A 57,671-nucleotide genomic window follows, 5' to 3' on the forward strand; every position below is an offset into this window, starting at 1 on the left:
TTTCATATTCCCAGCTGGATTAGTGTTGTACTGGTTAATTAGTAACATCATTACTTTAATCCAAGCTAAGTTTATCTATGCATCTATGGAAAAACGCGGGTTACAAACTAAATAAATAGTTAAATCAAAAGCCCGTTTTATGCCTAATTAGGTTATAAAACGGGCTTTTTTGTGCGTACAATAAAGCTATACCAAACAGAATAAGGAATCATCCATGCCTTCATTAGACATAGTGTCAGAAATAGACTTAGTAGAAGTTAAAAATGCTGTAGACAATGCCAGTCGCGAATTAAGTACTCGTTTTGATTTTAGAGGAGTTGAAGCCTCTTTTAACTTCGCAGACGAAATAGTCACCCTAAAAGCTGAAGGTGATTTTCAAATAAAACAAATGATGGATATGTTACGAACTGCCTGTGCAAAACGAGGCGTGAATAACAATTCATTAGATCCACAAGAATTAGATATTTCTGGCAGGACTTATAAAAAGACAGTTAAATTTAAACAAGGTATAGAACAACCTATAGCTAAAAAGCTGATTAAACTTATCAAAGATGCAAAATTAAAAGTACAAGCACAAATCCAGGCGGACCAAGTTCGAGTAACAGGTAAAAAACGTGATGACTTACAAAAGGTTATTGCTTTAGCCAAAGACTCTGACATAGAGCAACCTCTACAATTTACTAACTTTAGAGACTAACCCAGTATGAGCTCGAATGGCTTTTCTGAACAAGACACAATTGTTGCCCAAGCGACTGCTCCAGGCAAAGGCGGTGTTGGGATAATTCGTGTATCAGGATACTTAGCCAGTGATGTAGCTATAGCTATATTAGGAAAAGTCCCGCAAACTCGCCAAGCAGAATATTTAACTTTTTCAGATGATAATGGCGATATTATCGATCAAGGTATCGCCATATTTTTCAAAAATCCTCATTCTTTTACAGGTGAAGATGTACTTGAATTACAAGGTCATGGCGGGCAAGTAGTGTTAGATATGTTACTTAAAAACATATTAAAACTACCTAATATTCGAATAGCCAACCCTGGTGAATTTAGTGAACGTGCATTCTTAAACGACAAATTAGATCTAGCCCAAGCTGAAGCCATAGCTGATTTAATTGATGCAAGTTCAGAGCAAGCAGCCAAAGGCGCTTTACGTTCTCTACAAGGTGCCTTCTCACAAAATATTCATAATTTAGTAGAACTGGTCATTCATTTACGAATGTATGTAGAAGCAGCTATAGATTTCCCAGATGAAGAAATTGATTTTTTAAGTGACGGTAAAATTCAAAAAGATTTAGAAAATATCATCCAAGCATTTGAAAAACTGCGTCAAGAAACAAAACAAGGCGCCCTACTTAGAGAGGGTATGCGCGTTGTCATTGCGGGTAAACCCAATGCGGGTAAATCGAGTTTATTAAACGCTCTGGCAGGTAAAGAAACCGCCATAGTAACTGATATTGCTGGTACGACTCGTGATGTACTAAAAGAACACATTCACTTAGATGGTATGCCTTTACATATTATCGACACTGCCGGTTTAAGAGACAGCCCAGATAAGGTTGAAAAAATTGGCATTGAACGAGCTTGGCAAGAAATCCGGGAAGCCGATCGCGTATTATTTATGTTAGACAGCACGGAATCTACAGAAACTCATCCACAGAAAATTTGGCCTGATTTTTATCAACAATTACCTGAAAATATTGGATTAACTGTTATACGAAACAAAATTGATTTATCTGCAGAATCGAATGGCATAGATATCACAGGTGATTATCCAGTTATCTCACTGTCAGCAAGTAATCATTTAGGCATAAACCATCTAACCGAACATTTAAAAGAATGTATGGGTTTTAATGCAAGTTCAGAAGGCCAGTTTATCGCCCGTCGTAGACATTTAGATGCCATAGATAAAGCAGCGGAACATTTGTATTTAGGTAAACAACAACTAGAAGACCACCTTGCTGGCGAATTATTAGCTGAAGAATTACGGTTAACCCAACAACATCTAAATGAAATTACCGGTGAATTTAGTTCTGACGATTTATTAAGTAAAATATTTTCATCTTTTTGTATTGGAAAATAGACATGGCCCAGTTTGAAATAATAGTTGGCAGTGTACTTGGTGCTAGTGAATACGTAGCAGAAGCCCTGCAACAAGAATTAGAAAACCAAACCCATCAAGTAAACCTGCACTTCGCTCCTGACTTATTGGAAATTAATCAGCAAGCAATCTGGTTAATTTGTAGCTCTACTCACGGAGCAGGTGATCTACCAGATAATATTCAACCATTTATTGAACAAGTTAAAAATGTTGCTCTAGATAATTTAGAATTTTTAATTGTGGGTTTAGGTGATAGCAGTTACGACACCTTTTGTTTCGCAGCACAAAAAATAGAAGATGAATTATTAAAACAGAATGCTAAGTTACTGACACCTAGTTTACATATAGATGTATTAAATCATCCAATTCCAGAAGATGTTGCAGTAGAATGGCTTAAAAATTGGTTATCCAATTAATAATAATTATATTTAGTGAATTAAGAATTAGCTCTAATGCAAATAAATCAAGCAGAACAAACCGCCCTACTACAAACATTAAGTAACGATGCCCGTATTTTATATTTACTTGGTTTAAAAACTAGCGCTGATCAGAAAACAGGTCAAACTTGCCCTCTAAATTACAAAAATTTGCTCTCATTACTTAACGCTAAAGAAGAAAAATTTAATTTAGGCAGACAGCTAAATAGTCTTATAAAAGAATTACTGAATGTTGGATTAATTAGCTTTATTGAAGAAGTTGACCTTAACCATAGTTTTAACGGTAAAGTATTAACTCTACCCTTAAGCATAATGCGAGCAGATGAATATTCAAAATTGCATTTAAATTGGCATAAAATGACTTTAGATTGGCGCCCTAATGAAAAGCTGGCTAATGATTTGTCAAAACTAACAGGCATCATTGATAACGAATATACTGATAACGAACTAGGTGATTTTATCGCCTACTGGTTAGGGAGACCCGAATCACAGTTTACTGAATATCAATGGACTCAAAAATTTATATTTAACTTAAAGAAAATTCGTCTGGCTCATGGGTTTAAACCCGTGCAAAAAGTCGGTCAACAACTTGTACAAACTAAAGCTGGGATCGAAGCAGATGATAATATTAAAAACTTAGTTGCCAAATATGGCAAACCAGTAAAAACTGAAACCTAAACTCATCGATAATGGGATATAAAATCTAGTGGATAGTATTAAAGATAAAATCCAACAATTAGGCAAAGCACTAGGCCGTCAGCATGTCCCTGATAAATATACCGACTATGCCAGTTTACGCACTGAATACGAAGCTTTAGCCAACCGAGATGTAAAACAGCTACAAAAAGAAGGCAAAAAACGGCGCATTCAAGACATCCAAGGCCGTTCTGATTTAAATTCAAAATGGACCTTCGCTAATCTTGTTGAAGACAGCCAAGATGTAATTGAAGCAGTTAGCTATGCTAAATCATTTATCGCTGCTCACGAAGATATGACGTGGCGCAGAAGTGGTGCGCACATGATGATATTTTACGGTGATTATGGCCGAGGTAAATCTCACACAGCTGGCGCAATAGCCCATGAATTAATAGAAAAATATGAAATATCAGTATTGTATCGACAACTTTCTAGCATTCTAGATATGCGCTTATTTTCTTATGATTTTAGTGCCCAAGATAACGCAGGACAAAAATATCGCGAAATTAATCAAGAATTACTAGATGTAGATTTATTAATTCTGGACGAAGTGTGTGTAAACGAAACAGTATTAAAACAAAATGCACAAAGTTGGTTAGGTAATGTACTTAGACAACGCTTAGCTAATCATAAAAACTGCATACTAATTACCAATCACAATTTAGCAGAGCTAGAAAACGCTATAGGTCGTTACTGCTTTGAATCAATAAAAGAATACGACACATACAAAGTTAAATTTTCTGGCCCTAGTCGACGTAAAGAAATTATTCCTGCTCAACCAGAAGCTCAAAAAACACAATCAACAGGTGGTTATCGACCTAATCAGGTTAAATAAATTCAACAAATATCCATCAATAGAATAGTTATTGATGGATATTTTAAAAAATATAACCCCATTTAATCACCAATAATTAAATCTTAAGTCTTGAAAATCTACCCAATATTTCACGTAAAATATTAAATACCATAAAATTTATGTCCAAATTCAAAATTTCCCTAAAATTATTTTATTAAATATTTAAATATATTTTATATCAGTGGATAAGATCTATCTCATGGTTAAATCTAGATCTTTCTGTTAAAGATCAAGATCTAAAGATTATTTTTTGAATTTAGATCACAACTTACACACAGTTAGATCAAAAGATATAAATCTATGTGCATAAAACAGTTAATAACTAAGGTATATTTAATTTATATCCACTGAGTAATATTTTTCAAAATAGCACCTGTGGATAAAACAACTATTTACACCCAACTTATACCCAGTAGATCAAACTTTACTAACAAGCTAACAAGCTATATAACTATTTGATTTTAATAAAATAAATAACCTTATCAACAGATTTTAGCTTGCTTAATAGTAGTAATAATAAATAAAGATCTAAAAGATCATATAAATATTAAAGCGATCAATGATCTGAAATTGAATAGTTTTTAAGCATTTTACTTATAGTAAATAACATATAGAATATGCGCCCCATTTTATGTGGGTTTAATTGATCGTTTGTATTAGAGGAAAATTATGTTTTATCAACAACCGTTTGATGTCATCGTTGTCGGTGGCGGACACGCAGGTACTGAGGCTGCATTAGCGTCAGCACGCATGGGCGTAAAAACACTTTTGTTAACGCATAATATTGAGACCTTAGGGCAAATGTCTTGTAATCCAGCGATTGGCGGGATCGGTAAAGGCCATTTAGTTAAAGAGATCGATGCTTTAGGTGGTGCTATGGCAACCACTACAGATAAGGCTGGGATCCAGTTTAGAACACTAAATTCAAGCAAAGGCCCTGCTGTTAGAGCGACAAGAGCTCAAGCAGATCGATCTCTTTATCGATCCGAAATCCGAAAAATAATTGAAAACCAAGCAAATTTGACATTATTTCAACAATCTTGTGATGATCTGATCGTTGAACAAGATCGAGTTGTTGGTGTAGTCACACAAATGGGCCTTAAATTCCATGCTAAAGCCGTTGTAATCACCGTAGGCACGTTTTTAGGTGGCACTATTCATATTGGTCTGGAAAATTATAAAGGAGGTCGTGCTGGCGATCCTCCTTCGATCGCACTAGCTGATCGTTTACGTGCTTTACCTTTTAGAGTAGATCGTTTAAAAACAGGTACACCAGCTAGACTTGATACTCGAACGCTTAATTTTGATGTGATGCAAAGACAAGATGGTGATACACCAATCCCAGTTTTTTCATTTTTAGGTCAAGCTAGCGATCACCCAGAACAAATACCTTGTTACATTACATATACCAATGAAAAAACCCATGAGATTATCCGTGGTGGTTTAGATAGATCACCTATGTATACTGGTGTAATAGAAGGAATTGGACCTCGTTATTGCCCATCTATTGAAGATAAAATACATCGTTTTGCAGACAAAGATTCACATCAAATATTTGTCGAGCCAGAAGGATTAAATAGTATTGAAGTGTACCCAAATGGTATTTCAACTAGCCTACCTTTTGATGTACAAATGAATTTTATTCAATCCATTAAAGGATTTGAAAACGCACATATTGTGCGTCCTGGCTATGCGATCGAATATGACTTTTTTGATCCCAGAGATCTGAAACAAACTTTAGAAACTAAATATATCGCAGGATTATTTTTTGCTGGCCAAATAAACGGTACCACGGGTTATGAAGAAGCTGGCGCCCAAGGACTGATAGCAGGGGCTAACGCAGCCCTACAAGTTCAACAAAAAGAAGAATTTATTTTACGTAGAGATGAGGCTTATGTTGGTGTGTTGATCGATGATCTAGCCACTATGGGAACAAAAGAACCTTATCGTATGTTTACTAGCCGCGCCGAATATCGATTGTTATTACGTGAAGACAATGCTGATATTCGGTTGACTGAAAAAGGCCATCAAATTGGCTTGGTTGATGAAAAACGTTGGCAGGCATTTAATGAAAAAATTGAGGCTATTGAATTAGAAAGGCAACGTTTAAAGTCAACTTGGATCCATCCTAAACATGACTCAGTTGAAGCATTAAATAGCATTTTAAAAAATCCAGTGACAAAGGAAAATTCCTTAGAAGATTTGATCAGAAGGCCAGAAATGACCTATCAAACCTTAATGACAATTGGTGAATTGGGTCCTGTGATTAATAATAAACAAGCGGCTGAACAAGTTGAAATCCAAATTAAATATGCGGGTTATATCGAACGTCAAAAAGATGAAATAGCTAAAACTCAACGTAACGAGAATACGCTAATTCCGATGAATTTTGATTTTAGCCAAATTTCTGGTTTGAGCAATGAAGTAGTTGCTAAGTTATCTGATGCTCGCCCTGAAACTATAGGTAAAGCGGGCAGAATATCTGGCATCACACCAGCAGCGATATCTTTGTTGTTAGTCTATTTGAAAAAACATGGTTTATTGGTTAGTGCTAATCAACAAACAAAAAAAGTGTCGGTCTAATGTTAGAGTCATCGTTACTGGCAGTTTTGCAAGATAGTTTACAAGAATGTGATTTAGTCGTTACCCAGCAGCAGAAAGAAAAGTTAGTTAAATATGTCCTAATGATGAATAAGTGGAATAAAGCCTACAACTTAACATCTGTTCGTGATCCACAACAAATGATCATCAAGCATATTGTTGATTCAATTGTAGTAGCCCCCTACCTAGACAAAACTCAATATATTGATGTGGGTACAGGCCCAGGCTTACCTGGAATACCACTGGCAATAATGTGTCCCGAGAAACATTTTATTTTGTTAGATAGCTTAGGAAAACGTGTTCGTTTTATGAAACAAGTGGCTTTTGAATTAAAAATTCAAAATATACAACCAGTGCAATCAAGAGTTGAAGACTTTAAACCTGAGGTTGAATTAGACGGTGTACTAAGTCGTGCATTTGCTTCATTAAAAGATATGTTGCACTGGTGCCAGCATCTGGTAGATTCTCAAGGCACATTTTTGGCTTTAAAAGGTCAATTGCCTGTAGACGAGATAGAACAACTTCCCTCAGGGTTTAATGTACAAGAAACAATTAAATTAGACGTGCCTAAACTTGAAGGTGAACGTCATATTGTCAAAATTAAAAAACAAACAGTAGGTTAAAAGCTATTCTTAGCGCTTAGTTTTATCCATAATGCTGGTATATATTTTCAGATGTTTAACCTGCTGACAAAAAATTTGGATGACTATTTTGGGTAAAATCATTGCAATTGCTAATCAAAAAGGTGGTGTAGGTAAAACCACCACTGCGGTGAATGTGGCTGCTTCTATGGCTGCAACAAAACGCAAAGTACTACTTATCGATTTAGATCCCCAGGGTAATGCAACTATGGGTAGCGGTGTAGACAAATACAGTGTTGAAAATACCTGTTATGAACTGTTAATCGAAGAAAAGCCGGTAGAAGAAGTTTTGATTAAAGAAACTTCTGGCAAATATGATTTAATTGCTGGTAATAGTGATATTACTGCTGCTGAAATAAAGCTAATGGAAGTATTTGCCCGCGAAGTTCGCCTGCGTAATGCCTTAGCGCCAGTTAAAAATTATTATGATTATATATTTATCGATTGCCCACCCTCACTAAACCAGTTAACGGTAAATGCTATGGCTGCAGCAGATTCTGTTTTAGTGCCGATGCAATGCGAATATTATGCTCTGGAAGGATTAACTGCGTTAATGGATACCATTAAAAAGTTAGCTTCTGTGGTGAATCCTCAATTAAAAATTGAAGGTGTTTTACGTACTATGTACGATCCACGAAATAGGCTGGCTAATGATGTATCTGAACAACTTAAACGTCATTTCGGTGACCAAGTTTATCGTACTGTTATTCCAAGAAATGTCAGATTGGCAGAAGCTCCTAGTTTTGGTTCGCCCGCTATGTATTATGATAAATCGTCTACCGGGGCTAAAGCCTATTTAGCTTTAGCCGGTGAAATATTAAGGCGCAGTAAAAGTAATCAAACTGAAAAAATTAGCTAATCAGCATTTTTAATAGTTATAAAACTTAGAAAAATAACAAAATAATATTTAAACAGAGGAATACATGTCTGCGAAAAAAAGAGGTTTAGGTCGAGGTTTAGATGCACTTTTGGCTACCAGTCAAAAAGAGCAAAAAACAGATGCAAGTGAATCACCTGAACAACAAAGCGAGTTACGTAAAATCCCTGTAGAGTTTTTACAACCAGGGAAATATCAACCACGTAAAGACATGTCACCAGAAGCCTTAGAAGATTTGGCTTCGTCGATTCGTTCTCAAGGGATCATTCAGCCTATTGTGGTACGAGAAATTGCTGAACAAAAATATGAAATTATAGCCGGCGAAAGGCGTTGGCGCGCTTCTCAAATCGCTCAGCTAGATGTCATCCCCTGTTTAGTTAAAGATGTTCCTGATGAATCAGCTGTTGCTATTGCTTTAATTGAAAATATTCAACGTGAAGATTTAAATGCAATGGAAGAAGCCCAAGCATTAGACCGTCTTATGGTTGAATTTGAATTAACTCATCAAGAAGTCGCCACTGCAGTAGGTAAATCTCGCACCACAGTGACTAACTTACTTCGCCTTAACAATCTAAACGATGACGTTAAATTATTGCTTGAATATGGTGATATTGAAATGGGCCATGCTCGCGCCTTGTTAGCATTGGAAGGTGAAGCCCAAACAGAAGCAGCTCAAACTGTTTCAGGTAAAGGGTTGACCGTTAGAGATACTGAAAACCTAGTTCGTCGTTTACTCGAACCTGTAAAAGAAAAACAACCAACTAAACCAGATCCGGATGTTCAACGTTTACAAACTGAATTATCTGAAAACTTAGGTGCACCTGTGAGTATTGCCCATAATGCTAAAGGAAAAGGTAAACTGGTAATTAACTTTTCCGACTTAGATCAGCTTGATGGGATATTAAGTCATATTAAGTAAAAATGATTGAAGTAATAACGATATATTTTAAATATATGTTAATTAATAACTAACTAGATCAAAAAATTAACAATTAGCCAGCGCCTTTAAGAATAAAGGCTTGTCGATAGTTCAGTAATTATTCATATACCAATACAAATTCACCTTTTGTGTTGTAAATCCTAGCAAGTTAAGTATACTTTTCGGCGCTTTTCGTAAGGTTTAAATACATCGAGGGATTAATTGGCACCTAGTTTGCCCCAAGAAGGTCGATTGTTGGCTAAAAAAATACTTTTTTTTCAAAGTTTAGTCGCGATTATTTTAGCCTTAGTTTATACCGTTTTTTCTGGGAAATATGACGGATTATCAGCGCTTTACGGTGGTTTGATATGTGTATTGCCAGGAGTAGTATTTGCATTCTTAGTATTTAGATATGCCGGTGCTAGCCAAATTAAGCTAGTAGTACGGAGTTTCAATAAGGGAAGTAAACTCAAATTTTTGTTTACGATTTTAATGTTTATTTTGGTTTATAGGTGGCAAAACTTACAACCACTAACCCTTTTAATCACTTATGTCGTAACGTTAATGGCTCAATGGCCAATAATTATATTTTTGAATCGCGTTACTATTGCTAATAAATAATAACGATATTCAGTACAAGTTTTTAACTTTAAAAATGTGGATGGTAAAATGGCAGGATCTAGTGGTGAACTCACTATAAGCAGCTATATTCAGCACCATTTAACTAATGCTTCGGTAGGTGAAGGTTTTTGGACTTTTCACATAGATACTTTAGCTTGGTCAATAGTGTTGGGTTTTGTCTTTATATTAAGCTTTCGAGCAGTAGCTAAAAAAGCCACTGTTGGAGTACCAAGTAAATGGCAAGCTTGTGTAGAATTGGTTGTGGAATTTGTAAATGACACAGTTAAAGGTACTTATCATGGTAAAAGTCCACTGATAGCTCCTTTAGCCTTAACTATTTTTGTTTGGGTTCTTTTGATGAACCTTATGGATTTAATCCCAGTAGATTTTTTGCCTTCATTTGCTCAATTTGTTGGTGGTCAACTTGGTCACGATCCAGCTCATGTATACATGAAAGTAGTGCCTACTACTGATTTAAACATGACCTTAGCCCTTTCTTTAGGTGTATTTATCTTAATGATTTACTACTCAATTAAGATAAAAGGTGCTGGTGGGTTCTTAAAAGAACTTTATGCTCATCCTTTTAATACACCTTGGTTATATTGGTTTAACTTTATTCTTGAAGTTGTGGCGCTGTTAGCCAAACCTTTATCTCTAGCATTACGTTTATTTGGTAACTTATATGCTGGTGAACTGATATTTATTCTTATTGCTGGAACAATGGGCTTATGGCAGTTGCCATTACACTTTATTTGGGCAGCATTTCACTTGTTAGTTATCCCTCTTCAGGCATTTATTTTCATGATGTTAACTATCGTGTACTTAAGCCTAGCAAGTGAAAAACACTAATTTTTCGGGAGAAAATTAGAACAGCGTTAGCTGGCTCGCAGAGTGTAAGGCAGGAAGCCTGGAATACTAATATTTGTAAAAGAATTTTTTGCTAGCAACACTGAGTTGTTAGCAAGTAGGCAGGATGCCTCAAAACTAGTTTCAAAACGTTTTATTTTTTAACTTTAACTTTAAACACAAGGTGAAAATCTATGGAAATCTTAGGTAATCTATATATCGCAGTTGGTATTTTGATTGGACTATGTGCATTGGGACCAGCGATTGGTTTCGGTCTTTTAGGTGGTAAATTTTTGGAATCTGCTGCTCGTCAGCCAGAACTTTCAAACCAATTACAAACTAAAATGTTCATCGTAGCGGGTCTTATCGATGCTATCGCGATGATTGGTGTTGCGATCGCTCTTTATATGTTATTCGTACTTGGTGCTCAATAGTAGTTAACCATTTCTTTTAACGAACTATTAAAGAGGAGTAGCGGTCTTGAACATCAATGCCACTCTACTTGGTGAATTAATAGCATTTATATTCTTTGTGTGGTTCTGCATGAAGTATGTATGGCCGCCTATAATCGGTGCTATTGAAGAACGCCAAAAGAAAATTGCTGATGGTCTAGCAGCTTCTGAGGAAGGCGAGAAAGCTCTCGAACTTGCTCAAGCAGATGCAGACGTTCAGCTTAAAGAAGCTAAAGCGCAAGCAGCCGATATTATCGAACAGGCCAAAAAGCGTGGATCAACAATTGTTGATGAAGAAACGCAACGTGGTCACTCAGAGCGTGAGAAAATCATTGCTCAGGGTTACTCAGAGATCGAAGCAGAAAGAAATCGCACTAAAGAAGAGTTACGTAAACAAGTAGCTGCTCTTGCGATTGCTGGTGCTGAAAAGATCCTTGATAGAGAAATTGATGCTGCGGCACAAAGTGACATAGTTGAAAAACTTGTCGCTGAGCTATAAGGGGTAGATGAGCTATGTCTGAATTGACTACTATCGCTCGCCCTTACGCGCAAGCTGCGTTCGATTACGCGGTCGAGAACAAAACCATCGCACAATGGCAAGAAATGTTATTTTTTGCTGGTGAGGTTTCTAAAGACGCTACCATTAAATCAGTATTAACTGGTTCTGTTGCGTCTGAAAAACTTGCTGAAATATTTATCGGCGTGTGTGGTGAACAACTTGACCAACATGGTCAAAACCTAATTAAGGTTTTGGCTGATAATAGACGTTTACAAGTATTGCCTGATATATCTGTATTGTTTAATCAGCTTAAAGCTGACTTTGATAAAGAAATTGATGTTGAAGTAACTTCAGCAGTCAAACTTAACAAAAAACAACAAACAGCTATTGGTGCTTCTCTAGAGAAACGTCTAGCACGAAAAGTTAAGCTAAGTTGTAGCGTGGATCCTGAATTGGTTGCTGGTGTTTTAATTAAAGCCGGTGACACAGTTATTGACGGTTCATTTCGAAGTAAATTAAACCGTCTGTCAGACGCGTTACAAGCATAACGGGGAAAAGAGCATGCAACTGAATTCCACTGAAATTGCAGAACTAATCAAACAACGTATTGAGAAGTTCGAAGTAGTAAGTGAAGCTCGTAATGAAGGGACTATTGTTGGTGTAACCGACGGTATTATCCGTATCCATGGCCTTGCAGATGTAATGCAAGGTGAAATGATTGAGCTTCCAGGTAGTCGTTACGCTATCGCATTGAACCTAGAGCGTGACTCTGTAGGTGCGGTAGTTATGGGTCCTTACGCTGACTTACAAGAAGGCGTAAAAGTAAAATCTTCTGGTCGTATCTTAGAAGTACCAGTAGGTCGTAACCTATTAGGTCGTGTTGTAAACACACTAGGTGCACCTATTGATGGTAAAGGCGCCATCGAAGCAGACGGTTTTGAACCTGTAGAAAAAATTGCCCCTGGCGTTATCGAACGTCAATCGGTAGACCAACCCATTCAAACTGGTTATAAATCAGTAGATGCCATGATCCCAGTTGGTCGTGGACAACGTGAATTGGTAATCGGTGACCGTCAAACGGGTAAAACTGCATTAGCGATTGATGCCATCATCAATCAAAAAGATTCTGGTGTTAAATGTGTATACGTAGCAGTTGGCCAAAAGGCTTCAACTATTGCTAACGTTGTACGTAAATTAGAAGAACACGGCGCATTGGCTAATACTATTGTTGTTGCGGCTTCTGCATCAGAATCAGCAGCATTACAATACTTGGCACCTTACTCTGGTTGTACCATGGGTGAGTATTTCCGTGACCGCGGTGAAGATGCTTTGATCGTATATGATGACTTGTCTAAGCAAGCTGTTGCATATCGTCAAATCTCACTATTGTTACGTCGTCCGCCAGGTCGTGAAGCTTACCCTGGAGATGTTTTCTATCTTCACTCGCGTCTTCTAGAACGTGCTGCACGTGTAAATGATAAATATGTTGAGCGTTACACTAAAGGTGAAGTAACAGGTAAAACAGGTTCTTTGACTGCATTACCTATTATCGAAACCCAAGCTGGTGACGTATCTGCATTCGTACCTACTAACGTAATTTCGATTACCGATGGTCAGATCTTCTTAGAATCTGATTTGTTTAACGCGGGTATTCGCCCTGCTGTTAACGCCGGTATTTCGGTATCTCGTGTTGGTGGTGCTGCACAAACTAAAATCATCAAGAAATTGGGTGGCGGTATCCGTCTAGCCTTAGCTCAGTATCGTGAATTAGCGGCGTTCTCGCAGTTTGCGTCTGACCTTGATGAAGCGACTCGTGAGCAACTTGAGCACGGTGAGCGCGTAGTAGAATTGATGAAACAAAACCAGTATGCACCTTTATCAGTTGCAGACATGGGTGTTTCGTTATTTGCTGTTGAAAAAGGTTTCTTGAAAGATGTAGCGCTAGATAAAATTCTAGACTTTGAAGCATCTGCTCATTCCTTTATGAACAGTGAATACAGCGAGCTAATGAACACTATCAATACTACTGGTAATTTCGACAAAGAAATTGAAGCCACACTAAGCGAAGCTTTAACTAAATTTAAAGCAACACAAACGTGGTAATCAATTAGGCTACTGACCTCATAATTTGAGTCCAGTAGCCATAATGTTGAATAATCGGAGATAGAGTTTATGGCTAGCGGTAAAGAGATAAAAGGTAAGATCGGCAGTATTAAAAATACTCAGAAGATCACCAGTGCTATGGAAATGGTTGCAGCGTCAAAAATGAAAAAGGCGCAAGATCGTATGGCTTCTAGCCGTCCATACGCTGAGAATATTCGTAACGTGATCGGTCACCTAGCAAACGCTAACCTTGAATATCGCCATCCTTATCTGGAAGAACGTGAAGTAAAACGCGTTGGCTATATTGTGATTTCTACAGACCGTGGATTATGTGGTGGTTTAAACACTAACGAATTCAAATTGGTTGCTAAAGAAGCACAAAAATGGCAAGAAAAAGGTGTCGAAACTGACTTTGCAGCATTAGGTGCTAAGTCGGTTGCATTCTTTAACCGTTTTGGTGGCAGTGTTTTAGCCGCAGAATCTGGTTTAGGTGATGCACCAACTGTTGATGAAATCATCGGTTTGGTACGTATCATGTTGGATGCATTTAACGAAGGCAAAATAGACCGTTTATATTTGGTATTTAATAAGTTCGTAAATACCATGGCGCAAGAGCCGCAGATCGATCAATTGTTGCCTTTGCCAAAATCTGAAGAAAAAACATTACAACATCGTTGGGATTATATTTATGAACCTGACCCTAAGCCAATCTTAGATTTGCTTTTGGTACGTTTCATTGAGTCTCAAGTATACCAAGGTGTCGTTGAAAACGGCGCATCCGAGCAGGCTGCTCGAATGGTAGCTATGAAAGCTGCAACCGATAACGCAGGCGACCTAATAGACGACTTGCAACTGGTTTACAACAAAGCACGTCAAGCAGCAATTACTCAAGAAATTAGTGAAATTGTTAGCGGCGCGGCAGCGGTGTAGTGTAGGCAAAGGTTTTAGAATTTAAGAGGAATTAACATGAGTCAAGGTAAGGTCGTCCAAATTATTGGCGCCGTTGTGGACATCGAGTTTCCACAAGATTCGGTTCCAAAAGTATATGACGCGTTGCAAGTTGCTGAAGGTGATTTGCAAGGTTTGACCCTAGAAGTGCAGCAGCAACTTGGTGGCGGCGTAGTGCGAGCAATCGCATTGGGTACTACTGATGGTTTGCGCCGTGGTTTAGCAGTAGATAATACTGGTAAGGCAATTCAGGTTCCAGTAGGTACAGCTACATTAGGCCGTATCATGGATGTATTGGGTAACCCAATAGATGAAGCAGGTCCAATTGGTGAAGAAGAGCGTATGTCTATTCACCGTGAAGCACCTACTTATGAAGATCAATCAAGTTCAGTTGAACTACTAGAAACAGGCATCAAAGTTATCGACTTAGTATGTCCTTTCGCTAAAGGTGGTAAAGTTGGATTATTCGGTGGTGCCGGTGTTGGTAAAACCGTAAACATGATGGAATTAATTCGTAACATCGCTATCGAGCACAGCGGCTACTCAGTATTTGCTGGTGTAGGTGAGCGTACTCGTGAAGGTAACGATTTCTATCACGAAATGAACGAATCAAACGTACTAGACAAAGTATCACTAGTTTACGGTCAAATGAATGAGCCTCCTGGAAACCGTTTACGTGTTGCCTTGACTGGTTTAACTATGGCTGAAAAATTCCGTGATGAAGGTCGTGACGTATTATTCTTCGTAGATAACATCTATCGTTATACTCTAGCTGGTACAGAGGTATCTGCACTACTAGGTCGTATGCCGTCAGCCGTAGGTTATCAGCCTACCCTAGCTGAAGAAATGGGTGTTCTACAGGAGCGTATTGCTTCAACTAAGACAGGTTCAATCACTTCAATCCAAGCGGTATACGTACCTGCGGATGATTTGACCGATCCATCACCCGCTACTACTTTTGCTCACTTAGATGCAACAGTTGTACTCTCTCGTGATATTGCATCTTTAGGTATTTATCCAGCGGTTGATCCACTAGATTCTACTTCACGTCAACTTGATCCGTTAGTAATTGGTCAAGAGCACTACGACACGGCTCGTGGTGTACAATCTGTATTGCAACGTTATAAAGAGCTTAAAGACATCATCGCTATTTTGGGTATGGACGAACTTTCTGAAGAAGATAAACAGTCTGTTTCACGTGCTCGTAAAATTCAGCGTTTCTTGTCACAACCTTTCTTCGTAGCAGAAGTATTTACAGGTTCGCCAGGTAAATATGTATCTTTGAAAGACACCATTAGTGGATTTAAAGGCATCTTAGAAGGCGAATATGACGACCTTCCAGAGCAAGCCTTCTACATGGTTGGTTCTATCGAAGAAGCTAACGAGAAAGCTAAAAACATGTAATTTGTTTGCCCTGAAATGGTTATTTGCACAGATAAATGCGTCAGAAGTGTTCACGTATAAATATACGCTCCGCGCTTCTTCCTTTTTCTCTGCACAAATTCCTCATTTCAGGTCTAAACAAAACTATATGTTTACGAACTTTATTGGAGGTTCATTATGACAGCAACAGTACAACTTGACGTAGTAAGCGCCGAAACCAGTATTTTTTCTGGAGAGGTTGAAGCTATACAGGTTACAGGTAGTGAAGGTGAACTAGGTATACATCCTGGTCACGCTCCTTTATTAACTACTTTGTTACCGGGTATGGTTCGTCTAGTTAAGCAAGCAGGTGAAGAAGAGAATATCTACATCAATGGCGGCGTACTAGAAATACAACCAGGTAATGTAACTGTATTGGCTGATACCGCTATTCGTGCTGAAGATTTAGACGAACAAGCTGCTCTTGATGCGAAGAAACGCGCTGAAGAACATATCGCCGACCAAGGTGCTGATTTTAATTATGCTGAAGCTGCCGCTGAGTTAGCAGAAGCCATTGCTCAGTTAAGGTTAATCCAAAAACTGCGTAAGTAATTGAAATAAAATAATTATCTGAAGTGTTGGATATTTAAACAATGTTTCATGTGAAACCCGATTAAAGTGCATAACGTAATCGGGTTTTTTGTTTTTTGTAGCTAGTAGTCAGATTGGAATAGATATTAAATTTGGTTTAGCAAATCAACAGGTAATTTTGAGCTGAGAAGTTGAATATTTTGTTTGATTTGCTCTAGTAAATCTGAAGTTTCTCTTGCACCCCACTGACCTGTTTTAATAAGTTTCTCTAATGTGTTTAATAACTTAGATGTTTCGGTTAAAGCGCAATCATTAACCATAGGCATCAATTTATACAAATAAATTAACGTGCTATTTAGTTCTTTATTTTTAAGTGTATTGTCTAAATCATTAATAATTGCTTCAAAGTTTGCAGTTAATTTATAAACATTTTTTATAAACTGCTCAGCGCTATTATGGTGATTGGTAATACCTATTGGAATGTTTACCCCGGGTAAGTCTATAAACAATTTTGATAAACTAAGTATCTTAGGTAGTTCATAGCTCACTGCAATTTCGTCATCTTGCAGTGCAGAATGTTCGATATCAGCATATTTGTTACCAATTAAATCAAAACCAAAAGCCGCTGCTGAACCCTTAATTCTATGGGCTATTTCACTAATTAAAGACATGTCTCTTTGTTCTAAAGCCTTTTCTGCGTTTTCAATTTGGTTAGCCAAATCCTGTTGATAATCTGCTATAAGCTTAAGCATGTCTGATTGATTGATTGGGTTTTCAACATCACCATGTTTAGTTAGATATTTTGAAAGTGTTTCTATAAAATGGCGTCTAGATATTGGCTTGGCTAAATGGTCAGAAAATCCTAAACGTAAATAATGCTCAACTTCATGTTTCATGTTATTTGCTGTTAAAGCAATAACGGGAGTGTTGTTACCAGATAACCTTATTTTTTTAAGCGCTTGGGTACCATCCATTTTTGGCATATGAATATCTAGCAAAATCAAATCAAACTTTTGATAATAAAGTGTATCTAGTGCCTGTTTTCCATCTTCTACTTCTACTACCGCTAAATTCATGCGTTTTAATAATATCGCTATAAGTTCTCTATTAGCAGGGTGATCGTCCGCTAGTAATACTTTATGGCCGCTAAAATTAGGTAAAATATCAGGGGTTACCGACTTAGTTGGTGTTAATTGCCAAATTTCGCTTACATTATTGAGCCATTGACAATTTTCAACAGGATTTAACTTAATAGCTAAGGTGAAAGTTGAGCCCTTTCTAGGTGTACTTTCAACCATAATTTTACCATTAAGTCCATTTGCTAGCCTTTGTGAAATACTTAAACCTAGTCCAGTTCCACCTTGATATTGATTTATAGAGATATTAGCCTGGTTAAAAGGCTCAAAAAGTACCTTTTGTTGCTTCGCAGATATGCCTTCCCCAGTGTCTTTAACTTGTATTTGTAAACTATTGTCCTTGATAGTTACAGACAAACCAATATATCCCTGCTCCGTAAACTTGATAGCATTATTGGTTAAATTAAATAGAATTTGTTTTAAACGGGTAGGATCGGTATAAATTGTGGTTGGCAGTGGATATTGGTAATCCAAATGAAAAGCTAATCCTTTGTCTCTAGCTCTTTTACCTACGATTGATTCAATTTGGGCTAATACAGAAAATAGTTGGGTGGGTACGTTTTCAAAATCTAATTTATTAGCTTCTATCTTGTTTAGGTCAATAATGTCATTTAATACGTTTAACAAATGACTACCATTTTGATAAATTATTTTGATTACTCTGTCTTGTTCTGATTTATCAATATCGCCTAACAATATACCATCAGCATACCCAATGATTGAAGTTAAAGGTGTGCGTATTTCATGGCTCATTGTCGCTAAAAATCGCCCTTTTATGTAATTAGCTTCGATTAACTCTGAGTTGGTTAGTTCGAGTTGATGGTTGGTTTGGCTAAGTTCTTGAGTTCGCTGTTGGACTGTCTTTTCTAAATTAGTGGTTAAATTGCTATTTTCGTGGGTGACTAAAGCTAATCGGTTAGCCAAAGCAAAAGCTAAGAATATTGCATCTACAGTACCGCCAATTAAGGTAAATAACTCAGCATTGTCTAATAGGTCGGGGATTAGGCCAATATTGGCTGGTAAAATAAAACAGGCAGGAATGAGTAAGGATAAAAATCCTAGAATGAAGTACCTAGCAGGTCTAAATCCCATTCTTAGCCTTTTAAACCCTGCAACAACAGCACTAAATATCCATACTCCTATGGTGACGGTTGCAATACTATGGGCATAACCCACTAAGAAAATAGAAGATGGTAATAAAGCGAAGGAAACAAAGCCGTTAACTTTTAAAATTTTGGCTAATCTAGGTAGGTAAATATCTAACTGTAAAAATGAGATACAAAAATACCCTCCTACTAAGGGTAATAGGAAAAACGGTATATAAATTAACTCAATATAATGAAATCCAAATAAGTTGTTGGGTATTTGAAAAACTAACGACCAACCTAAAAAGTAACTTATTAAATATAGTGAGTAGTAAAGATGGCTTTTATCTTTGGAACCGGCATAAACAAACAGGTTGTATAGTCCTAGAGCTAGCAACGCCCCCAAGGAACATAAGATAAGCACTGTATTTAACAAAGTGTCATCTTGATATTGTTGGCTATCCACTATTTGTACAACAGGCTGAGAAGCAAAATAGCGGCTATTTATCTTAACAAGAACTTCATAGGGTTTTCCTGCTTCAAGACTAAACTTTCTACCGTAATGGAATGGAAATTCTTGAGCTTGATAAAACCCACTAACTTGTTGAGTTATGAGTGTTTCTTGAAACCAATAAATATTGATATCTTCGACTACACTATTTTTTACGTCTAAAACCCAGTCTTTGTTAACTGATTGAGCAGGAATTATTAAATGATACCAATAGCTGCCACCAGTTAATTTAATACTTTTTACTGGGGTTAGTTGTTGTAAATTAGATTGAATAAAAGAACGAAAATTGGGTACTGAAAAACTTATATCTTTTTCTTGGTATATAAATGTTTCGAAGTTCAATTGTGGTTGAATTTCTGTCTTGACAGAATTAGCCAATAATTGAGAGTTGAACAAGAAAAAGAAAAACCCGAAAAAAAGTAATTTTAGCTCTAATAATTTTGGTTTTTTTGTTCTAATCATCAACACTTAAATTCCACCAGTCCCCTGTCTATCCTACTGAATTCAAGTAGCTAATCAATCGTTAAAATCCTTTTATCAGCAATTACTAATACACACTAGGTTAAATAGAATTAAAAGTGAGTGAGCTATTAGTCCCCTGCTTTTTGAACTTTAGTTTTGGTTGTTGATAAAATTCACTTTTTGCATATTCATAAATAAGCGCTTTAAATAAGTACAATCCATGTTTTGAGTGCGTTTAAGTACATAAACTACCGATTCTAGGGTAGACAAACCGTTAGTTTGGCTAGTGGATCTAATTTGATATTGGCTAGCAGGAGGATAATCAAAATGCCAACTATCTAATTCGTGTAGCCAAGGGTTTAGGTGCCACATTTTTAGGGCCTTACGCCATGAGGCATCAATAAAAATAATAGTGTTAAATGAATAGTTTTTAATAGCAGTGTTTACTGAATCCAGTGGTACACTTTTATCACTTGGATAACATAAACAGTATTGTTCAGGGTTTAGTTTTACTTGGTTGGTGAACTGAATGAAGTCTTGCGCTGATTCACCAATTACAACTTCTAGGTTTTGTAATCCAAGTTTTAATAGTTTCACAGAGTTTTTAGCGTGTTTGGTTTCTTTAGGGTGCTGTAAAATCACAATTTTAATTGGTGAGCGTATTGGTGAGACCCATTTGCAAACGCAAGTTGACGCTGGATATTCACATCTTTTACAAATTTTTCTTTTAGTATCTAGTATATTTTGCATTTAAATTAATTGTGTAAAACGTATACTTGGCATATCAAATTTGGACTTAACGTAAATCTAACTGAGTAGGTTTTATGTTAACAAGCTTTAAGGGCACGGATGTTTATGTTTTCTTCTTTAAATCGTAGCTTTTCATTGCCACATATATTTATGGTTGGAACCTACTAATGTCGTATAACAACAAAGTCGATTATATTCCTAATCAACCATTCAACCAATCTTCGACTGATAATTCTGAGCAAGACTTAAAGAAATTACAAGCTCAGAAATGGCGAGTATTATTTGGTACTTTTATTCTCATTTCTATTATTTCCAATATCTGGAACTGGACTCGACCTGCTGTATTTGAAAGCCAAGCGATATTACACTTTGCTTATCCATCACAAACAGAGTTAGAGTTTTCTGAGTTAGCTCAGAGAAAGGTAGAAACTCATCAACAAAGACTCATGAGCAATAGTGTAATACAAACAACTTTTCAGAAGCTTGCGTTAGATCACTCTAATTTAGATGATATTCAGAATAATCCGCAGTTACTTACTGCTACCGCATCAGGCCGATTAATTACTTTAGTTTCCAAACATGAAGAGCCAGAACTTTTAGAGCCGGTTTTATCTAATTGGATTGAAGTGTATTTAGATATTGTTGAATCGGAAAAACAAAAAAATAATTCAGAAGAATTATTAACAGCAAATACCCAGCTACAAGCGCTAGAAGTAAAAATTAATCATAAGCAGGAGGAGTTGAGACTGTTTGGAGAGTTAAATGATATTACGTCATTAGAGCGAGATGAAAATAGAGTGCTTAATAAAATAAAGGCCCTTAGCGCGAGTTTAGATCAAGCGATAGCTGAGCAAACCGCTGCGCAGGCATTGTTAAATAGCTTAAACGAGTCGGTTAAAAAGGGGCAACCTATTATACGAGAAGTAGATCAAGGGCAAATCAATCAAACCCGCCAAGAACTACAATTACTTTTAAGTGAATTATCAACCTTAGCAGATAAGTATACTCAAGCTTATTTGGCAAGAGATCCTAGTATCGTTAAAAAGCAACAAACTGTATCCGTCTTAGAAAAATCTTTGGCGGAACAGTTAAGTGCGAGTCAAGAATATTACCTACAAGATGCGGCAAGAGACCTAGCAACAGCCCAAGATAAGGTAAAACAAACTCAAGAGCAATTTGTACAGCAAAATAAAAAAGCACAGATATTTAATCAAAAATTACAAGCCTACAAAGTACTGAGCGATGACTTGGTTGCTATTCAAGAGCAAGCACAAAATATTAGAAATCAACAAGTTAAACAAGAGGTGTCCCAGCCTTTTGATGCTAAAATTAGTGTTTTAGAAAAACCTAACACACCTAAGTTTCCAAGTGGTCCTGATTATTGGTTTTTTACTATGGTTAGTTTATTAATCGCCGCTACTGTGAGTGTGATAGCCTTATTGTTGTTTGGATATATAGTTAAGCAAAAACAACCCATGCAAACTTCAACTAATTATGTCGTTATGCCTGGACACACAGTAGATAATTCTTTGTATCAGCTACCACAACAACAAACTGCAAAGTTAGCCATGCAAGACCCTTATATGAGACTCAGCGCAAGCAATCAAGCTAGCTCATTAATTACCTTGTCAACAGAGCAGGCGCAAAGTTTGTATCAAGTTGCCAATCAGCAGGCTAAAGTTCTAATTGGTCTCGTGTACTCTGGTGTGGCAATTAATGAGTTAATGAGTTTATTAAAATCTGACTTTGTCGAAAGTGAAGCTAAGTTACACATAAAAGGCAAATCCTCTAGAACCTTAATTTTAAGTCAGAGTTTAAGCGCACAACTTACTTTGTTTTGTGAGGATAAAGACGGCTCAGAAGCTATCTGGTCTCACATTGAAAATGAAGATGATTTTAATCAAATGATAGTAAACGTTGGTCATGATGCTGAGTTTAGCTTTTCTGAGCAGTTAAATTTATCGGTATTACGACATAGCTATATTTCTTATTTGGTGGATCAAGGTGTTCGTTTAAATGATGTTGAACAAGTTGTAGGACGAGTATCACCCAGTGATTTGGCTCAATATCGACACATCAAACGTTCTGGCACTTCAAAAAGCTTGGCTGAGATAGAGCTTCAGTACCCGCTTACGGCATAAGTTTAATGTAATGATACAGGTCAGTCATTATCAAAAAATTTGGCATACAGTTCAGCTAATTCCTAAGGGGTATGTGGCAGGTTATGGGCAGATCGCTGATCTTGCAGGGTTACCTGGTAGAGCGAGAATGGTAGGTAAGTCTTTGGGTGCAACGCCTAAAGGCATGTTTATACCTTGGTTCAGAGTATTACGCTCTAACGGTCAAATTGCATTTCCCAGCGGGTCAGAATTAGCTGCAGAACAAACGGGATTATTACAGCAAGAAAATGTCGTTGTATTGAATAATCGAGTGAAAATGAAAGTATTTCAATGGAAGCCCGATTTGATAGAAATTTTATCGAAACTAAAGTATTAAACATTAAACATTGCTCTTGAAATATAATTGGGATAATTTTTAATCTGAGATTAAGCTATAAGCGGAACGTAAAGTGTTAAAACTCTTTGATATAGATAAATTAGAAGTAGGCATGTTTGTCGAGTCTATAGCAAAGCAAGTCGATTCTATGAAAATTAAAAGTCGAGGCAGAATCACATCCCAAAAAGTGATTGATCAGTTAAAAAAACAGGGTATCAAACAAGTAGTTGTGGATTTGAGTAAACGTCTCGAATCAGATAAACCAGAGCCAGAAGTATTAAAACCAAAGAAAGATAAATCCATATCATTTGATGCTGAAATCAATACAGCAGCTAAAATTTATGAAACAGGTAAACGTGTACAAAAGGACATGTTTGAACAAGTAGCTAAAAATCTGACTATTGATTTATCTGTACCATCAGAGTTCACTACTAGTTTAGTTTCATCTATCCATCGTAATCCCGATGCACTTATGTGTATGTCAAAAATTCGTGAGAAAGACTCATATTTATTAGAACATTCGTTAAATGTAGCCATTTTATTGGCAAACTTTTCTCATCAGTTAGGGCTTGAAGATCATCAAGTTCAAGAACTCGCTTTATCAGGTTTTTTACATGATATTGGTAAAATAAACATTCCCGATAAAATATTACATAAGCCGGGTCGATTGACTGACGAAGAAATGGTTATTATGCGAAAACATGTTCAGTTTGGTACTGACGTTTTATTAGATATGGAAATACCATCTTCAATTATTCGTACCATAGGTGAGCATCATGAGAGGTTAGATGGATTAGGCTACCCAGAGCAGCGTAAAGGTGCAGAAATTAGTACTTTTGGACGTATGATTGCTATTGCAGACACTTATGATGCTATTACCGCCACTCGTTGTTACAAAGCAGGTATGCCGTCTAAAAAAGCTTTGCAAATACTGCTTAAAGATTCACCAGTAAAATATGACAAAGAGCTAGTGCTACAATTCGTGAAAAGTGTTGGTATTTATCCAGTAGGCACGCTGGTTAAATTAGATAATGAAAAGTTAGCTATGGTGATGCAACAACATCAAGTTGAGTCAAACAAACCTAAAATAAAAGTTTTTTATTCAGTTAAAGGTAGCCACTATTTAGCACCTTTGGATGTCGATTTAGCTGCACCGACCTGCCGACTAAATATTGTAGAAGCAGTTACAGCAAGTGACTATAAGATTGATTTCAATAAATATTTTAAAGAATCTATTGCCATTACCTAATCAATTAACTCAGTAACTAACTTACGGCTGCATCTTTAATTATGACCTTGAGTTGATCGGTAGTTACATCTGACGGACATACGCCTTTATTAACCAATTCCTCTCGAATACACTCAGGGTCAGTAGACGAAAAATGTGCACTATTTTTTTGCACATAACGGGTGAGTTTTTGCTGTAATTTACGTGTTAAACAAGACATCTGTACATCTTAACCAGTTAATTAAAAATAATAATGTGAATAAAGTGTAACTATAATGAAAACGCATTAAGTTATCGTATAAGCACTATTACGGTTATAATCAATTTTTAAGCCAAGATTAATTCTTTAATAAATTCAATTGGATAGGAGAAGGTTTATTTTATAGTGTAAATTAAACTGACACTATCTAATTAAAAAACAAAGCAAGCTTACTCCTTTATTTAGATAGTGTGGAATGGATAGATTTAACTAGGCTATTCTATATTCGCGATCTGTTCGCGCATTTGTTCGATGAGTACTTTTAATTCCACTGCTGATTGAGTGGTGTCTGTGTTGATAGATTTTGAACCTAGTGTGTTTGATTCGCGGTTAAACTCTTGCATCATAAAGTCAAGTCTGCGGCCTACTGCGCCACCTTTTTTGAGGATTTTACGGGTTTCACCTATGTGTGAAACTAAGCGGTCTAACTCTTCGGCTACATCTACTTTTTGCGCCAGCATCACCATTTCTTGTTCGACACGGGTGGCGTCAAGTTCGATTTTGGCTTCTTCAAAACGAGTTTGGATTTTGTCTCTTTGCCACTGGATTATTTCTGGCATAAAACCGGTAACTTTGTCGACTTCGGTTTGAATTCCGTCTAAGCGTTGTTCAATCATTGCTTTAAGATTAGCGCCTTCGGTTGCTCGGGCGGCTATAAAGTCTTTCAAGGTAAGATCAAACTCTTTAAGAATATCTCCTTGAATACTATCCATATCAGCTTCTTCGGCAGCAATTACGCCAGGCCAACGCAAAATATCTACCGGGTTTACGCCATTTGATTGGCCTTGGCTTTGTACCCAATCTGCGGCTTGCATTAGCTGTTTAGCTAAGTCTTCATTTAAACTTAATTGCCCCACAGCCGCATCGTTGGGTATAAACCTTAATGCACATTCAACTTTTCCCCGCTGCAGGCTTTTGCGAAAACGTTCACGAAGTACAGGTTCCATACTTTTGAATTGTTCAGGCAAACGGAAGTAGGTTTCGAGGAATCTTTGGTTTACGGAGCGAATTTCCCATACAGCTGTGCCCCACTCGGCTTTAAGTTCTCGGCGGGCAAAGGCGGTCATACTGTAAATCATCAAAATCACTCCAAAAGTTTAAGTGCGGCTATTATACCCCTATCATCTTTAAATTCGCTATCTGCGAATGTCTTTAGTTATTAATTCTAAATCAGTCCATTGAATAACAAATATGACCACAATTAATCAGCAAATAGTTCGGCTTTGTGGGTATAATTCGCAGCAAATTTATTGATGTTTATTTATGATGGAGCTTCACCATGCGCCCAAGTGGAAGAACTGCTAGCCAAATCCGCCCTGTAACTATCACCAGAAACTTTACCTGCCATGCTGAAGGTTCAGTATTAATTGAATTCGGAAACACTAAAGTGTTGTGTAATGCTTCGGTAACTGAAGGCGTGCCGCGTTTTATGAAAGGCAAAGGCCAAGGTTGGGTAACAGCTGAATACAGTATGTTACCAAGAGCCACTCATACTCGCTCTGATCGTGAAGCGGCTCGAGGCAAACAAGGTGGTCGTACTCTTGAAATCCAACGTTTAATTGCTCGTTCTTTGCGCGCGGCAGTTGATTTAAAGTTATTGGGTGAGAACACCATAGTGGTGGATTGTGACGTGATCCAAGCTGATGGTGGAACGCGCACTGCTTCTATCACAGGTGCATGTGTGGCTTTAGCTGATGCACTCACTTGGATGCGTGCAAAAGGTATTTTAAAAACTAACCCAATTAAGCACATGATTGCTGCACTATCGGTAGGTGTTTATAAAGGGACGGCTATTGCCGATTTAGAATACCTAGAAGACTCTGATGCTGAAACTGATATGAACGTAGTCATGACTGACACAGGAAAACTGATTGAAGTACAAGGCACAGCCGAAGGCGAACCTTTTGACTTTGATGAGCTAAACGAAATGTTAGAGCTAGCTAAACACGGTATTCGTGAATTGTTTGATGAACAAAAGTCAGCCTTAAACTAAATTATTAGAATCAGAGTTATTTATGCAGGATTATCAAAAAGAATTTATTGAGTTTGCCCTAGCTCGTAATGTTTTAAAATTTGGGCAATTTACCCTTAAATCAGGTAGAACTAGCCCGTATTTTTTTAATGCTGGCTTATTTAATACAGGTGGTGATTTAGCTAAGTTAGGCCAATTTTATGCACAAGCATTGCAAGATTCAAATATTGATTACGATGTGTTGTTTGGCCCAGCTTATAAAGGTATTCCTATCGCTACCACTACGGCTGTGGCACTTGCTGATAAACATGGGGTAGATAAACCTTATTGTTTTAATCGTAAAGAAGCGAAAACTCATGGCGAAGGTGGCAATTTAGTGGGTAGTCCATTAGCTGGAAAAATTATGCTGGTGGATGATGTGATCACCGCAGGTACGGCTATTCGCGAATCCATGTTGTTAATCGAACAAAATAAGGCTGATTTAGCCGGAGTGTTAATCGCTTTAGATCGTCAAGAAAAAGGCCAAGGTGAATTGTCGGCCATTCAAGAAGTTGAGCGTGACTTTAATACGCAAGTGGTATCCATAGTTAGTTTAGCTGATTTAGTTGAATATTTAGCCGAGAAACCAGACATGGCTGAACATTTGGCTAACATTAAACAATACCGCATTGACTTCGGGATTTAGTCAATAGATGAGTCAATCTTGCCCTTTTGAATCAGCTGATTATGAATTAGACGCACTTGGATTACGATGTCCTGAGCCTGTGATGATGGTGCGTTTAAAGATTCGTGATATGCAGATAGGTGAAACTCTATCTGTCACCGCAGATGATCATTCAACCACGCGGGATATACCTAGTTTTTGTCGTTTTATGGATCACGAGTTAGTGGCAACTGATACAGAAAAAAGCCCATATCGCTATGTGGTAAAGAAAGGGAAATAGCCAACCTGTATGGTTGGCTATTGTATTGAAAGCGCCAGCTTCCTTAAGGTTTACGGAATTTTAAGGTCCAGCGATCGGTATTTCCTGTCACAGATCTTGCACCTACTTCGTATTCTAATTCATCGTCTTCACGAAAATGTAAATCACTAAAATCGACAAATTCAAAACCAGCCTCTTGAATTTCTTTTATAGCTAAAACAGGATCAAATCGGCGATTATTAGCCGGTGTATGTTGTTCCATATGTCTACGTGTATGATCAACAACAGCGTAAATACCACCTGGTTTTAAGGCATCAAAGGCCATGTCATTCATCTTACGACGGCCTTGCTCATCGAAATTATGGTAGTTACGAAATGTGAACACCATATCTACATTTTTTACGTCTAGCGTACTTGCTTCTAGCGTATAAAAGTCAGCGCCTTCTTTTTTATATATTTTTGAATCTTCAGCCAAAATTTTGATTTTTTCAAAACCCGTTTCTTTAGTTAGATTTTTAATTCGACTGGTAAACAAGGCTCCATAATATTGGCCTTTTTCAGCAACAGTTGGGGCGAGTAGTTTAGTGTACCAACCGCCACCAGGAATTAATTCAACTATTGTCATATCGTCTCTTAGGCCAAAAAAATCAAGGGTTTCGATCGGCATACGATTTTTATCTCTGTCTTTTTCTTTGTCAGAGCGAATTTCAGCTTGCATGGCTACTTTGACTTTTTCTGCGGTGTTTTCAAATTCATTGGCTGCATAAGCACCACTGCATAGGGCTGTAAATAGAATTGTGGTAATAATTTTTTTCACGTAGAAAATCTCCATTTATTATTGATGACATGGGTAGTGTTGGTTATCAGACCACATAAAGGCTAATAAAATTACACTAAGGTAAATGGATTTTGTAACAAGATGTTGTGTACAGCAGGTTTAGCTTTTTAACTTTATCGAGAGCTACAATGTTAAAAATGAAGCTCTCGTAAGGGAAATTAGTGTTAAAGCGCCAACAGGTCTTTAATCTCTCTTAGTTTTGCTTTGATTCGGCGCATGTTTTCTGGACCAGTGCGCAGTAATTGTTTCTGTGGACCAGATAAACTCTCTAATTGGTCGTCAGCAAATTTAAACATTACGCTATCGGTATACACTTCAACAGGTACAGGGACTTCTGGTGTGTCTAATAAAACATTAATTGCATCAGCCAATTTTTCTTCGAAACTGTCTCTTGGGCTGCTAATTTCAGCAAAAATTTGTTCAATGGCCGGTTTATATTCTTGGTATAACTGAATTAATGACTCGGTTTGAATAGATTCGAACACTTCCACATAGGGTGAATAACGTTTGTAACTTGCCGGATCGATCCAATCTCTATCTGCTTGACGAAAAGTCCTAAAAGGTTTTTCTGGATTGGATAACACTCTATGACTAGCGGTTAAATTTTCTTCGGCTAAGGTGTTGGTCATAACAACAAAGCGTTGCAATAAAGATTCATCAATTAATAACCTAGCGAATGCATCATAATCAGATAAGGTCAATAATTTAGTTTTAACCGCTCCATCACTCGTATCTAAAGGTTCCTCTATTTCAGGTTCTTCAATCACGGGTTCAACAACTGGTTCAGCAACGTAAGGTTCTGGCTCTTCAATCTCAATCTTAGGCTCAGGTTCAGGAGTCGGTTCAACTAGCGGTTGAGTCACAGGTGGGATGACTAACGGTTCAGGCTCAACTATGGCATCTTTAGGCCAAAATATAACAGCCAGTATAATCACTAAGACTATTGCCGCAATGATGTAATGGGGAACCAATGACTTTTTAGTTTCTTCGCTCATGAAAATTCTCGTCTTTATTAAAACAAGTACTACACAGTAAGTTCTAGCCTACTTAATTTTACACAAAAATGATACGAGCAGATTGTAAATTAGTGTAATCAGTGTATTTTTTTGATTGAAAATAAGTACTTGTAAAACTGGACCGAAAGTTACAATCTGTTGTTTTTTAATGAAGAGGGTAAAGGCTAAATGTTAGATTTAACGGGCTATAAAGCGATTGTATTTGATATGGACGGTACACTAATTGATTCAATGGGGTCTCATGTGAAAGCCTGGCAGATGACCTGTGAGTTCTACGGAATGCCTTTTGATGAGGAATATATGTATGGGTTAGGAGGTGTGCCGACTCCACAAATAGCGATTTTACTGAATCAAAAATTCGGAACTGACCACTCACCTGAGGAAGTTGCGGCTAAGAAAAGGGATTGTTGGCATTCACTTAATGACGTTCCTAAAATTATTAAAGAGACCTGTGAAGTACTAGACTTTTATCAAGGCAAGCTAAAAATGGGGGTGGGTACAGGTTCTGCACGTAAACATGCAGAGGAAGCTCTAAAACTCACTGGTATTGATAAAAAAATTACTGCTTTGGTTACGGCAACAGACGTAACTGATGGTAAACCTCACCCAGAGACTTTCTTAAAAGTGGCCGAGTTATTAGGCGTTGAAGCAAAAGATTGTGTTGTTTTTGAAGACACTGAAATGGGTCGACAAGCCGCAGAAGCGGCAAACATGGATTGTATTTTGGTTAAAAATGGTAAGATCCAAGCCTAGGTTATCCGGAACTGGAACTAGTGACTAAATATATTAACTTAATCTTGTTTGTTGTCCGAGCTGCTTGTTAATTTGGAATTATGCTGAAATTTAAATTCATTTATCTGAGGACATAAAATGAAAATAATTAATGGTTTAATATTATTAGTTTTATTTATGGGGTTAAATGTTCAAGCCAAAGTGTTACAGATAGCAGAGCATGGTTTTATAGTCGAAAACACGATCCAAACCGCTCATAATTCAGAATTTGTTTGGGCAAAATTGGTCAAAGGTATAGATAAGTGGTGGCCTAAAGATCACACATGGTGGGGTCAACAAGGTCAGCTTTCTATTCAAACATTTGCTGGTGGTTGTTTTTGCGAAACCTCTGGTGATAAATCGGCTGAACATATGCGTATAAGTTTTGTAGAACCTAATAAAATATTACGCATGACAGGCGGATTAGGGCCTTTACAAGAAATGGGCATGTATGGCGCATTGAATTGGACTTTGTCTGCAAACAATGGAGCAACCCTAGTCACTTTGACTTACAGAGTCTCTGGTATTAACCCAGATGGATTTGAAAAACTTGCGCCAATAGTTGATAAGGTGCAAACCATGCAGCTTAATCAATTAAAAAAGTATCTAGAATAAAATGTATTTAGAAAAGTAACCTTGGTTCTCAAAATCAGAACCAAGGTACTCTTTATTAAGAAGTTGCACTAAAGGTAAATTTACCCCCTAGTGTTTAAAGTCAACTTTAAGTAATTCAACAGAGTTAGTAAAAGTTAAGGTTTGCAAGTCACCCTTACCTTCCACATTGATGGTGTTGACTTGCTCTGGCCATAAGTCACGAAGTGCATCGTGGCGAATTTTCAAATTCTCAAGCTTTGCTGGTTGTTTGGTTTCTTGGTAAACCCAAAAAAACTGCCCTTCAATCTCATGCCCGACTACCTTTAAAGGTAATGGCTTGTTATGACTATCATACAGACTGAACTTTTGTTCTACATATTCACTAAATTTAGCTTGAGTGGTTTCAGCATCCAAAATATCAGCATCTTTTCCAAAAATATGTTTTACCGCATGCTCAGCATCATGCACTCTAAATCTATGCATCACTTCAATATTATGTGTACGAGGGTTAAACAACACTGTACTAATTGATGATTTTTGTTGATGAGCAAAAGTAGTAGGTGCTACTAAAAAACATAGCACTACTACTAAGTAGGAAGAAAACCTATTGATCATTCTTCTTCCGTTTTCTTTTTCTTGCCTGTGTCTTTATTAAGCTCAGTTTTGATATCTTGCATAAGATCTTGAGCCACCTTGCTTGTGCTCTTCTTACGTTTATAAGCTTCAATACGAGACTTAATAATTTGACGTGGGTAGTGGTTATTGTGGGTATCCACATCGGCTGTTTCCCACCTAGGGTCTACGGTTACACTAACAAGTTCTTTATTTTTGTCTGTGATAATTAACTTGCTTACCGCTTTGGGAGTACGACGCCAAATTTCAGCAGGAATATATTGATTTTCCTTACTGCCATCTTCAAAAGTTAACTCCAGGATGATAGGCATAACTAAACCACCAATATTAGAAAACTCTAATACATAGTAGTTTTTGTCTTCTTTAACTGCTCTTTCAAAAGCGGTTTTTTCCCAAGGTTTTAAGCCATTTAAGAACTTATAATATTTATTACGCTCTTTGTTCGTTACGGTAAAACGATCATTTTCGTCATAGAAATCTTTAATATCTGGGAAACGTTCAACCCAAAGTTTTTTACCTTCAGCCTTGTTGCGTTCGTCAGTTAAAGACAATGGCTTATCTAATTCTTCTTGGCGTTGACGGGCAAAATCGATATCAGGATCTTTAGTATCTAAACGTAATTTATATACGTTATCTAAAGATATATCGACATGATCTGTACTGTAAAACCATCCACGCCAAAACCAATCTAAATCCACACCAGAGGCTTCTTCCATAGTACGGAAAAAGTCAGAAGGTGTAGGGCGTTTATATTTCCAGCGGGTGGCATATTCTTTAAAAGCAAAGTCAAATAACTCTCGCCCCAATACGGTTTCACGCAAAATATTTAAAGCAGCGGCTGGTTTAGTATAAGCATTAGGACCTAGGCGTAATACGCTATCAGACTGAGTCATAATGGGAACTTGAGTCGTCGACTTCATGTAATCGGTAATGTCACGAGGTTCAACGCCCCAAGGAATAGTTGGATCCCATTCGCGGCCAGCTACACCATCTAAAAAGCTGTTTAATCCTTCGTCCATCCAAGTCCATTGGCGTTCATCAGAGTTAACTATCATAGGGAAATAGATGTGCCCAATTTCATGGATAACCACTCCGATTAAGAAACGTTTTTCAGCCTGCGAATAAGTGCGGCTGCCGTCGTCTTGTAGTTCAGTTCTAGGGCCATTAAAAGTGATCATTGGATATTCCATGCCACCTACTGGACCGTTAACTGATTGTGCAACTGGATAGGGGTAGTCGAACGAAAAACGGCTATACACATCTAATGTGTGAATAATGGATTCAGTTGAATATTTTTTCCATAAATCGCCACCTTCTTTAGGATAAAAAGACATTGCCATAACCAATGGCTGTTCGCTACCACCTTGCTGGTGCCCACGGGCGTCCCACATAAACTTACGAGAAGATGCCCAGGCAAAATCTCTTACATTGTCAGCTTTGAACTTCCAAGTTTTAGTTTTATTGGTGCCTTCTTTTTCGTTTTCTAAGGCTTCTTCAGCGGTCACAACAAATACGATACGCTCTGCAGTTTCAGCTTCTTTAAGTCGTTTACGTTGAGTAGAGGTTAATACGTCTTTTGGATTCTCTAACGAACCTGTTGAGCTAACAATATGATCTGCTGGAACGGTTAGTTCTACTTCATAATTACCAAACTCTAAGGTGAACTCCCCACGACCAATGAACTCTTTATTGGTCCATGCTTCGTAATCAGTGTAAGAATGTAAGCGCGGGAACCATTGAGCTAACAAGAAAATGTCGTTGCCGCCTTCTCTTTCATCATCTGCAAAGTGCTCGTAACCCGCTCGGGCTGATACAGCATCTTCTTCGACAATATTGAAGGCAAAATCTAAAGAGAATGTGACTTTTTTGCCTGGCTTTAAGTGAGTTGGCAAATCAATACGCATGTTAGTGCCAACAATAACGTAGTGTAATGAATTTCCACGTTTATCTTTTACATTAGTAATGTCATAACCTAGCACGTTATCTTCAACAAATTGTTGGCGACGTAAAGCGCTCAAACTGAGCTGTGCAGGTTTGTCTGAAGATGCAGCAGCAGTGGCTGGCCCACGACTGCCAATACCACCAAAAGTAGTTGTTGTGGCAGACATTGAATCATCTTTGAATTTATTTTGATCTAATTGCATCCACAAATACTTTAGAGTATCGGGCGAATTATTATGATAAGTCATAGTTTGGCTAGCTTCGATTCGACGTTTTTCTTCGTCTAACTTAGCCTTAATTTGGTAATCGACTTGCTGTTGCCAATACTCATGGCCAGGTTCCCCTGCTGCATTTCGGTATACGTTTGGAGTAGGAAGTGATTCATCGAGCTGACGAAATTTGTCTTCAAAACTTCCTTTTGTTTGATTAATGCTAGCATTTGCTGTGATTAACACAGAAAACGATAACACGGATATCGTAATTAATTTGTTAAACATACTTTTCCCTGGATTTTTATTTATAGTGAATGCAGTGATTTTATTATTATTTCTGCAGAATGAATTTTATTTCATTTTTATGAATTTTTTTTGTTTAATTTGTCTCCTTTTAGACAGATTTGTGCGATTTTTGTGGAATAACCTTTATTTTTGCAATAAATGTTTCGTTTGGAGTGCAAAACTTAGGAAGCTTCCATAGCTTATAACTACAAAAGCTTGTTAATACTGCTATTTATCGTAATCTAAGGCCCTTAATTGATGAGGACAAACATGACTAAGTTCAACTGGAAACGGGCAGTGGTTAAAGTGGGTAGCAGTTTAATTGCTCCTACCAATAATCAGTGCAGTACCCAGTATTTAGAAGCTATCGCCCAATTTATTAGCGCTAGCCGTAAGCAAGGTAAAGAAGTGATTTTGGTCTCTTCGGGGAGTGTTGCGGCTGGAAAGGGTAAAATTGCTCATAAGCATAAACCTTCTATTGCTGAAAAGCAGGCCATGGCGGCTATAGGGCAAACTCAGATGATGGCTAATTGGGCAAGTTTGTTTGATTTTGATTGCGCACAAATATTGTTAACTTCGGATGATTTACATAACCGAACTCGATACGTCAATATCAAAAATACTTTGCGTGAATTATTGAAAAATAACGCACTACCTATAGTCAACGAAAATGACACAGTAGCGGTTAACGAATTAAAAGTAGGCGACAACGACAACTTGGCCGCATACACGGCCTTGGTTGCTGAAGCTGATACTTTGATTATCTGTTCTGATATTGACGGTTTATATGATGCTGACCCAAGAAAAAATCCACAGGCTAACTTGATGCCTTTGGTCGATAAAATCGACCAAAGTATCTATGATTTAGCGGGTGGAGCTGGCAGTGATGTTGGAACCGGCGGTATGCAAACCAAAATACAAGCTGCTGAAAAGTGCGTTAATTCAGGTATCCAGACCTTAATAGTAAATGGTCGTGACGAACAATCCTTTTTAAGTCTGGCTAAAGGTGAAATTCCCGGCACTTTATTTGTTCCTAATAAAAGTTTAGCCAGTGCTCGAGATAATTGGTTACGACATACTTTAAAAGTAAAAGGTAATATAGAAATCGATCTAGGGGCCAAAAAGGCATTGTTGGAAAATGGTGCTTCTTTGTTACCTTCGGGTATTACCGAGATTAATGGGACGTTTGATTCAGGCGAAGCGGTCAATATTTGTTTTCAACATCAACCCATAGCTAAAGGATTAGTGATGTATAACACAGCAGATCTAATGTCTATTCAAGGACTGAATAGCAGTAAAATCGAATCTAAATTAGGTTACTCTTTGAGTGAAGCCGCTGTGCATAGGGATGATTTAGTATTGTTATAAACAGGGCTTTCAAGCCAAAATTTTTTAATTATTTAAAAGAGGATTTATCATGAGTTTTTCTATTGCCGACGCGGCGCAGCAAGCTAAAAAAGCAGCCCGCCAAGTAGCAAATTTAAATGCTGAACAAAAAAATCAATTATTAGTCGATATTGCTGAGGCTTTATCTGTCAATACACCCAGCATTTTAGCAGCCAATGAGAAAGACTTAGCAGCAGGCAAAGAAAATAATTTAGATGCGGCCATGTTAGATCGCCTAGCGCTAGATCCTTCACGTATACAAGGCATTGCCGATGCTGTAGTTGAAATTGCAGGGCAAGTTGATCCAGTAGGCAATATCTCTAGTATTCAGCGCATGCCAAGTGGCATTCAAGTGGGTAAAATGCGTATTCCATTGGGTGTTATTGCCATGATTTATGAATCACGCCCGAATGTGACCATAGATGCCGCAGCTTTGTGCTTAAAAGCCGGAAATGCAGTTATATTGCGTGGTGGTAAAGAAGCATTACATTCTAATTTAGCTTTGGCTGAATGTATTAAATCTGCGTTGGCTAAACATAATATCGATCCTGCGGCTGTGGTGGTTATCCCTGATACTGATCGCGCCGTAATGAATGAATTAATGACGTTAAATGAGTCCATTGACTTAATTATCCCAAGGGGCGGCGAAGGCTTAATTCGTTTTGTTTCTGAAAACAGTCGTATTCCTGTTATTCAGCACTTTAAAGGTGTATGTCATCTGTATATAGATAGTGATGCTGACCAAGTCAAAGGCTTGAATATACTTAAAAATGGTAAAACTCAGCGCACAGGTGTGTGTAACTCTTTAGAAACCTTAGTGGTACATAAAGATGTGGCAGAGTCATTTTTGCCGAAAGCTGCAGCTATGTTAGCCGAGCACAATACTGTGATACATGCTTGTGAAAACAGTATTGGTTATTTTTCTGGTGCACAAGCGGCAACAGTAGACGATTGGCATGCTGAATATTTAGCTATGGAAATTGCGGTAAGAGTGGTTGATGATTTTGAGCAAGCGATTGAACATATTGAAGAATATAGTTCTGGTCATACAGAGGTAATTGTTTCTCAAGATTATTCAAAAACCCAAGAGTTTATTCGCCGTATTAATTCTGCTGTAGTGATGGCTAATGCTTCATCTCGTTTTTCTGACGGTGGTCAGTTGGGCTTAGGGGCTGAAATTGGTATATCTACCAGTAAGTTACATGCCTATGGCCCTATGGGCGCAGAATCACTTACTACCGAAAAATTTATTGTGATGGGTGATGGCGAAGTTCGTTCTTAACGAATTACACGGTATAACGCATTTTCTGTTTGATTGGGGAGACACCTTAATGGTGGATCTACCTAATCAAACAGGACCAATGTGTGACTGGCCAGAGGTTAAAGTGGTTGAAGGTGCATTAGAATGCCTCAAATATTTAAACCAAGATGCTCAATGCCATTTAGCCACTAACGCTCAAGACTCTACAGAATTTCAAATTCGCCAAGCATTACACAAAGCAGGCTTGAGTGACTACATTCAACACATATTTTGCTGTGAAAATCTAGGTGTTGGTAAAAGCAAGCCTGATTACTTTCACAGAATAATAGAAAAACTAAATTCACCTGCCAAACAGATTATGATGATAGGTGACTCTTTAGAAAAAGATATTTATCCTGGGTGTAAAGCTGGGATCAAAGTAATCTGGTTTAACCCAACAAAAAAGTCAGTTGAAACAGTAAATCAATCATTTGATTTACTACCGTTCAAGGGCATGGAAATTAATTCTTTATCAACACTTTGTATTGGCCATAAAGCTTAAAATAACTCTATATCTGTTGAGCTAGAGCTAATCACTCCTTGTTTTTTTTCAAAAAATACTCTTATTGTTTTCTTAACCAAAATAGAAGGTGGGTTAAAATACGAAGTTGTCCAATTATTTATCCATTAAAATCTCAACCGCCCCTTACTTATATCGATTGGCATGGGCAATGCTTACAGGCTTAAGAGGTAACATTATTCTTAATATAATTGAGACAAAATTAACATAGGCTGTAAAACAAAATGAAAAAAATTAGTGGCAAGTATGGGGTTGATTGGTTAATGGCTACTTTCGCTTTGATTGGCATGTTGGCGGTGTTGCAGACTTTTATTATTGGAAAACATTTTATTATCCCTACTTTATTATTAGTGATCACAATCGTACTGGGTAATTTAGCTTGGTACGGGTTTAAACAACTAAAATGGGCTCAATATGTCAATTTTTGGTGCATCAGTATTTTAACTAGCCATTGTTTCTTTGCATTGTTTTGGGCTAAGAAGTATCGAGAATTATTGGGCTCCTTATTTGAACCTGTAGCTATTGTGGTTACCATTTTACTGTTTTTGCTTTCTTGGTTTTATGCGCGTAATAATCAACTTTTTAGTAAAACTTAGATACCATTTCTAAGTACACAACTGGTTAAGTAAAAGCATTATTGGGATTTAGGTATTACTCCACTAGCTGATTGCTCTAACATGGCATGGTAAAACTGCACTGAACGAAGATAGTCGTTTACACTTATTTGTTCGTTTATACCGTGGAATTGTTTAAGTGTATCAGAGTTGAAAGTCACCATCATAAAGCGGTAGATATTGTCTGATAGTTCATGAAAATGCCTAGCATCTGTGGCGCCTATCATTAAATAGGGTGCGACGAGTATGTTCTGATCAATACGTCTAATGGTAGATTCAATTAAATTAAAACCGTAGCTGTCGGCTGGTGAAACAGTTGAAGCTTCATTGGCTAGTTCTGCCGTGATTGTGACTTGTGGGTCATCAATCACCTTCTCTAAATGGGCGTGAATACTGTTTATTGTATCACCAGGCAAAATTCTAAAATTGACTACAGCACTAGCCACAGTGGGCAATACGTTAGATTTGCTACTGCCTTGTAACATAGTCACAGCTGTGGTGGTGCGTGAGCTTGCTGCGGTACTGGGTTTGGCTGTGAGTACTTGCATCACAATCGGTTCGAGTATCCACAAGTTAGCTAAGGGTAGACGTAAAGATAAATCGGTCGCGTAACCAATCCGTTCAAACATTAGCTCAAAAAAATCAACTTTAGCTTTAAAAGGATTATTTTCAACCTTGACGATTGCTTGGGCTAATATGCCAGCCGCTGTATGCGCTGGTGGTTGAGATGAGTGGCCACCTTCGCCTTTTACAGTCAATCGAAAGTTAACAAAGCCTTTTTCTGCCACGCCAATTAAGGCTACTTGTTGAGAGATACCAGGTACTAAACCATCAGCAATTATGCCACCCTCATCCATTACAAACTCAAAGCGAGTATTCGTTTGTTTAAAATATTTAGCTATGGCTACAGCGCCTTTTCCGCCCACTTCTTCGTCATGACCAAAAGCAAAGTAAATACTACGTTTGGGCTGTTTACCTGCGGATAAGTAGTGCTCCATAGCCTCCATTAGTGCTACTACACTAACTTTGTCATCTATGGCTCCCCTACCCCAAATTGTGCCATCGATCACTTCGCCACCAAATGGGTTATGTAACCATTGATTTTTTGAAGCTTGGTCAACAGGTACCACATCCATATGTCCCATAAATAATATGGGGGCAAGTTGAGTGTCACTTCCTTCAAAGTGAAATAACAAACTAAAGTCTTCAAATTTAGTTAACTGAGTTTTTTGATGAACCAGTGGAAAGTTATTGGCTAAAAATTGATGAAAATCTGTGAATGCCTGAGGATTAATTTGACTGGCATCATCATAAGATACGGTTGGAATTTGAATAGATTGGCTAAATCGTTGAATAGCCTGTTGTGAATCAATATTGATGGCCGGAATAGGCTCGATAACTTGGAATTGGTTATTTTCAAATACAGTAAAGCTTCGATAAAAAAGCACTGAAATGAGTAGTCCTACGAGTATGGCAATAGATATCAATATTTTTTTCATCGGTGGACTACTTACTTTCACAATAAAGGATAAACTTAACATCAGTATAACCTTTCATTACGAGGATTAAACCCTTGTCTAATCCCTTGTTGTTTACTGTTGTGGTGTTAATTTGGGGCTCAACTTGGCTTGCTATTACTTTTCAATTTGGTGAAGTTGATCCCATTTTGTCCGTAGCCTATCGATTTTTTGCCGCTGCCCTAATTTTGTTTAGTTACTGTAAATTCAAAAAGTTACCTTTGCGTTTGCCCATACATATCCATCTTAAAATGGTGTTTGTGGGTTTGTGTTTATACACTATGGATTATTCCTTGTTGTATCAAAGTCAGCAATACATCATCAGTGCTATCGTTGCCTTAATGAGCTCTGGTATGGTGTATATCAACGTCTTATTGCGTCGAGTTTTGCTCAAAAAACCGATTAGGTTTGAAGTCATGATTGGTGCTACCTTAGGCATGGTTGGAATAGGTTTGATATTTTTACCTGAGTTTTCCAAAATATCTGCGAATGACTATTTAGTATTAGGCATTACATTTGCGTTAGGGTCTTTTTTCTTTGCTTCCTTAGGTAACGTAATTTCTGAGCGGATCCTCGATCATGGTACACCGGTAATCCAAATGAATTTTTGGGCTATGAGTTATGGTGTGGTGTTTTTATTAATTGCTGTTTTATTTAATGGTGTAGAGTGGGTCATTCCAACTAACCCTAACTATTACCTCTCCATGTTTTATCTAACTGTTTTTGGTTCAGTAATCGCTTTTGGCGCGTATATGCAATTAGTCAAACAAATGGGTTCTGACAAAGCGGCTTATGTGGTACTGGTCTATCCAATAGTTGCACTTGTATTGTCCACCATTTTTGAAGGGTATGTGTGGCATACCGAAGCCTTTATTGGTGTGGTTGTTGTGTTAATCGGCAACGGAATAGCTATGGGAAAAATACCTTTAGGTAAATTTCACTGTGATTAAATACCGTTATTTAATTTCAATAGACGCAATTAATATATGGGTGAAAGTTGATACAAGCAAAGTATTCTATGTGCCTTCAACTGGTGAAAAAGATTCCTAATGGAGGTTGGATTTGTTGTGGCTCAAGGGTTTTATATACTTGCCGTTCTAATTAAGAGGTATTATGAAAAAAATTGCGCAGTTACTCGAAAATAATAAAAATTGGTCTGAATCAACCAAAGAGGCGGATCCAGAATTTTTTAATCGTTTATCAGAAAGACAAAAGCCCGAATACTTGTGGATAGGTTGTTCAGACAGTCGGGTTCCCGCTAATCAATTACTGGGCTTAATTCCTGGCGATATTTTTGTGCATAGAAATGTAGCCAATTTGGTGATCCACACAGATTTTAACTGCTTGTCCGTACTGCAATATGCTGTGGATGTATTAAAAGTGAAGCACATTATTGTGTGTGGTCATTACGGTTGTGGTGGAGTGGATGCCGCACTGGGTGATCAACAATTTGGCCTGATTGATAATTGGTTAGGGCATATCAAAGATATTGCCTACAAACATAGAGAAGAGCTCGCTGCTTTGAATGAACATGATCGTTCGGCACGTATGTGCGAAATAAACGTGATGGAGCAAGTTGAAAATGTACGCCGTAGTAATATCGTAAAAGATGCTATTGCTAGAGGACAATTAATTAATATTCACAGTTGGATTTACAGCTTACGCAATGGCCGTGTGAAAGTTTTAGAAAACTCAGATAAGCCTGAACCAGAGTAAGCAAAAATACTTAATTTAAAGCTTAATATTTAGTCTCGTTGTGAGCTTCTAACCCTTACCTTGCTTGGTGTCTCCATAAAGAAGTTCTCTTTACGTAAACGTATTTCTGCATGGGACCCGTTACACCTAATGTTAGCCTCTGTTATACAGGGGCTTTTTTATTGTGATATTTGGTTTAAAACCTACTAAGCAATCAAATTTGCTATAAAAAATAAAAGCACTATTGTTGGGGAATGATAAAATTTACCTTTTCTTAATTAACAGCTTAACAATTAACGGCTTAACTTATGTCATCTAATCAACCACCATCCATAAACCAACACAAAGCCGATATCGGTTTGGTGGAATTTGTGGCGCTTATGGCTTTGATGACCTCAATTGTGGCACTAAGTATAGATGCCATGTTGCCTGCCCTACACCAAATTGGCATAGATTTGGCTGTGGATGATCCGCAAAAAACACATTTAATCGTGTCTTTGTTCTTTTTAGGCATGGCTTTTGGACAGTTGTATTATGGACCACTGTCTGATGATAAAGGCAGGCGCTATGCGATTTTACATGGCCTAATTATTTTTGCTTTGGGTACCTTAGTTTGCATGTTTTCAGATTCCTTGCAGATGATGCTAATTGGCCGTGTGATCCAAGCTTTTGGTGTATCTGGCCCTAGAATTGCCACTTTAGCTGTGATCCGAGATAAATACGAAGGTGAAGCCATGGCTCGAGTCATGTCTTTTATCATGATGATATTTATTCTGGTACCTATGTTGGCGCCGAGCTTTGGTCAAGCCGTATTAATATGGTTGTCTTGGCAGCATATTTTTTCTTCCTTTTTATTGATAGGTTTGATCATAGGCGTTTGGTTTTTTGCTCGCCAACCAGAAACCTTACCCAAACATCTCAGAACGCCTTTTAGTTGGGCTAAGTTGTGGGAGTCCAGTCGCTATATTCTAACCCACAAAATAGTGATGTTTTACACCATATCATCGGGTATTATTTTTGGGGCGTTTTTAGCTTACATTAGTGCCTCACAGACAATCTTTCAGTATATTTATGATACTGGTGAGATGTTTCCTATGTATTTTGCTCTGTTGTCATTTTCGATAGGTGTGGCGTCTTTTACCAATGGTACCTTAGTGATGCGCTTGGGTATGCGAACTTTGTGTACTTGGGCCATGATAGGTTGGATGGTCTTTTCGATTTTACTGACTATATTGTGTTTACAAAATGACGGCGTACCGCCTTTATGGCAGCTAGTATCGACCTTGTTTGGCGCTTTCTTTTGTATAGGTATATTGTTTGGCAATATCAATTCAATGGCTATGCAGCCTTTAGGAAAAATGGCTGGACTAGGTGCTGCCATTATTGGTTCATTTAGTAGTTTTTTCTCGGTGCCTACAGCAGTATTTGTAGGTAGCTTTATCGACCAAACCATCACCCCCATCGCATTTGGTTTTGTCGGTTTTGGTGCCATTTCTTTTGTACTTTATTGGTACGCAGACAAATAACGATCAGTCAATATTAAAGGGTTGCGACATAATATCGTCGATTAAGTAACGATAATCTTGCACAGCTGAAAAGTTATCTATTTCTCGAATAGCTTGTTGGCTATCAGGGTTACTTACCGCCAATAAATGTTGAATTCCAAAATCTTGAGCTGCTTGTAAAATACCTAGGCTGTCGTCTACAAATAAAGTGTGTTTTGGATCAAAATTTAACCTTGCTTGTAACTTTTGCCACAACTGTTGTGACTCTTTAGTTACGCCAAATTCATGGGTCGAAATTAATAAATCAATGTGTTCATCGAGTTGGGTGTGTTCTACTTTTAGCGACAAACTATCAGGGTGAGCATTGGTTACTAGAATCACCTCTCGTCCAGACGCTTTCAGTGCATCTAAAAAAGGGATAGTGTCATCACGCATTTTTATCAGATGTTCAACTTCTCGCTTAGCTTCCACAATATTCATGTTCAACTTTTCTGCCCAAAAATCTAAACAATACCAACTTAAGGTGCCCGTTACTTTTTCATATTCTGTTTTAATAAATCTTGTGGCTTCTTCAATGGATATATCATTTTGTTTGGCTAGCTTTTGCGGAACATGGTGTAACCAAAAGTGATTATCAAAATGTAAATCGAGCAATGTTCCGTCCATATCTAATAAAACAGTGTGAATTTCTTTCCAAGTAAGCTTTGACAAGTGGCGTGTCCTTTATTTAACAGGTATATTAAATACACTGATTTTTAAGTAGTTAATCGACTAACATCTATACTAACGTGAATTATTGATGAGCAACATAAACAAAAATAAAAAGCTTCCTCAAATACATCAACGCAAAGTGATAGCAAAAAGTGCTTTATTTAAAATAGAGCAACTTGATCTAGAGTTTTCTAATGGCGAGCAACGAGTTTTCGAACGTATGACCGGCAGTGGTCGTGGTGCTGTGATGATAGTGCCGTTTATTAATGACCATGAGTTTTTATTAGTCAGAGAATATGCCGCAGGTACTCATACTTACGAACTTGGGTTTCCCAAAGGTTTAATCGACCCAGGTGAAACGCCAGATATTGCGGCCAATAGAGAGCTAAAAGAAGAAGTGGGCTATGGTGCCAATCACTTGCTGCCATTGTATAATTTAAGTATGGCTCCGGCTTTCTTTAATTCTAAAATGGCCATTTTTATTGCACAAGATCTTTATCCAGAAGTGTTAGCTGGCGACGAACCAGAACCTTTAGATGTGGTTAGATGGTCAATTTTTGAACTGGATGCTTTATTAGCCAGAGAAGATTTTATTGAAGCTAGGTGTGTTGCCGCTTTGTTATTAGTCGAAAAATGGAAAAAGGGGCAACAATGACAACTGAAAAACCACAACAATTATTAGACATAGCTAAAGGTGCAGCGGTGAAAGCTGGTAAGGTTATCCTCGACTTATACAATCAAGGTGATTTCACTAGTTTTCAAAAAGACGATGATTCACCTGTTACTACAGCCGACTATAAATCGAATGAAATCATTATGGATATCCTGCAAAAACAAACGCCGGATATTCCTATTATGTCAGAAGAAACTGATTGTGGTCCTCTTGCACAGCGCAAACATTGGCACCGTTATTGGTTATTGGATCCAATTGATGGCACCCAAGAGTTTGTCGCTCGTAGTGGTGATTTTGCAGTTAACATTGCTTTAATTGAAAATAACGAACCAGTAATGGGAGTGATTTATTGGCCGGCTGGGGAAACACTTTATTATGCTTCAAAAGGTCAAGGGGCCTTTAAAGAAAGTCCTTCAGATAGTAAACAAATTCATGTGCGCCCTTTCAAAGATACAGAAAAAGACGTGATCATGATTGCTATTAGTCGCAGGCAAGCCAGAGAAAAAGTGATGAATTGCATGAGTGACAAACGGGTGTATCAAACCTTGCCATTAGGTAGCTGTTCATTAAAAGCTTGTTTTATCGCCGAAGGTAAAGCTGATGTATTTATTCGTTTTGGGGTGACAGGTGAATGGGATACAGGTGCATCACAATGTATTGTCAACGAAGCGGGTGGAAGCATATTAGTCCACGATTTTAGCCCGTTAAGTTATAATCAAAGGGAAGAATTAACCAACCCCGACTTTATTGTTATGGGTGATAAAAATGTAGATTGGACTTCAATTGTTAAATATCAGGTAAGTGAAAAGTAATGAAAACATTAATCCGGGTTTTATTTTTAAGTGCTTTAGGTAGTGCTTTTATTTCGACGTCTGTATTGGCTGATTGGGCCTTGCAGAATGATCTATCTAGTGTGCATTTTATTTCCACTAAAAAGCAACATATCAGCGAAATTCATCATTTTAAACAATTAACTGCTAGCCTTAAAACAGACGGCCATTTTAGCCTGTCGATTGATTTAGGTTCGGTAGAAACCGGTATTGAAATTCGCAATACTCGTATGCAGGAACATCTATTTAAAGTGGCTATGTTCCCAACTGCCGAGATTAACGCCACATTATCTGCCATGGTGATGCAACTTAAAAAAGGTCAATCAATGGAAGTCACGCTACCTGCTAGTTTGAATTTGATGCAAACCACCAGCGCGTTAGACCTGACTATACAAGTGACCAAAACTTTAGAAGGTGATTATGTGGCAACTAGTGTTCAACCTGTTTTAATTTCAGCCGCTGACTTTGGTTTAAAAGAAGGAGTTGAAACACTACAAAAACTAGCTGGTTTACCCAGTATAGGTTTAACAGTACCTGTATCTTTTAACTTGGTATTGAAAGCGAGATAATTTAGTTAAAAAGGGGCGTTCTCTTATGTCCCTGGTTACCTATCCAGATTATTTAATATTCTTCTTCAGTCGCAGAGAATTGGTCTTTAGGTACTATATTGACTGACTCGTGAAGTTCTGAATAAACTAACAATGCTTCGCCATGTTTAAGTTGCTGTAAAACTTGTTGCACTTTATCGGCTAAGTCGCAGTCTACGCTGCCGTATTCGGTGCCTTCTCGTAAAACAAATCCTTCAATAATATTTAATAAAGTCTCTTGTTCGACTTCTGATACCGGGATGATCATTTCATTGGTTCCGTATTTGATGAGGTTTCAATACCACTAAAAAATGTACTCAAAAAATTGTTGGCTCTTTGGTGCATCCAGATTGTTGGTTGCCAAGGTGTGCCTTGCAAAAAACCTACATGACCGCCATTTTTACTGATTTCTAGGCCGACATTTGGAGATAAATTGTGTGCTGCTGGTACTATAGATTCATGCATAAATGGATCATCTTTGGCATGCACCACTAAGGTGGGTGTGTCGATATTTTGTAGAAAGTTGGCCGAGCTACATTTTTGATAATAATCCGCTGCGTTGGCATAACCGTGTAATGGCGCGGTGACATGTTGATCAAACTCCCTAAAACTTTTAAATTGTTTAATCTGAGACTCGCTTACTTTTAGTAGGTTTTTATAGTCAATAGAGCGCATTTTGATAAGCAAATTATTAATCATGCTTTTTAGTAAGTAACCTTGATAAATACGGGAAAAACCTTGGTTAATATTGGTTGAGCAGATATCTAATTGAAATGGCACCGACACAGCCATAGCGGCTTGTAAGATTTTTTGTTTAGGTTGCTCACTTAGCATTTTTAGTAACATATTGGCACCTAAAGAAAAGCCAATTGCGGCTTTACGGGTGTCAGGAAACTTTTTTTCTAACCAGTTTAAAAAATACCAAGCATCTTCAGTTTCACCAGAATGGTAAGCTCTTGGTTTGAGATTGGCTTCACCACCACACCCCCTAAAATGCATTAGCACCACAGAGTAACCTTGTTTAACTAAATTTGCCGCCATGTCGTTGGTGTAATGGGAACGAATTGAGCCTTCTAAGCCATGAAATAAAGTAATCAGTCCATTTGATTGTTTAACGTTACCCGCCCAAATTAAATTAACAAAATCTCCATCCGGTAAGACTAATCTTTCTTTGCGATAATTAAGTTTGGCGCGCTTTTGAAAGAAACGCGGGAAGATGGTTTGTAAATGCCTGTTTTTGGCCCACCATGGTGGTACAAAATCACTTTCGACAATTTCGCCATAACGCACAATTTGAGGGGGTAAAGGTTCTGTATACATCAACTATAAGTAATACTATAAATATTTTTGTAGAATACAATAATTACGCACATTAGTCGCGGTTGAAATGGGGTAGGCAAAAGTGTTCGATTTTTAGATTTGATAAGTAATAGTGACGGTTGCCACTAAGCCTCCCTCCGGATGATTGTTTAAAAACACAGTGCCCGAATGTAAACTGACTATACGCTTTATAATGGCTAAACCTAAGCCAGAGCCTAAACTACCGCGAGCTTTATCACCTTGGGTGAAGGGCTCAAATAAATCTTCAATTTTATCTTCTGGAATACCCGGACCAAAATCACGAATGGCGAAACTTACCTGTTTATGCTTTTTGTCATGACTGGAGGCGATTTGAATATGATCGCCGCCATATCTAAAGGCGTTTTCGATTAAATTTTCGAGTACTCGTCTGAGTGCCACTCTACGAATTAAAATTAAGGGTAGAGGCTGTAAATTCAATTCGATTTGGTGGTTTTCTTCTATATTTCGTGCGTTGACTGCATCATTGATTAAATCATTAATGTCGCCTTGTTCGAGTACTTCTTGTTGATCTTGACGAACATAGTTAATGAACTGGTCGATGATTTCGTTCATATCTTCTATATCGTGCTCTATGCCATCTTTAATCCAGTCTTGATCATCCGGTAACATTTCTGAAGCTAAACGAATACGGGTTAAGGGAGTGCGTAAATCGTGGGATATACCTGCGGTTAATAAAGCTCGGTCTTTTTCTAACTGCTTGATCCCTTTAGCCATTTGATTGAAGGCTCCCGTTACTGCAATCAACTCACTTGAGCCTTCTTCTTTTAATGGCTTGGGTACTTGGCCTTTACCTACTTGTAAAGCAGCTACCTCTAGGGCTTTTAGTGGCCGGTTAATACGCCTAACAAATATCAAACTGCCACCCACACTTAAAATACCTATCATTAATAAATACACTAAGTGAGGTGACCCATCGCCTTGACTTAAGCCCACTATGGGAATGGTGATCCAAATGGAGGGATCTTGCGGTGGTTTAATCCAATATAAATAAGGTTCGCCGTGAGTAATTTTGACCTGTGCTTCACCACCTAAATTATACGACATTTGTTTTGACCAAGATTGATAGGGCATGGCTTGATCAAGGCCATTAGCGATGGCTTCAGACTCAGTTAATACCTGCATGCCGGTTGTTTTAAAAATGCGTAGATCTATTTGTGGGTCATCGCCATGTAAGCCCTCATCGAAAGCTAGTTTGATTTGATTGGCTAACAAATTATTGATTTGTTGAACATTAGGACTGACAAAATAATAAGTGACTGAAACCAGGGATACCACTTGGTTAATGAACAACAAAATGCCAATCAACAAAACGGTTTGACCAAAACTACTTTTAGGTAAAATTCTCACGCTGGTTTTATTCGCTCAATGACATTTTGCTCAGTAAATAACTAAAATTAAGATGCATTTTCACCATCTGGCACAAATACATAACCTAAGCCCCAAACAGTTTGAATATACCTAGGATTGGTTTGGTCTTCTTCTAACATACGTCTTAAACGTGAAACTTGAACATCTATGCTACGTTCTAATGCGCTGTAATCACGACCTCGCGCTAAATTCATTAATTTATCTCTAGATAAAGGTTCACGAGGATGAGTCACTAATGACTTAAGTACAGCAAACTCACCACTAGTTAAGGTCATAGGCTGGCCATCAGCTAACATTTCGCGGGTTCCAAGGTTTAGCGAATATTTCCCAAATTCTACAACTTGTTCTTCTTGTGACGGAGCACCTGGGGCTTCAATGGTTTTGCGGCGTAATACGGCTTTAACTCGGGCTAATAATTCCCGTGGATTAAATGGTTTTGGTAAATAGTCATCTGCGCCCATTTCTAAACCTATGATGCGGTCCACTTCATCACCTTTTGCAGTTAACATCACAATGGGAATGTCATTTTCTTTTTGACGTAAACGTCGACAAATTGATAACCCGTCTTCACCGGGTAACATTAAATCCAACACAATCAAATGGAAGTTTTCTCGCTCTAGGTAACGATCCATTTGTTCTGAGTTGGCGGCTGCTCGTACTTGAAAACCTTGTTCAACTAAATAACGTTCTAACAAGCTACGTAAACGCATATCGTCATCAACTACTAAAATTTTGGTAGTTTCTTGTCCCATTTTCTTGTCCCTCAAAAAAAGCCCAAAGTGTGGACTATTGTTTATGTAGACACTATATGTGAAAGCTAATCATTTCAAAAGGTTACTGTGAGTAACAAACGCCCTGCTTTGTTACAAAGTTTGTCATACTTAGCTGATTAGCCTATAAACTTAATAGTAGGAAGAAAACAGTTGCTATGTGAAAATTGAACTTGTTCGTATTGCTATTAACTAAAGCTTAGACAAGCTTCATTGATTATCTAGTTGTAGAAGTTATCAAAGTAGCCAATTTTATTTTAAAGATGCTAGGTTTTTAATTACGTTAGAAAATTCCCAGTAAGAATGTAGTTTAAGGTTTTTTTGTACAAACAGAGGGTAGGTAATGGATATATCTGAATGAACGAAGGCTTTTCAAATTTAGTCACACATATTGGGGATTTTTTAGATAAAACCCAAGACGGCTATGCCATATTTTCGATGGATGATGTGTTGATTGGTTGTAACCAGGCTTTTGCAGATATTTTGTATTTGAACACTGAGCTGATTATTGGCCAGACATTCGAGCAGTTATATCGTGAAATTTATAAAAATCAGAAAGGTCCTATAATTAATACCACAGATATTGATCAGTGGTTAATAGAAGCCAATAAAAAAAGACGAAGTAGAGACTTTAGAATTTTTGAAATTGACCTAAAAGATGGCCGTTGGTTTTTAGTTTCTGAACAAATTTCAGACAAGGGTGAATTATTATTACATGCTAAAAACATCACCAAACAAAAAGTTCTCGAGCACAATTTACATCAGCATACCTCTGAGTTATCTAACTTAGCGGCAACCGATGAGTTGACTCAAATTTCAAATCGGCGCAGTTTTATTAGTCAGGTTAGTTCTGAAATTAATCGATGTGAAAGGAACAAACTGCCCGCTTGTTTTTGTTTGTTAGATATCGACTATTTTAAGAAGGTTAATGACGAATATGGCCATATAACTGGTGATCAAGTGCTAGTGGAATTAGCTGAAGTCATTAACTCTTTATTACGCGAATATGATCCCTTTGGCCGTATTGGTGGTGAAGAATTTGGCCTGTTTTTTCCGGATACTACAATTGAACAAGGACAAGAGATCTGTCAAAGGTTGTGTGAATTAATTGTTGCAACAAACTTTAATAGTCCAGCCATGCCAATAAACATTACTGTGTCAATTGGCGTAGTAGAATATTGGCAAGGCGCAACTTTTGAACAGTTGTATAGTCAAGCTGATAACGCATTATATGAAGCAAAAGATGCTGGTCGGAATCAAATTGCAATTCATGACTGAGGTTGATTAAAATTACACCAAAGTACCCATCTTACGGGTAACTATATTTGTGAGCATATTGGATATAAGAATAGGTGGCAGATATTATTTTTTACTTACCCAGTCCATTTGAAATCCAGCACGACGTTTTTTGTCTAATAACTCTTCAAGCAAAGGGCTTAAAATTAACTCCATGGCTAAGCCCATTTTTCCACCAGGTACCACTATGGTGTTGATTCTGGACATAAAGGCACCGTCTATCATCTTCAAAAGATAAGGGTAATCTACGGTTTTCATTTCGCGGCGAAAACGTACCACAACAAAACTTTCGTCTTGGCTGGGAATTTCACGGGCACTGAAAGGGTTAGAAGTATCAACAGTGGGCACCCGTTGAAAATTTACATGGGTACGTGAAAATTGGGGGGTAATATATTTAAAATAATCGTCTAAGCTACGAACAATGCTACTCATCACTGCTTCTCGCGAGTGACCTCTGTCTGTGGTGTCGCGCACGATTTTTTGGATCCACTCCAAATTTACTATAGGTACCATGCCAACCAATAAGTCTACATGTTTAGCTACGTCTACTTCGTCATTGGTGACACCACCGTGCAAACCTTCATAAAATAGTACGTCAGTATTTTCAGGTAAATCTTGCCAAGGTGTGAATGTGCCGGGCATTTGATTAAAAGGCACGGCTTCATCAAAGGTATGCAAATACTGTCTATGTTTACCCATACCTGTTTCACCGTATTCAGTAAACAAAGACTCCAACATTTCAAAGTCATTCGCTTTAGGACCAAAATAACTAATGTGTCGGCCTTGTTCTTGGGCTTTACGGATTTCTACTTCCATCTCGGGTCGAGTAAAGCGATGAAAACTGTCACCCGCTACAACTGCTGCATTTACAGACAGGTTGCGGAAAATATGCCTAATGGCATTAGTTGTCATAGTTGTGCCAGCACCAGATGAACCGGTTATGGCAATAATGGGATGTTTAACAGACATTCAACACACTTTGTCGAGAAATGAAGATCATTTATAAGCAAGCTTTGTCCTAGGGTCAAGGATAAGTGTATGTAAAGTGAGATTATTTGACTTTAAACTAGCTATGGGCATTAATTAAGCAATCTAGTTTGTTATTGAGTTGCCAGTGTTATGCCCCAAACCTTAGTTATTTTTGATACAGAGTTTACTGCTTGGCAGGGTTCTAAAGAGCGCAATTGGTCTGAGGTTTGGGAGCACAGAGAAATTATTCAAATAGCAGCGATTAAGGTGCAAATAGATCTTACTGAACTAAAGATTATATCCAGCTTTAATTGTTTAGTTAAACCAAAAATCAATTCAAAACTAAGTGATTACATCATAGATTTAACAGGCATTGAGCAACATGTGTTAGATGAAATGGGGGTTGATTTTCCAGCTGTATTACAACAGTTTTATCAATTTACTGAACAAGGTTCGTTGGCGTGTTTTGCGTGGGGTAAAGACAATCATGTTTTAACTGATAATTGTTTATTAAACGGCATTGATATGCCTGATTTCTGCAAAGGTTTTCACAATTTACATGCCATGATCCGTAAACAAAACATAGATGGCGGCCATTTATGCAGTGGCGAGTTAGCCAATCATTTAGGTTTGAGTTTGAATGGCCATGTACACAATGCCCTTTATGATGTGCGAAGTATTGCTTTGGCTTTGAATTATTGGATGCAGCAGGGTTTAGTTTCTGAAAACACCTTTAAACCAATCAATAAAGCCTATCAACAAAAACATTAGAGTCTGTTTATCTTTAGTTTTGTTTCGAAAGTAACTTAAGCTCTGTATCTTCAGCAGACATAGGTTTATTGAAATAATAACCTTGGAAAATTTCGCATCCTTTACTGGCTAAAAATTGCCATTGTTCTGCGGTTTCCACCCCTTCAGCAACTGCTTCTAAACCCAAGTTTTGGGCCAAATTAATGACAGTGGCACATATCTGACCGTCTTCTATGGTATTGGCACATTCATCAACAAAAGATCTGTCTATTTTAAGCACGTCGATAGGTAATCGTTTTAAATAATTAAGCGACGAGTAGCCTGTACCAAAGTCATCAACAGATAGGGTAATATCTAGGCTTTTTAACGCTGTCATAGCTTCGATAGACCGTTCAATGTCGGTCAATAATACACCTTCAGTGATTTCAAACTCAATTAACGAGCCATCAATCTGGTAGGTATTTAGTTGTTCTTGTACAAATGAAATTAGGTCGTCAGAGACTAAGTGTTTGCCCGATAAATTGATTGAAACCGGGTACAGGCTAAAGCCTTCTTGTTGCCATTGATTAAGTTGTTGTAGTACTACTTTAATGACTTTTCGGTCGATATTAATGATTAGATTGGACTCTTCAGCCAGTGGAATAAATTCCGCTGGTGAGATGAGTCCTTCTACTGGATGATGCCAGCGTATTAGCGCCTCTAGCCCTGTTACTGCCTTGTTATTATCCACTTTTGACTGATATACCATGTGGATTTGGTCATCAACTTGTAATGCTTTTTTCATTTCCTGTTCGAAATTAAATTGGCGCACCGATTTGGTCATCATTTCTTGGTTAAAGATTTGATAGTTGTCTCGGCCCGCTTGTTTAGCATGATACATAGCAATATCTGCTTGCTGTATGAGCTTAGATGCATCTAATTGTGATTCTGTATATAGTGAAATGCCAATACTGGTTGGAATATTGATTTCACGACCTTCAAGGGTAATTGGTTCGCGCATTTGTTGTAGAACTTGATTCGCTTTGGCATGTATTTCGTCTATTTTACTTATCTGATTAAGTAATACGACAAACTCATCTCCACCCCATCTGGCTATCACGTCTGAGCTTTCGGTTACTTGGGTCAGCCGTTCGGCTACTTCTCTTAATAATTTATCGCCAGCTGCATGTCCGAGTGTGTCGTTGATATTCTTAAAGTGATCTAAGTCCATAAATAAAACAGCTAGACCTTCTGCTTCTTGCTCGGTAATAGTATTTTGGATGCTTTCGATTAAATACGTTCTATTATACAGGCCGGTTAGTGGGTCACTGTAAGCCAAATGTTTTAACTTGTCTCTTAGTTTGGTTTGGCGAGTAGTGTCACGAATATGTAAGGTAAACTCATTTTTTAATTGGCTGCCTAAACTTGCTCCAGTGATAGTAATTTCAGCTGGAAATTTCTCACCAGAACTACGGCGTAAAAACGTGGTATTTCGGCGGTTATATAGCAAACCTTGAGATTCAGAGAATTTATGTTTTAAACTATTAGTTACGGCTTCTTGTTCACTTGGATCTATGAATAAATCAATAAAGCTTCTGTTGAGAACATAATCTTTTAGATAGCCAAATGTTTTTTCAGCTGCAGGATTAAATTCAATGATCTTGCCGTCAAAATCTATACTAATAATGCTATCCATAGATGAGTTTAAAATGGCGCTTTTGCGTTTTTCACTGGCTTTAAAATTATGAATAGCCTCATCCCGTTGAGTTATTTCGTTATTTACTCGATTAATCACTTGATTATACTGCTGGGCAATTTGGCCAACTTCTGTAAATGGTTCAACAGGAACGGGCGATGAAAACTCTCCGCCATCTTGTTGTTTTTTCATGGTGCCTAATAAATCGATCAATTCTGTAGAAGCTCTATGCTCAGATATGTTCATACCTAACATTTCTTGTTCAGGGGTAACCCTTAAATTAATGAAAATACTAACTAATTTAATCAATGCGAAGCTGGCAACAAAACTATAAATATTAATTGCAGCTACACCAGTTAGCTGACTCAAAAACTGTTCGCTTCGAGATAAGCCTGTTTCTAGAGCAGCTAAATCAGCAAATAAAGCCACAGCTAAGGTGCCCCATATTCCTGCAAATAAATGTACTGGAACTACGCCTAAGGCATCATCTAATTTTAGCTTTTCTAATAGATGAGTGCCTGCGTATAAAATGAGTCCAGCAATGCTACCAATGATTGCGGAATCTGCTGGGCTCATGGCAAAACAACCCGCAGTAATAGCCACTAAACCAGCCAATACACCATTTAATATGTAGGTTACATCTATAAACCTCTTAAAATAATAATGGCATATGGAGCTAACTAGACCGCCCCAAACGGCGGAGATAAATGTATTAAGGATTATAATGGGTACGTTATCATCAAAAGTGAGCGTGCTGCCGCCGTTAAAACCAAACCAGCCTAACCACAAAAAGAGCGCGCCAAGTACAGTAAGAGGTAAGTTACTGCCTGCAGGTAGATCGTGTTTGTTATCGAAGCGGCCGATACGAGGACCAATAATAATGACAGCTGCTAATGCAACTGAGCCACCTACTGAATGCACAACGGTTGAACCGGCAAAATCCACAAAGCCTAACTTTTGTAACCAGCCGAGGTTTTCTGGATTAAAAAAAGATGCCCATGCCCAATGCCCTGCTATTGGATAAATGAAGGCAGCTAAAATGACGGTGATCCATAAATAACCAACAAAGGTCATGCGTTCTGCAACGGCGCCAGATAAAAGTGTGGCCGCTGTACCACAAAACATTAATTGAAAGACAAAAAAGCTAATTTGATAGGGTGTGTTTTCTTCACCGAAAAAAAACTCAGAGGTGCCAAACCAACCGTTATATGAATCGCCAAACATTAAGGCAAATCCAAATAGCCAAAAAACGATAGTGGATAGAATAAAGTCAGAAATATTTTTAGCGGCTACATTGATACTGTTTTTGCTACGGATTTTCCCCGTTTCTAAACACAGAAATCCTGCTTGCATGATAAATACCATAAATGCGCTGATGAGTAGCCATGATTCTGTCATTAATTATCCTTTCTTTTTTCGCCAACAGTTTGCTAGATGCGACCAACAAATTCAAAGTATTATTTTTTATTTACCGGAAATTTATGGGCTGTTTTCAAAAAGCAAAGTGAAGTAAGACGAGCTTGTTAAGGTAAGTTTTCTATTATGTAAACAGAGTGGTTAAACGCTCCTAATTTGTCAGTGAATAAATTAGGAGCATTGAAGTGAATCAACTTTGTGGTTGAAATCCTATTGGCAAGTTATCCACTAGTTTTTGATTAAAATCATTAAAACGGTTTATGGCACTAATTAAATCTGGAGTAGCCACGTCACCTAATCGATTAATCAGTTCGTTTACCATATTTTCATAGGACTTATTATTTTCAAGTTTTAACCTTGAACCTTCTAAAACGTTTAGTAATTTGTCCATATAATCTGCCACTGGTTTTACTGCTTTAGTTGGATCTTCATTACCTTCATTTTCTTCGTCAAAATGTGACACGGTTTCATAGGCCTTGATAACTTGAGTGTTTTCAACCTTAGTTAACTGTAAAGCAAATCCGGTTAACTCCTGTTCATCAAAACCAAGTTCTAAGGCCTGATTAAATGCGGTCTCTATATCACCATTAAAAAACTCATCAGCTAACTCATTGGCATCGGCCACCAAATTACCAATAGCTTTTAATTCACCATCGTCTAGTTCACCTCGAACTGAAAAAGATAAGGATTGTTCTTGGTAGAATATTGCATTTTGGCTGTTTGGGTTTGCTATTTCAGCAGCTGACTGCGTAATTTCATCACCTTCTTGACTCTTGGTTTCTGAGTCTACTACAGAGCCAACAGCAACTTGCTCATCGATTTTTTTAGCCTGTGTTTGTGGTGCATCATCTTTACTGGTTTCAGCGGTGTCTTGCGCAACAGCCGCTTTTTCTTTAGCTGGGGTTTGCTGTTTTGCCGTTACTTCTGGAGACTCAGGTGCGAGTTCCTCTGCTGGTTCTGGCTGCGTGGCCAGTTGTCTAATTTCTTGTTGGTTTAACTCAAAAGATTGTAAGTCTTCGAAACGAATTGTAACTTGGTCACCATCTCGAGTACGAATATTGAGTTGGCCAGTTTCAAGTTTGGCATAGGAGGCTTGAGTATTTTCGATTGAATTAGCTTGTTGGGAGTCTCCAGTTGAAGGATTAAATATATCTTGTTTAAGTTTTTCAATGCCCTGCTGGATCAGGTTTTTACTTTCGCTAATGCCTTTTTCAATATCTTCACTCATAAAACCTGCAAGATCTTTTTCAGCAAGCTTTATGCCTTTTAATACGCCATAGGAGGCTTGCTCAAATAAATCATTCAGTACAGTTTCATCAGCGCCATTATTTTTGGCGTTTTTTACCGCGCCACCAATAAAGTTAAGCACATTTTTGGCAACTTCATTAAAATCGAATAAAGAATCAGATGATTCTTTACTTTTCTTTTCGGAAAAGTTTGGCTTTTGTTGGTTAATTTCCAATGAGTTATTTAACGAATTAGAAAATATTCTAGCGCCAAAACTTGCACTTGAGCTAAATTTGTCAGCACGTAAAGATACAAAATTACTTTGTGTATCCATAGCTTGCTGTAACCCAGAATCCCTCAACTGATTCTGAATACTGTCTTTACTACCCAAATGTTGTGGCTTTTCACTTAAAAAAGCCTTTAATTGATTAATATTCATAATTGAAACCTCTCTACCCTCAACTATATATCGGCCATAGTTATTTAAAATTTAGCCCTGAGCTGTAAAACCCATTAAAATGTAATGGATCGGGGGGATTTACCTACTAACTCATTGCAGTATTGCCTAAAACCCTTTACCTTGCGCTTTTTTTTAAACTCTAATCAATATGGATCGGATTATGCGACCAACAGAAATACAAGCAGACACTTACCCTGAGCAGTTGCAAAACAAAGCGGATTTAGTCAAAACCAGTTTTGCGCAATTTGATATGCCAGAGTTGCAAGTGTTTGCATCTGATCCACTGCACTACAGGATGAGAGCTGAATTTAGAGTGTGGCATGATGGTGATGAGTTACACCATGTGATGTTTGATCAGGCGACTAAACAAAAGTATCAGGTACATCAATTTCCACCTGCTAGCTTGTTAATTAATCAAGTTATGCAGGATTTAATCGGCGCATTAAAAGTGAATGATGTGTTGCGCAGAAAGTTATTCCAAATTGATTATTTGGCGACTTTAAGTGGTGAGATTATTGTGTCTCTGCTGTACCACAAGCCGCTAGATGAAAATTGGCAAGCTGAGATGCAAAAACTATTAACTAAGTTACGCCTTTCCTACCCTATCGATATTATTGGCCGTGCCAAAAAACAAAAAGTAATTCTTGATAGAGACTTTGTCACAGAAAAGCTCACTATAAATCAGCGAGAATATAGCTTTAAACAAATTGAAAATAGCTTTACTCAACCTAATGCTAAAGTGAATATAAAAATGCTTGAATGGGCATTAGATATCACCAAAAATGCCCAAGGTGATTTATTAGAATTGTATTGTGGTGCTGGTAATTTTTCGATTCCTTTAGCGCAAAACTTTCGTAAAGTATTGGCCACTGAAATATCTAAAACTTCGGTTGCTGCAGCGCAAGATAATATTAGTCAAAACCAAATAGATAACGTGAAAATTATCCGCATGTCGAGCGAAGAGTTTGTCCAAGCCCAGCAAGGTGTAAGAGAGTTTCGTCGCCTTGAAGGTATTGATTTACAGTCTTATGATTGTGATACTGTGCTGGTGGATCCACCTCGTGCTGGTTTAGATGAAACCACAGTGGATATGGTAAAAGCTTATGCCAATATCATATATATTTCATGTAACCCTGAAACCCTGCAGGCAAATTTAAGTACTTTGTCCAAGACCCATAAGGTCACTCGCTTTGCTTTATTTGATCAGTTTCCTTATACCCATCACGCAGAGTGTGGCGTGTATTTACAAAAATTGGATAGCTGATTAGCTGTACGTTTAACTGATTAATTTTGGGGTGAAAATGAATTATTGGCTGTTTAAAACTGAGCCTGATGCATTCAGTATTGATGATTTAAAAAATGCACCGGAACAAACCGA

At 37.7% G+C, this 57,671-nt stretch carries 58 protein-coding genes (2 of these 58 cut by a window edge); 41 read left to right on the forward strand and 17 right to left on the reverse strand.

From position 1 onward, the window contains the following. The 19 genes from yidC to L0668_RS03815 all read left to right on the forward strand — a co-directional run. Positions 1-115, forward strand: partial view of a membrane protein insertase YidC gene (gene yidC, locus L0668_RS03725; protein ID WP_235310735.1) — the end only. The gene continues 1,517 nt to the left of window position 1, outside the view; the window shows 115 of its 1,632 coding nt (coding positions 1,518-1,632); its start codon lies beyond the left edge, outside the window; it ends in the stop codon at positions 113-115. Between the two features lie 99 nt (positions 116-214). Beyond that, positions 215-697 carry a YajQ family cyclic di-GMP-binding protein gene (locus L0668_RS03730; RefSeq protein WP_235310736.1) on the forward strand — a complete coding sequence of 161 codons (483 nt, stop codon included), beginning with the start codon at positions 215-217 and terminating at the stop codon, positions 695-697. Between the two features lie 6 nt (positions 698-703). Next, entirely contained in the window at positions 704-2,083 is a 1,380-nt protein-coding gene (gene mnmE, locus L0668_RS03735) for a tRNA uridine-5-carboxymethylaminomethyl(34) synthesis GTPase MnmE (RefSeq protein WP_235310737.1), read from the forward strand. 2 nt (positions 2,084-2,085) lie between these two features. Further along, positions 2,086-2,517 (forward strand): FMN-binding protein MioC, encoded by a 432-nt coding sequence (mioC, locus tag L0668_RS03740; protein ID WP_235310738.1) that lies wholly within the window; start codon positions 2,086-2,088, stop codon positions 2,515-2,517. 36 nt (positions 2,518-2,553) lie between these two features. Beyond that, complete coding sequence (locus L0668_RS03745) at positions 2,554-3,216, forward strand: DnaT-like ssDNA-binding domain-containing protein (RefSeq protein WP_235310739.1); 663 nt, start codon at positions 2,554-2,556, stop codon at positions 3,214-3,216. Between the two features lie 28 nt (positions 3,217-3,244). Continuing rightward, positions 3,245-4,069, forward strand: a complete 825-nt coding sequence (locus L0668_RS03750) for an ATP-binding protein (protein WP_235310740.1) — start codon at positions 3,245-3,247, stop codon at positions 4,067-4,069. A 690-nt stretch (positions 4,070-4,759) separates the two neighbouring features. Next, positions 4,760-6,673, forward strand: coding sequence for a tRNA uridine-5-carboxymethylaminomethyl(34) synthesis enzyme MnmG (gene mnmG, locus L0668_RS03755; protein ID WP_235310741.1), 1,914 nt, complete (start codon positions 4,760-4,762; stop codon positions 6,671-6,673). Next, a complete protein-coding gene (rsmG, locus tag L0668_RS03760; RefSeq protein ID WP_235310742.1) occupies positions 6,673-7,314 on the forward strand; it encodes a 16S rRNA (guanine(527)-N(7))-methyltransferase RsmG in 642 nt (213 codons plus the stop codon). The genes mnmG and rsmG overlap by 1 nt, the downstream gene beginning before the upstream one ends. An 88-nt stretch (positions 7,315-7,402) precedes the next feature. Then, positions 7,403-8,191, forward strand: a complete 789-nt coding sequence (locus L0668_RS03765) for a ParA family protein (RefSeq protein WP_235310743.1) — start codon at positions 7,403-7,405, stop codon at positions 8,189-8,191. A gap of 64 nt (positions 8,192-8,255) precedes the next feature. Then, positions 8,256-9,128, forward strand: a complete 873-nt coding sequence (locus L0668_RS03770) for a ParB/RepB/Spo0J family partition protein (RefSeq protein ID WP_235310744.1) — start codon at positions 8,256-8,258, stop codon at positions 9,126-9,128. A 234-nt stretch (positions 9,129-9,362) separates the two neighbouring features. Then, the gene (locus L0668_RS03775; RefSeq protein ID WP_235310745.1) at positions 9,363-9,749 is read left to right on the forward strand and encodes an ATP synthase subunit I; all 387 of its coding nucleotides are present in this window, start codon (positions 9,363-9,365) and stop codon (positions 9,747-9,749) included. Between the two features lie 48 nt (positions 9,750-9,797). Continuing rightward, positions 9,798-10,598: a F0F1 ATP synthase subunit A gene (gene atpB, locus L0668_RS03780; protein WP_235310746.1), complete on the forward strand. Its 801-nt coding sequence runs from the start codon at positions 9,798-9,800 to the stop codon at positions 10,596-10,598. Between the two features lie 191 nt (positions 10,599-10,789). Continuing rightward, positions 10,790-11,029, forward strand: coding sequence for a F0F1 ATP synthase subunit C (gene atpE, locus L0668_RS03785; RefSeq protein WP_235310747.1), 240 nt, complete (start codon positions 10,790-10,792; stop codon positions 11,027-11,029). Between the two features lie 46 nt (positions 11,030-11,075). After that, positions 11,076-11,546, forward strand: a complete 471-nt coding sequence (gene atpF, locus L0668_RS03790; protein ID WP_235310748.1) for a F0F1 ATP synthase subunit B — start codon at positions 11,076-11,078, stop codon at positions 11,544-11,546. A 14-nt stretch (positions 11,547-11,560) separates the two neighbouring features. Beyond that, entirely contained in the window at positions 11,561-12,094 is a 534-nt protein-coding gene (gene atpH / locus L0668_RS03795) for a F0F1 ATP synthase subunit delta (RefSeq protein ID WP_235310749.1), read from the forward strand. Between the two features lie 13 nt (positions 12,095-12,107). After that, positions 12,108-13,649, forward strand: a complete 1,542-nt coding sequence (atpA, locus tag L0668_RS03800; RefSeq protein WP_235310750.1) for a F0F1 ATP synthase subunit alpha — start codon at positions 12,108-12,110, stop codon at positions 13,647-13,649. A gap of 69 nt (positions 13,650-13,718) precedes the next feature. Continuing rightward, positions 13,719-14,579: a F0F1 ATP synthase subunit gamma gene (gene atpG / locus L0668_RS03805; RefSeq protein ID WP_235310751.1), complete on the forward strand. Its 861-nt coding sequence runs from the start codon at positions 13,719-13,721 to the stop codon at positions 14,577-14,579. A 36-nt stretch (positions 14,580-14,615) separates the two neighbouring features. Beyond that, entirely contained in the window at positions 14,616-16,001 is a 1,386-nt protein-coding gene (gene atpD / locus L0668_RS03810; protein WP_235310752.1) for a F0F1 ATP synthase subunit beta, read from the forward strand. A gap of 156 nt (positions 16,002-16,157) precedes the next feature. Next, positions 16,158-16,571 carry a F0F1 ATP synthase subunit epsilon gene (locus L0668_RS03815; protein ID WP_235310753.1) on the forward strand — a complete coding sequence of 138 codons (414 nt, stop codon included), beginning with the start codon at positions 16,158-16,160 and terminating at the stop codon, positions 16,569-16,571. 125 nt (positions 16,572-16,696) lie between these two features. On the opposite strand, the gene L0668_RS03820 is transcribed toward L0668_RS03815, so the two are convergent. Together L0668_RS03820 and L0668_RS03825 are read right to left on the reverse strand one after the other, a co-directional pair. Next, complete coding sequence (locus L0668_RS03820) at positions 16,697-19,744, reverse strand: response regulator (RefSeq protein WP_235310754.1); 3,048 nt, start codon at positions 19,742-19,744, stop codon at positions 16,697-16,699. A gap of 150 nt (positions 19,745-19,894) precedes the next feature. Continuing rightward, a complete protein-coding gene (locus L0668_RS03825; protein ID WP_235310755.1) occupies positions 19,895-20,494 on the reverse strand; it encodes a tRNA-uridine aminocarboxypropyltransferase in 600 nt (199 codons plus the stop codon). A gap of 167 nt (positions 20,495-20,661) precedes the next feature. Here L0668_RS03825 and L0668_RS03830 point away from each other — a divergent pair, with 167 nt between their 5' ends. From L0668_RS03830 to L0668_RS03840, 3 genes are all read left to right on the forward strand, one after another. Next, positions 20,662-22,635, forward strand: a complete 1,974-nt coding sequence (locus tag L0668_RS03830; protein WP_235310756.1) for a tyrosine-type recombinase/integrase — start codon at positions 20,662-20,664, stop codon at positions 22,633-22,635. Positions 22,636-22,645: 10 nt separating this feature from the next. Further along, positions 22,646-22,990, forward strand: a complete 345-nt coding sequence (locus L0668_RS03835) for an MGMT family protein (protein ID WP_235310757.1) — start codon at positions 22,646-22,648, stop codon at positions 22,988-22,990. Between the two features lie 73 nt (positions 22,991-23,063). Then, on the forward strand, positions 23,064-24,239 hold the full coding sequence (locus L0668_RS03840; RefSeq protein WP_235310758.1) for an HD-GYP domain-containing protein: 1,176 nt from the start codon (positions 23,064-23,066) through the stop codon (positions 24,237-24,239). 16 nt (positions 24,240-24,255) lie between these two features. Here the strand turns inward: L0668_RS03840 and L0668_RS03845 are convergent, their stop codons facing one another. Both L0668_RS03845 and L0668_RS03850 read right to left on the reverse strand, forming a co-directional pair. Further along, complete coding sequence (locus L0668_RS03845; protein WP_235310759.1) at positions 24,256-24,438, reverse strand: hypothetical protein; 183 nt, start codon at positions 24,436-24,438, stop codon at positions 24,256-24,258. Positions 24,439-24,692: 254 nt separating this feature from the next. Beyond that, the gene (locus L0668_RS03850) at positions 24,693-25,556 is read right to left on the reverse strand and encodes a YicC/YloC family endoribonuclease (RefSeq protein ID WP_235310760.1); all 864 of its coding nucleotides are present in this window, start codon (positions 25,554-25,556) and stop codon (positions 24,693-24,695) included. Positions 25,557-25,756: 200 nt separating this feature from the next. Between L0668_RS03850 and rph the strand changes: the two genes are divergently transcribed. Genes rph through tusA form a run of 3 tightly spaced genes read left to right on the forward strand, consistent with a single transcriptional unit; the run spans position 25,757 to position 27,393 of the window. Further along, on the forward strand, positions 25,757-26,470 hold the full coding sequence (gene rph, locus L0668_RS03855) for a ribonuclease PH (protein ID WP_235310761.1): 714 nt from the start codon (positions 25,757-25,759) through the stop codon (positions 26,468-26,470). Between the two features lie 22 nt (positions 26,471-26,492). After that, positions 26,493-27,134: an orotate phosphoribosyltransferase gene (gene pyrE, locus L0668_RS03860; RefSeq protein WP_235310762.1), complete on the forward strand. Its 642-nt coding sequence runs from the start codon at positions 26,493-26,495 to the stop codon at positions 27,132-27,134. A 7-nt stretch (positions 27,135-27,141) separates the two neighbouring features. Further along, entirely contained in the window at positions 27,142-27,393 is a 252-nt protein-coding gene (gene tusA, locus L0668_RS03865) for a sulfurtransferase TusA (protein ID WP_235310763.1), read from the forward strand. A 43-nt stretch (positions 27,394-27,436) separates the two neighbouring features. Here the strand turns inward: tusA and L0668_RS03870 are convergent, their stop codons facing one another. Both L0668_RS03870 and L0668_RS03875 read right to left on the reverse strand, forming a co-directional pair. Beyond that, positions 27,437-28,204, reverse strand: coding sequence for a class I SAM-dependent methyltransferase (locus L0668_RS03870; protein ID WP_268820178.1), 768 nt, complete (start codon positions 28,202-28,204; stop codon positions 27,437-27,439). Positions 28,205-28,374: 170 nt separating this feature from the next. Then, the gene (locus L0668_RS03875) at positions 28,375-29,205 is read right to left on the reverse strand and encodes a DUF3014 domain-containing protein (RefSeq protein ID WP_235310765.1); all 831 of its coding nucleotides are present in this window, start codon (positions 29,203-29,205) and stop codon (positions 28,375-28,377) included. A gap of 189 nt (positions 29,206-29,394) precedes the next feature. On the opposite strand from L0668_RS03875, the gene L0668_RS03880 reads away from it, so the two are divergent. After that, positions 29,395-29,979 (forward strand): HAD family hydrolase, encoded by a 585-nt coding sequence (locus tag L0668_RS03880; RefSeq protein ID WP_235310766.1) that lies wholly within the window; start codon positions 29,395-29,397, stop codon positions 29,977-29,979. A 117-nt stretch (positions 29,980-30,096) separates the two neighbouring features. After that, positions 30,097-30,612 carry an SRPBCC family protein gene (locus tag L0668_RS03885; RefSeq protein WP_235310767.1) on the forward strand — a complete coding sequence of 172 codons (516 nt, stop codon included), beginning with the start codon at positions 30,097-30,099 and terminating at the stop codon, positions 30,610-30,612. 87 nt (positions 30,613-30,699) lie between these two features. Here the strand turns inward: L0668_RS03885 and L0668_RS03890 are convergent, their stop codons facing one another. Together L0668_RS03890 and L0668_RS03895 are read right to left on the reverse strand one after the other, a co-directional pair. Continuing rightward, positions 30,700-31,206, reverse strand: a complete 507-nt coding sequence (locus L0668_RS03890; protein ID WP_268820179.1) for a DUF6702 family protein — start codon at positions 31,204-31,206, stop codon at positions 30,700-30,702. Further along, entirely contained in the window at positions 31,203-33,662 is a 2,460-nt protein-coding gene (locus L0668_RS03895) for a M1 family metallopeptidase (RefSeq protein WP_235310768.1), read from the reverse strand. The genes L0668_RS03890 and L0668_RS03895 overlap by 4 nt, the downstream gene beginning before the upstream one ends. 270 nt (positions 33,663-33,932) lie before the next feature. Between L0668_RS03895 and proB the strand changes: the two genes are divergently transcribed. The 4 genes from proB to L0668_RS03915 all read left to right on the forward strand — a co-directional run bounded on the left by proB (position 33,933) and on the right by L0668_RS03915 (position 37,464). Further along, complete coding sequence (proB, locus tag L0668_RS03900; RefSeq protein WP_235310769.1) at positions 33,933-35,030, forward strand: glutamate 5-kinase; 1,098 nt, start codon at positions 33,933-33,935, stop codon at positions 35,028-35,030. A 49-nt stretch (positions 35,031-35,079) separates the two neighbouring features. Beyond that, entirely contained in the window at positions 35,080-36,330 is a 1,251-nt protein-coding gene (locus L0668_RS03905) for a glutamate-5-semialdehyde dehydrogenase (RefSeq protein WP_235310770.1), read from the forward strand. Further along, complete coding sequence (locus L0668_RS03910) at positions 36,311-36,850, forward strand: HAD family hydrolase (RefSeq protein WP_235310771.1); 540 nt, start codon at positions 36,311-36,313, stop codon at positions 36,848-36,850. Before L0668_RS03905 ends, L0668_RS03910 begins: the two co-directional genes overlap by 20 nt. A gap of 242 nt (positions 36,851-37,092) precedes the next feature. Further along, on the forward strand, positions 37,093-37,464 hold the full coding sequence (locus L0668_RS03915) for a hypothetical protein (protein WP_235310772.1): 372 nt from the start codon (positions 37,093-37,095) through the stop codon (positions 37,462-37,464). 38 nt (positions 37,465-37,502) lie between these two features. Here L0668_RS03915 and L0668_RS03920 read toward each other — a convergent pair whose 3' ends face one another. Next, positions 37,503-38,981 (reverse strand): M20 family peptidase, encoded by a 1,479-nt coding sequence (locus L0668_RS03920; RefSeq protein ID WP_235310773.1) that lies wholly within the window; start codon positions 38,979-38,981, stop codon positions 37,503-37,505. A 74-nt stretch (positions 38,982-39,055) separates the two neighbouring features. Between L0668_RS03920 and L0668_RS03925 the strand changes: the two genes are divergently transcribed. From L0668_RS03925 to L0668_RS03935, 3 genes are all read left to right on the forward strand, one after another. Continuing rightward, positions 39,056-39,949, forward strand: a complete 894-nt coding sequence (locus L0668_RS03925) for a DMT family transporter (protein ID WP_235310774.1) — start codon at positions 39,056-39,058, stop codon at positions 39,947-39,949. Between the two features lie 163 nt (positions 39,950-40,112). Continuing rightward, positions 40,113-40,715: a carbonate dehydratase gene (gene can, locus L0668_RS03930; RefSeq protein WP_235310775.1), complete on the forward strand. Its 603-nt coding sequence runs from the start codon at positions 40,113-40,115 to the stop codon at positions 40,713-40,715. A gap of 287 nt (positions 40,716-41,002) precedes the next feature. Next, the gene (locus L0668_RS03935; protein WP_235310776.1) at positions 41,003-42,220 is read left to right on the forward strand and encodes a multidrug effflux MFS transporter; all 1,218 of its coding nucleotides are present in this window, start codon (positions 41,003-41,005) and stop codon (positions 42,218-42,220) included. A 3-nt stretch (positions 42,221-42,223) separates the two neighbouring features. Here the strand turns inward: L0668_RS03935 and yrfG are convergent, their stop codons facing one another. Continuing rightward, positions 42,224-42,910, reverse strand: a complete 687-nt coding sequence (gene yrfG, locus L0668_RS03940) for a GMP/IMP nucleotidase (protein WP_235310777.1) — start codon at positions 42,908-42,910, stop codon at positions 42,224-42,226. A gap of 88 nt (positions 42,911-42,998) precedes the next feature. Here yrfG and nudE point away from each other — a divergent pair, with 88 nt between their 5' ends. From nudE to L0668_RS03955, 3 genes are read left to right on the forward strand one after another with little or no spacing between them, the layout of a single operon-like run. Then, the gene (nudE, locus tag L0668_RS03945; protein WP_235310778.1) at positions 42,999-43,565 is read left to right on the forward strand and encodes an ADP compounds hydrolase NudE; all 567 of its coding nucleotides are present in this window, start codon (positions 42,999-43,001) and stop codon (positions 43,563-43,565) included. Continuing rightward, entirely contained in the window at positions 43,562-44,395 is an 834-nt protein-coding gene (gene cysQ / locus L0668_RS03950; RefSeq protein WP_235310779.1) for a 3'(2'),5'-bisphosphate nucleotidase CysQ, read from the forward strand. The genes nudE and cysQ overlap by 4 nt, the downstream gene beginning before the upstream one ends. Next, on the forward strand, positions 44,395-44,982 hold the full coding sequence (locus tag L0668_RS03955) for a YceI family protein (protein WP_235310780.1): 588 nt from the start codon (positions 44,395-44,397) through the stop codon (positions 44,980-44,982). Before cysQ ends, L0668_RS03955 begins: the two co-directional genes overlap by 1 nt. A gap of 52 nt (positions 44,983-45,034) precedes the next feature. Here L0668_RS03955 and L0668_RS03960 read toward each other — a convergent pair whose 3' ends face one another. The 4 genes from L0668_RS03960 to ompR form a co-directional block, all read right to left on the reverse strand. Then, the gene (locus tag L0668_RS03960) at positions 45,035-45,268 is read right to left on the reverse strand and encodes a YheU family protein (protein ID WP_235310781.1); all 234 of its coding nucleotides are present in this window, start codon (positions 45,266-45,268) and stop codon (positions 45,035-45,037) included. Continuing rightward, on the reverse strand, positions 45,265-46,320 hold the full coding sequence (locus tag L0668_RS03965; protein WP_235310782.1) for a hydrolase: 1,056 nt from the start codon (positions 46,318-46,320) through the stop codon (positions 45,265-45,267). The genes L0668_RS03960 and L0668_RS03965 overlap by 4 nt, the downstream gene beginning before the upstream one ends. A 93-nt stretch (positions 46,321-46,413) precedes the next feature. Beyond that, a complete protein-coding gene (envZ, locus tag L0668_RS03970; RefSeq protein ID WP_235310783.1) occupies positions 46,414-47,709 on the reverse strand; it encodes a two-component system sensor histidine kinase EnvZ in 1,296 nt (431 codons plus the stop codon). Positions 47,710-47,756: 47 nt separating this feature from the next. Continuing rightward, positions 47,757-48,482, reverse strand: a complete 726-nt coding sequence (gene ompR, locus L0668_RS03975; protein ID WP_235310784.1) for an osmolarity response regulator transcription factor OmpR — start codon at positions 48,480-48,482, stop codon at positions 47,757-47,759. Between the two features lie 375 nt (positions 48,483-48,857). On the opposite strand from ompR, the gene L0668_RS03980 reads away from it, so the two are divergent. Further along, a complete protein-coding gene (locus tag L0668_RS03980; protein WP_235310785.1) occupies positions 48,858-49,778 on the forward strand; it encodes a sensor domain-containing diguanylate cyclase in 921 nt (306 codons plus the stop codon). An 84-nt stretch (positions 49,779-49,862) separates the two neighbouring features. Here the strand turns inward: L0668_RS03980 and L0668_RS03985 are convergent, their stop codons facing one another. Then, the gene (locus L0668_RS03985; protein ID WP_235310786.1) at positions 49,863-50,765 is read right to left on the reverse strand and encodes a phosphoribulokinase; all 903 of its coding nucleotides are present in this window, start codon (positions 50,763-50,765) and stop codon (positions 49,863-49,865) included. A gap of 150 nt (positions 50,766-50,915) precedes the next feature. Here L0668_RS03985 and L0668_RS03990 point away from each other — a divergent pair, with 150 nt between their 5' ends. Then, complete coding sequence (locus L0668_RS03990; RefSeq protein ID WP_235310787.1) at positions 50,916-51,536, forward strand: 3'-5' exonuclease; 621 nt, start codon at positions 50,916-50,918, stop codon at positions 51,534-51,536. Positions 51,537-51,549: 13 nt separating this feature from the next. Here L0668_RS03990 and amt read toward each other — a convergent pair whose 3' ends face one another. Both amt and L0668_RS04000 read right to left on the reverse strand, forming a co-directional pair. Then, complete coding sequence (gene amt / locus L0668_RS03995) at positions 51,550-54,588, reverse strand: ammonium transporter (RefSeq protein WP_235310788.1); 3,039 nt, start codon at positions 54,586-54,588, stop codon at positions 51,550-51,552. A 208-nt stretch (positions 54,589-54,796) separates the two neighbouring features. Further along, positions 54,797-56,272 (reverse strand): DUF5610 domain-containing protein, encoded by a 1,476-nt coding sequence (locus L0668_RS04000; protein WP_235310789.1) that lies wholly within the window; start codon positions 56,270-56,272, stop codon positions 54,797-54,799. Between the two features lie 181 nt (positions 56,273-56,453). Here L0668_RS04000 and trmA point away from each other — a divergent pair, with 181 nt between their 5' ends. Beyond that, positions 56,454-57,557 (forward strand): tRNA (uridine(54)-C5)-methyltransferase TrmA, encoded by a 1,104-nt coding sequence (gene trmA, locus L0668_RS04005; protein WP_235310790.1) that lies wholly within the window; start codon positions 56,454-56,456, stop codon positions 57,555-57,557. A 37-nt stretch (positions 57,558-57,594) separates the two neighbouring features. After that, positions 57,595-57,671 carry the 5' end (the start) of an EVE domain-containing protein gene (locus L0668_RS04010; protein ID WP_235310791.1) on the forward strand. The gene runs 388 nt beyond the window's last position, so only the first 77 of its 465 coding nucleotides appear in the window; its start codon is at positions 57,595-57,597; its stop codon lies off the right edge, out of view.

Source organism: Paraglaciecola algarum (assembly GCF_021532655.1).
Lineage (GTDB): Bacteria > Pseudomonadota > Gammaproteobacteria > Enterobacterales > Alteromonadaceae > Paraglaciecola > Paraglaciecola algarum.

Bases quoted from the DNA above. Each gene is read 5' to 3' on its own strand.
- amt (WP_235310788.1), bottom strand. From the start codon at position 54,588: ATGACAGAATCATGGCTACTCATCAGCGCATTTATGGTATTTATCATG.
- L0668_RS03870 (WP_268820178.1), bottom strand. From the start codon at position 28,204: ATGGAGATTTTCTACGTGAAAAAAATTATTACCACAATTCTATTTACA.
- atpH (WP_235310749.1), top strand. From the start codon at position 11,561: ATGTCTGAATTGACTACTATCGCTCGCCCTTACGCGCAAGCTGCGTTC.
- L0668_RS03955 (WP_235310780.1), top strand. From the start codon at position 44,395: ATGAAAACATTAATCCGGGTTTTATTTTTAAGTGCTTTAGGTAGTGCT.
- cysQ (WP_235310779.1), top strand. From the start codon at position 43,562: ATGACAACTGAAAAACCACAACAATTATTAGACATAGCTAAAGGTGCA.
- proB (WP_235310769.1), top strand. From the start codon at position 33,933: ATGACTAAGTTCAACTGGAAACGGGCAGTGGTTAAAGTGGGTAGCAGT.
- atpD (WP_235310752.1), top strand. From the start codon at position 14,616: ATGAGTCAAGGTAAGGTCGTCCAAATTATTGGCGCCGTTGTGGACATC.
- L0668_RS03905 (WP_235310770.1), top strand. From the start codon at position 35,080: ATGAGTTTTTCTATTGCCGACGCGGCGCAGCAAGCTAAAAAAGCAGCC.
- rph (WP_235310761.1), top strand. From the start codon at position 25,757: ATGCGCCCAAGTGGAAGAACTGCTAGCCAAATCCGCCCTGTAACTATC.
- L0668_RS03850 (WP_235310760.1), bottom strand. From the start codon at position 25,556: ATGATTTACAGTATGACCGCCTTTGCCCGCCGAGAACTTAAAGCCGAG.
- L0668_RS03990 (WP_235310787.1), top strand. From the start codon at position 50,916: ATGCCCCAAACCTTAGTTATTTTTGATACAGAGTTTACTGCTTGGCAG.
- L0668_RS03730 (WP_235310736.1), top strand. From the start codon at position 215: ATGCCTTCATTAGACATAGTGTCAGAAATAGACTTAGTAGAAGTTAAA.
- L0668_RS03910 (WP_235310771.1), top strand. From the start codon at position 36,311: ATGGCGAAGTTCGTTCTTAACGAATTACACGGTATAACGCATTTTCTG.
- L0668_RS03985 (WP_235310786.1), bottom strand. From the start codon at position 50,765: ATGTCTGTTAAACATCCCATTATTGCCATAACCGGTTCATCTGGTGCT.
- mioC (WP_235310738.1), top strand. From the start codon at position 2,086: ATGGCCCAGTTTGAAATAATAGTTGGCAGTGTACTTGGTGCTAGTGAA.
- atpA (WP_235310750.1), top strand. From the start codon at position 12,108: ATGCAACTGAATTCCACTGAAATTGCAGAACTAATCAAACAACGTATT.
- L0668_RS03885 (WP_235310767.1), top strand. From the start codon at position 30,097: ATGAAAATAATTAATGGTTTAATATTATTAGTTTTATTTATGGGGTTA.
- L0668_RS03875 (WP_235310765.1), bottom strand. From the start codon at position 29,205: ATGAGCGAAGAAACTAAAAAGTCATTGGTTCCCCATTACATCATTGCG.
- L0668_RS03770 (WP_235310744.1), top strand. From the start codon at position 8,256: ATGTCTGCGAAAAAAAGAGGTTTAGGTCGAGGTTTAGATGCACTTTTG.
- ompR (WP_235310784.1), bottom strand. From the start codon at position 48,482: ATGGGACAAGAAACTACCAAAATTTTAGTAGTTGATGACGATATGCGT.
- tusA (WP_235310763.1), top strand. From the start codon at position 27,142: ATGAGTCAATCTTGCCCTTTTGAATCAGCTGATTATGAATTAGACGCA.
- L0668_RS03845 (WP_235310759.1), bottom strand. From the start codon at position 24,438: ATGTCTTGTTTAACACGTAAATTACAGCAAAAACTCACCCGTTATGTG.
- atpG (WP_235310751.1), top strand. From the start codon at position 13,719: ATGGCTAGCGGTAAAGAGATAAAAGGTAAGATCGGCAGTATTAAAAAT.
- L0668_RS03820 (WP_235310754.1), bottom strand. From the start codon at position 19,744: ATGATTAGAACAAAAAAACCAAAATTATTAGAGCTAAAATTACTTTTT.
- mnmG (WP_235310741.1), top strand. From the start codon at position 4,760: ATGTTTTATCAACAACCGTTTGATGTCATCGTTGTCGGTGGCGGACAC.
- L0668_RS03980 (WP_235310785.1), top strand. From the start codon at position 48,858: ATGAACGAAGGCTTTTCAAATTTAGTCACACATATTGGGGATTTTTTA.
- L0668_RS03880 (WP_235310766.1), top strand. From the start codon at position 29,395: ATGTTAGATTTAACGGGCTATAAAGCGATTGTATTTGATATGGACGGT.
- L0668_RS03830 (WP_235310756.1), top strand. From the start codon at position 20,662: ATGTCGTATAACAACAAAGTCGATTATATTCCTAATCAACCATTCAAC.
- nudE (WP_235310778.1), top strand. From the start codon at position 42,999: ATGAGCAACATAAACAAAAATAAAAAGCTTCCTCAAATACATCAACGC.
- L0668_RS03915 (WP_235310772.1), top strand. From the start codon at position 37,093: ATGAAAAAAATTAGTGGCAAGTATGGGGTTGATTGGTTAATGGCTACT.
- pyrE (WP_235310762.1), top strand. From the start codon at position 26,493: ATGCAGGATTATCAAAAAGAATTTATTGAGTTTGCCCTAGCTCGTAAT.
- L0668_RS03895 (WP_235310768.1), bottom strand. From the start codon at position 33,662: ATGTTTAACAAATTAATTACGATATCCGTGTTATCGTTTTCTGTGTTA.
- L0668_RS03745 (WP_235310739.1), top strand. From the start codon at position 2,554: ATGCAAATAAATCAAGCAGAACAAACCGCCCTACTACAAACATTAAGT.
- L0668_RS04000 (WP_235310789.1), bottom strand. From the start codon at position 56,272: ATGAATATTAATCAATTAAAGGCTTTTTTAAGTGAAAAGCCACAACAT.
- L0668_RS03890 (WP_268820179.1), bottom strand. From the start codon at position 31,206: ATGATCAATAGGTTTTCTTCCTACTTAGTAGTAGTGCTATGTTTTTTA.
- atpB (WP_235310746.1), top strand. From the start codon at position 9,798: ATGGCAGGATCTAGTGGTGAACTCACTATAAGCAGCTATATTCAGCAC.
- L0668_RS03935 (WP_235310776.1), top strand. From the start codon at position 41,003: ATGTCATCTAATCAACCACCATCCATAAACCAACACAAAGCCGATATC.
- L0668_RS03825 (WP_235310755.1), bottom strand. From the start codon at position 20,494: ATGCAAAATATACTAGATACTAAAAGAAAAATTTGTAAAAGATGTGAA.
- trmA (WP_235310790.1), top strand. From the start codon at position 56,454: ATGCGACCAACAGAAATACAAGCAGACACTTACCCTGAGCAGTTGCAA.
- atpE (WP_235310747.1), top strand. From the start codon at position 10,790: ATGGAAATCTTAGGTAATCTATATATCGCAGTTGGTATTTTGATTGGA.
- L0668_RS03960 (WP_235310781.1), bottom strand. From the start codon at position 45,268: ATGATCATCCCGGTATCAGAAGTCGAACAAGAGACTTTATTAAATATT.
- L0668_RS03835 (WP_235310757.1), top strand. From the start codon at position 22,646: ATGATACAGGTCAGTCATTATCAAAAAATTTGGCATACAGTTCAGCTA.
- L0668_RS03965 (WP_235310782.1), bottom strand. From the start codon at position 46,320: ATGTATACAGAACCTTTACCCCCTCAAATTGTGCGTTATGGCGAAATT.
- rsmG (WP_235310742.1), top strand. From the start codon at position 6,673: ATGTTAGAGTCATCGTTACTGGCAGTTTTGCAAGATAGTTTACAAGAA.
- mnmE (WP_235310737.1), top strand. From the start codon at position 704: ATGAGCTCGAATGGCTTTTCTGAACAAGACACAATTGTTGCCCAAGCG.
- L0668_RS03815 (WP_235310753.1), top strand. From the start codon at position 16,158: ATGACAGCAACAGTACAACTTGACGTAGTAAGCGCCGAAACCAGTATT.
- can (WP_235310775.1), top strand. From the start codon at position 40,113: ATGAAAAAAATTGCGCAGTTACTCGAAAATAATAAAAATTGGTCTGAA.
- L0668_RS03920 (WP_235310773.1), bottom strand. From the start codon at position 38,981: ATGAAAAAAATATTGATATCTATTGCCATACTCGTAGGACTACTCATT.